This is a genomic window from Streptomyces sp. NEAU-YJ-81 (assembly GCF_017592595.1).
GTDB classification, from domain to species: Bacteria; Actinomycetota; Actinomycetes; order Streptomycetales; family Streptomycetaceae; genus Streptomyces; species Streptomyces hygroscopicus_B.
Genome location: NZ_JAGFNO010000011.1, coordinates 115,343 through 173,013, shown reverse-complemented (window position 1 = coordinate 173,013; position 57,671 = coordinate 115,343). Strand labels below are relative to the sequence as shown.

The 57,671-nt window shown below is 71.8% G+C and carries 49 protein-coding genes (2 of these 49 running past the window's edge); 14 read left to right on the top strand and 35 right to left on the bottom strand.

What is annotated here, in order from left to right; genetic code table 11:
• On the top strand, positions 1-1,326 hold the 3' portion of the coding sequence (locus tag J5X86_RS24275) for an exo-beta-D-glucosaminidase (protein ID WP_208518857.1). Its footprint begins 1,440 nt before the window's first position; 1,326 of the gene's 2,766 nt are visible here — the last part of the coding sequence; its start codon lies beyond the left edge, outside the window; it ends in the stop codon at positions 1,324-1,326.
• Between the two features lie 147 nt (positions 1,327-1,473).
• On the top strand, positions 1,474-1,632 hold the full coding sequence (locus J5X86_RS24270; protein WP_014057037.1) for a hypothetical protein: 159 nt from the start codon (positions 1,474-1,476) through the stop codon (positions 1,630-1,632).
• Between the two features lie 85 nt (positions 1,633-1,717).
• On the opposite strand, the gene J5X86_RS24265 is transcribed toward J5X86_RS24270, so the two are convergent.
• Positions 1,718-2,428, bottom strand: coding sequence for an HdeD family acid-resistance protein (locus tag J5X86_RS24265; RefSeq protein WP_208518856.1), 711 nt, complete (start codon positions 2,426-2,428; stop codon positions 1,718-1,720).
• A gap of 169 nt (positions 2,429-2,597) precedes the next feature.
• Here J5X86_RS24265 and J5X86_RS24260 point away from each other — a divergent pair, with 169 nt between their 5' ends.
• A complete protein-coding gene (locus tag J5X86_RS24260; protein ID WP_208518855.1) occupies positions 2,598-2,975 on the top strand; it encodes a DUF2267 domain-containing protein in 378 nt (125 codons plus the stop codon).
• Positions 2,976-2,996: 21 nt separating this feature from the next.
• On the opposite strand, the gene J5X86_RS24255 is transcribed toward J5X86_RS24260, so the two are convergent.
• The 7 genes from J5X86_RS24255 to bglX all read right to left on the bottom strand — a co-directional run bounded on the left by J5X86_RS24255 (position 2,997) and on the right by bglX (position 10,584).
• Entirely contained in the window at positions 2,997-3,428 is a 432-nt protein-coding gene (locus J5X86_RS24255; RefSeq protein ID WP_078638998.1) for a TIGR03668 family PPOX class F420-dependent oxidoreductase, read from the bottom strand.
• A 16-nt stretch (positions 3,429-3,444) separates the two neighbouring features.
• Positions 3,445-4,272, bottom strand: a complete 828-nt coding sequence (locus tag J5X86_RS24250; RefSeq protein WP_208518854.1) for an LLM class F420-dependent oxidoreductase — start codon at positions 4,270-4,272, stop codon at positions 3,445-3,447.
• Between the two features lie 167 nt (positions 4,273-4,439).
• Entirely contained in the window at positions 4,440-5,069 is a 630-nt protein-coding gene (locus J5X86_RS24245) for a C39 family peptidase (protein ID WP_208518853.1), read from the bottom strand.
• Positions 5,070-5,115: 46 nt separating this feature from the next.
• Positions 5,116-5,955, bottom strand: a complete 840-nt coding sequence (locus J5X86_RS24240; protein WP_208518852.1) for an SDR family oxidoreductase — start codon at positions 5,953-5,955, stop codon at positions 5,116-5,118.
• A 158-nt stretch (positions 5,956-6,113) separates the two neighbouring features.
• Positions 6,114-6,932: a SigB/SigF/SigG family RNA polymerase sigma factor gene (locus J5X86_RS24235; RefSeq protein ID WP_374229286.1), complete on the bottom strand. Its 819-nt coding sequence runs from the start codon at positions 6,930-6,932 to the stop codon at positions 6,114-6,116.
• Between the two features lie 259 nt (positions 6,933-7,191).
• A complete protein-coding gene (locus J5X86_RS24230; protein WP_208518851.1) occupies positions 7,192-8,112 on the bottom strand; it encodes an AEC family transporter in 921 nt (306 codons plus the stop codon).
• A gap of 186 nt (positions 8,113-8,298) precedes the next feature.
• Complete coding sequence (gene bglX / locus J5X86_RS24225) at positions 8,299-10,584, bottom strand: beta-glucosidase BglX (RefSeq protein WP_208518850.1); 2,286 nt, start codon at positions 10,582-10,584, stop codon at positions 8,299-8,301.
• Positions 10,585-10,874: 290 nt separating this feature from the next.
• Between bglX and J5X86_RS24220 the strand changes: the two genes are divergently transcribed.
• Positions 10,875-11,552 carry a GntR family transcriptional regulator gene (locus tag J5X86_RS24220; protein ID WP_208518849.1) on the top strand — a complete coding sequence of 226 codons (678 nt, stop codon included), beginning with the start codon at positions 10,875-10,877 and terminating at the stop codon, positions 11,550-11,552.
• A 58-nt stretch (positions 11,553-11,610) separates the two neighbouring features.
• Here J5X86_RS24220 and J5X86_RS24215 read toward each other — a convergent pair whose 3' ends face one another.
• From J5X86_RS24215 to J5X86_RS24190, 6 genes are all read right to left on the bottom strand, one after another.
• Positions 11,611-12,291, bottom strand: a complete 681-nt coding sequence (locus J5X86_RS24215; protein ID WP_078638992.1) for a GntR family transcriptional regulator — start codon at positions 12,289-12,291, stop codon at positions 11,611-11,613.
• Between the two features lie 118 nt (positions 12,292-12,409).
• Positions 12,410-13,897, bottom strand: coding sequence for an aldehyde dehydrogenase (locus J5X86_RS24210; protein ID WP_208518848.1), 1,488 nt, complete (start codon positions 13,895-13,897; stop codon positions 12,410-12,412).
• Complete coding sequence (locus J5X86_RS24205; RefSeq protein WP_243981285.1) at positions 13,894-14,790, bottom strand: alpha/beta fold hydrolase; 897 nt, start codon at positions 14,788-14,790, stop codon at positions 13,894-13,896. Before J5X86_RS24205 ends, J5X86_RS24210 begins: the two co-directional genes overlap by 4 nt.
• 5 nt (positions 14,791-14,795) lie before the next feature.
• Positions 14,796-15,347 carry an amino acid synthesis family protein gene (locus J5X86_RS24200; protein ID WP_014057051.1) on the bottom strand — a complete coding sequence of 184 codons (552 nt, stop codon included), beginning with the start codon at positions 15,345-15,347 and terminating at the stop codon, positions 14,796-14,798.
• On the bottom strand, positions 15,344-15,961 hold the full coding sequence (locus J5X86_RS24195; protein WP_078647106.1) for an amino acid synthesis family protein: 618 nt from the start codon (positions 15,959-15,961) through the stop codon (positions 15,344-15,346). Before J5X86_RS24195 ends, J5X86_RS24200 begins: the two co-directional genes overlap by 4 nt.
• Entirely contained in the window at positions 15,954-17,132 is a 1,179-nt protein-coding gene (locus tag J5X86_RS24190; protein WP_243981252.1) for an LLM class flavin-dependent oxidoreductase, read from the bottom strand. Before J5X86_RS24190 ends, J5X86_RS24195 begins: the two co-directional genes overlap by 8 nt.
• A gap of 194 nt (positions 17,133-17,326) precedes the next feature.
• On the opposite strand from J5X86_RS24190, the gene J5X86_RS24185 reads away from it, so the two are divergent.
• The 3 genes from J5X86_RS24185 (at position 17,327) to J5X86_RS24175 (ending at position 20,441) form a co-directional block, all read left to right on the top strand.
• On the top strand, positions 17,327-18,244 hold the full coding sequence (locus tag J5X86_RS24185) for a flavin reductase (RefSeq protein WP_208518847.1): 918 nt from the start codon (positions 17,327-17,329) through the stop codon (positions 18,242-18,244).
• Between the two features lie 73 nt (positions 18,245-18,317).
• A complete protein-coding gene (locus J5X86_RS24180; protein WP_208518846.1) occupies positions 18,318-19,745 on the top strand; it encodes a cytosine permease in 1,428 nt (475 codons plus the stop codon).
• 93 nt (positions 19,746-19,838) lie between these two features.
• Positions 19,839-20,441: an XRE family transcriptional regulator gene (locus J5X86_RS24175; protein ID WP_078638986.1), complete on the top strand. Its 603-nt coding sequence runs from the start codon at positions 19,839-19,841 to the stop codon at positions 20,439-20,441.
• A gap of 25 nt (positions 20,442-20,466) precedes the next feature.
• Here the strand turns inward: J5X86_RS24175 and J5X86_RS24170 are convergent, their stop codons facing one another.
• On the bottom strand, positions 20,467-20,961 hold the full coding sequence (locus tag J5X86_RS24170) for an Lrp/AsnC family transcriptional regulator (RefSeq protein ID WP_208518845.1): 495 nt from the start codon (positions 20,959-20,961) through the stop codon (positions 20,467-20,469).
• A 99-nt stretch (positions 20,962-21,060) separates the two neighbouring features.
• Here J5X86_RS24170 and J5X86_RS24165 point away from each other — a divergent pair, with 99 nt between their 5' ends.
• On the top strand, positions 21,061-21,525 hold the full coding sequence (locus J5X86_RS24165; protein WP_208518844.1) for a DUF2000 domain-containing protein: 465 nt from the start codon (positions 21,061-21,063) through the stop codon (positions 21,523-21,525).
• Here the strand turns inward: J5X86_RS24165 and J5X86_RS24160 are convergent.
• Complete coding sequence (locus J5X86_RS24160) at positions 21,497-22,465, bottom strand: ketopantoate reductase family protein (protein WP_208518843.1); 969 nt, start codon at positions 22,463-22,465, stop codon at positions 21,497-21,499. The two genes, J5X86_RS24165 and J5X86_RS24160, sit on opposite strands and share 29 nt — an antisense overlap.
• 55 nt (positions 22,466-22,520) lie before the next feature.
• On the opposite strand from J5X86_RS24160, the gene J5X86_RS24155 reads away from it, so the two are divergent.
• The 4 genes from J5X86_RS24155 to dnaK all read left to right on the top strand — a co-directional run bounded on the left by J5X86_RS24155 (position 22,521) and on the right by dnaK (position 27,428).
• Positions 22,521-23,150 carry an ABATE domain-containing protein gene (locus tag J5X86_RS24155; protein ID WP_208518842.1) on the top strand — a complete coding sequence of 210 codons (630 nt, stop codon included), beginning with the start codon at positions 22,521-22,523 and terminating at the stop codon, positions 23,148-23,150.
• Between the two features lie 73 nt (positions 23,151-23,223).
• A complete protein-coding gene (locus tag J5X86_RS24150; protein ID WP_208518841.1) occupies positions 23,224-23,952 on the top strand; it encodes a YoaK family protein in 729 nt (242 codons plus the stop codon).
• 85 nt (positions 23,953-24,037) lie between these two features.
• A complete protein-coding gene (gene sthA, locus J5X86_RS24145) occupies positions 24,038-25,441 on the top strand; it encodes a Si-specific NAD(P)(+) transhydrogenase (RefSeq protein ID WP_208518840.1) in 1,404 nt (467 codons plus the stop codon).
• Positions 25,442-25,517: 76 nt separating this feature from the next.
• On the top strand, positions 25,518-27,428 hold the full coding sequence (dnaK, locus tag J5X86_RS24140; protein WP_208518839.1) for a molecular chaperone DnaK: 1,911 nt from the start codon (positions 25,518-25,520) through the stop codon (positions 27,426-27,428).
• 57 nt (positions 27,429-27,485) lie between these two features.
• Here the strand turns inward: dnaK and J5X86_RS24135 are convergent, their stop codons facing one another.
• The 17 genes from J5X86_RS24135 to J5X86_RS24055 all read right to left on the bottom strand — a co-directional run bounded on the left by J5X86_RS24135 (position 27,486) and on the right by J5X86_RS24055 (position 48,393).
• Positions 27,486-28,952 (bottom strand): ABC transporter substrate-binding protein, encoded by a 1,467-nt coding sequence (locus tag J5X86_RS24135; protein ID WP_208518838.1) that lies wholly within the window; start codon positions 28,950-28,952, stop codon positions 27,486-27,488.
• Between the two features lie 4 nt (positions 28,953-28,956).
• Complete coding sequence (locus tag J5X86_RS24130; RefSeq protein WP_243981280.1) at positions 28,957-30,834, bottom strand: hypothetical protein; 1,878 nt, start codon at positions 30,832-30,834, stop codon at positions 28,957-28,959.
• 251 nt (positions 30,835-31,085) lie between these two features.
• Positions 31,086-32,258: an anhydro-N-acetylmuramic acid kinase gene (locus tag J5X86_RS24125; RefSeq protein ID WP_208518837.1), complete on the bottom strand. Its 1,173-nt coding sequence runs from the start codon at positions 32,256-32,258 to the stop codon at positions 31,086-31,088.
• Positions 32,249-33,646 (bottom strand): MFS transporter, encoded by a 1,398-nt coding sequence (locus J5X86_RS24120; RefSeq protein WP_208518836.1) that lies wholly within the window; start codon positions 33,644-33,646, stop codon positions 32,249-32,251. Before J5X86_RS24120 ends, J5X86_RS24125 begins: the two co-directional genes overlap by 10 nt.
• Before the next feature lie 166 nt (positions 33,647-33,812).
• Positions 33,813-35,069, bottom strand: coding sequence for a cellulase-like family protein (locus J5X86_RS24115; RefSeq protein ID WP_119985290.1), 1,257 nt, complete (start codon positions 35,067-35,069; stop codon positions 33,813-33,815).
• Between the two features lie 205 nt (positions 35,070-35,274).
• Positions 35,275-35,565 (bottom strand): DUF1876 domain-containing protein, encoded by a 291-nt coding sequence (locus tag J5X86_RS24110; protein ID WP_078638974.1) that lies wholly within the window; start codon positions 35,563-35,565, stop codon positions 35,275-35,277.
• A 119-nt stretch (positions 35,566-35,684) separates the two neighbouring features.
• A complete protein-coding gene (locus J5X86_RS24105; RefSeq protein WP_208518835.1) occupies positions 35,685-36,296 on the bottom strand; it encodes a hypothetical protein in 612 nt (203 codons plus the stop codon).
• Between the two features lie 54 nt (positions 36,297-36,350).
• Positions 36,351-36,848, bottom strand: a complete 498-nt coding sequence (locus J5X86_RS24100; RefSeq protein WP_374229285.1) for a carboxymuconolactone decarboxylase family protein — start codon at positions 36,846-36,848, stop codon at positions 36,351-36,353.
• Entirely contained in the window at positions 36,845-37,687 is an 843-nt protein-coding gene (locus J5X86_RS24095; RefSeq protein ID WP_208518834.1) for an aminotransferase class IV, read from the bottom strand. Before J5X86_RS24095 ends, J5X86_RS24100 begins: the two co-directional genes overlap by 4 nt.
• A 154-nt stretch (positions 37,688-37,841) precedes the next feature.
• Positions 37,842-39,101, bottom strand: a complete 1,260-nt coding sequence (locus J5X86_RS24090) for an FAD-dependent oxidoreductase (protein ID WP_208518833.1) — start codon at positions 39,099-39,101, stop codon at positions 37,842-37,844.
• A 1-nt stretch (position 39,102) separates the two neighbouring features.
• Complete coding sequence (locus J5X86_RS24085) at positions 39,103-40,692, bottom strand: class I adenylate-forming enzyme family protein (protein WP_208518832.1); 1,590 nt, start codon at positions 40,690-40,692, stop codon at positions 39,103-39,105.
• Positions 40,693-40,764: 72 nt separating this feature from the next.
• Entirely contained in the window at positions 40,765-42,312 is a 1,548-nt protein-coding gene (locus tag J5X86_RS24080; protein ID WP_208518926.1) for an AMP-binding protein, read from the bottom strand.
• Between the two features lie 56 nt (positions 42,313-42,368).
• On the bottom strand, positions 42,369-44,696 hold the full coding sequence (gene pabB, locus J5X86_RS24075; RefSeq protein WP_208518831.1) for an aminodeoxychorismate synthase component I: 2,328 nt from the start codon (positions 44,694-44,696) through the stop codon (positions 42,369-42,371).
• A 78-nt stretch (positions 44,697-44,774) separates the two neighbouring features.
• Entirely contained in the window at positions 44,775-45,371 is a 597-nt protein-coding gene (locus J5X86_RS24070) for a hypothetical protein (protein WP_208518830.1), read from the bottom strand.
• Between the two features lie 325 nt (positions 45,372-45,696).
• A complete protein-coding gene (gene rocD, locus J5X86_RS24065; protein ID WP_243981247.1) occupies positions 45,697-46,959 on the bottom strand; it encodes an ornithine--oxo-acid transaminase in 1,263 nt (420 codons plus the stop codon).
• Positions 46,959-47,768, bottom strand: coding sequence for a dimethylargininase (ddaH, locus tag J5X86_RS24060; RefSeq protein ID WP_078638965.1), 810 nt, complete (start codon positions 47,766-47,768; stop codon positions 46,959-46,961). Before ddaH ends, rocD begins: the two co-directional genes overlap by 1 nt.
• A gap of 133 nt (positions 47,769-47,901) precedes the next feature.
• Complete coding sequence (locus tag J5X86_RS24055; RefSeq protein ID WP_078638964.1) at positions 47,902-48,393, bottom strand: Lrp/AsnC family transcriptional regulator; 492 nt, start codon at positions 48,391-48,393, stop codon at positions 47,902-47,904.
• Positions 48,394-48,914: 521 nt separating this feature from the next.
• Here J5X86_RS24055 and J5X86_RS24050 point away from each other — a divergent pair.
• Both J5X86_RS24050 and J5X86_RS24045 read left to right on the top strand, forming a co-directional pair.
• Entirely contained in the window at positions 48,915-50,261 is a 1,347-nt protein-coding gene (locus tag J5X86_RS24050) for a beta-ketoacyl synthase N-terminal-like domain-containing protein (RefSeq protein ID WP_208518829.1), read from the top strand.
• An 83-nt stretch (positions 50,262-50,344) separates the two neighbouring features.
• Positions 50,345-56,743, top strand: coding sequence for a type I polyketide synthase (locus J5X86_RS24045; RefSeq protein WP_208518828.1), 6,399 nt, complete (start codon positions 50,345-50,347; stop codon positions 56,741-56,743).
• A 34-nt stretch (positions 56,744-56,777) separates the two neighbouring features.
• Here the strand turns inward: J5X86_RS24045 and J5X86_RS24040 are convergent, their stop codons facing one another.
• Together J5X86_RS24040 and J5X86_RS24035 are read right to left on the bottom strand one after the other, a co-directional pair.
• Positions 56,778-57,479, bottom strand: a complete 702-nt coding sequence (locus J5X86_RS24040) for a DUF4232 domain-containing protein (RefSeq protein ID WP_208518827.1) — start codon at positions 57,477-57,479, stop codon at positions 56,778-56,780.
• 58 nt (positions 57,480-57,537) lie between these two features.
• Positions 57,538-57,671, bottom strand: the 3' end of a protein-coding gene (locus J5X86_RS24035) for a Gfo/Idh/MocA family protein (RefSeq protein WP_208518826.1). The gene runs 1,225 nt beyond the window's last position; only the last 134 of its 1,359 coding nucleotides appear in the window; its start codon lies beyond the right edge, outside the window; the stop codon is at positions 57,538-57,540.

The following is a 57,671-nucleotide window of genomic DNA, read 5'->3' as shown; positions in this document are numbered from 1 at the left end:
GTCATCTCCTTCCTCATCGGCAGCGACTTCGCCCCCGACGCCACCATCGAGAAGAACTACCTCGACGCCCTCGAGGCGGCGGACTGGCCGAACCCGGTGATCCCCGCCGCCTCCGCCAAGTCCTCCCCGAAGCTCGGCAAGTCCGGCATGAAGATGACGGGCCCCTACGACTGGGTCCCGCCGGACTACTGGTACGCCAAGCGCGAGGGCGGTGCCACCGGCTTCAACTCCGAGACCAGCGCCGGACCCGACATCCCCACCCTGGACACGCTCCGGCGCATGATGTCCCCCAGCGAACTGGAGACCCTGTGGCGGGATCCGTCGGCCAAGCAGTACCACCGGTCCCCGTCGGACACCTTCGGTGACCTCAAGCTCTTCGACAACGCGCTGATCGGCCGCTACGGACCGCCGACCGGGCTGACGGACTATGTGCGCAAGGCGCGGCTCGCACGCTACGAGGCGGTGCGCGCCCAGTTCGAGGCGTACGCGCGCAACTTCTCCGACGCCTCCCGGCCCGCCACCGGTGTCGTCCACTGGATGCTGAACAGCGGCTGGACCTCGCTCCACTGGCAGCTCTTCGACCGCTATCTGGACCAGGGCGGGGCCTACTACGGCGCCAAGAAGGCCAATGAGCCGCTGCACATCCAGTATTCGTACGACTCCCGCTCGGTGGTCGTGGTCAACAACCGGCACACCGCCGCCACCGGTCTCACCGCCCGGGTCAGCCTCTACACCCCCGACGGCACCCGGAAGTTCGACAAGAGCGCCACCGGTCTTCGGGTGCCGGGCGACGGTGGCAAGGCCACCGCGCTCACCGTCCCGGCGAACGTGAGCGGAGTGTCCGGCACCTATCTGGCCAAGCTCCAGCTCACCGATGGCGCGGGCAAGGAGATCGGCCGCAATGTGTACTGGCTCTCCACGGAGCAGGACGTGCTCGACTGGGACAACACCGACTGGTACTACACCCCCACCACCTCGTACGCGGATCTGACCGGGCTCGACGACATGGCCGAGGCACCCGTGTCCGCCACCGCCACCACGACCGGCGGGCCGGACTCCACCGCCACCACGACCGTCACCCTGCGCAACACCGCGAGCCGCGGCACACCGGCGCTGCTCGTGGACGCCCATCTGGTGAACGGCTCGGACACGCCCGTCCTGCCCGTGCGCTGGTCGGACAACGAGGTGAGCCTGTGGCCGGGGGAGTCGGTGACGCTCACCGCCACCTATCGCACGGCGGATCTGGGCGGTTCGGCCCCCTCGGTCCGGATCTCAGGCTGGAACACCGCCACCCGCACCGTCCCCGCGGCGGCCAAATCCCGCTGATCGGCCCCGTCCTGAAATCGTGTCGAAAGGAATTTTTTCGGCGAGTCCGATGCATGGAGCAAGTTCACACTTTTGTATGCTTTCTCCAGCGCGTCGTTCCCCCGTGTCGGACAGTCACTGTCCGTACGTTTACGAAAGGGGCTCCATATGCACACCATGGAGGTTCGCCCACCGGTACCCAGCCGTTCCACCAGCAGATGGCGTCGATACGGCCGACTCGCGGCCGCCAACTTCGTCCGCGGCGCGTCGTACGCCTGCGGCACCGCGGCCATCGGCCTGATGGCGTGGTGGGTGCAGACCCGCTGACCCGCCCCGCCACCCCGTCCCGAGCCGGAGCCCTGACCGTCCCGCACCGTCGCGGCGGCCGTGAGCGGCCATCGCGACGGCCCGGCTACGCCTGAGGATGCGGCTGTGAGCGGAAGCGGGGGAAGTGCAGACCCCGGTGCTCCGCGCGGGGGGCACCGCCGCCGAGATGGGTGCGCAACTGGATGCCGTGCATGATCTCGATGATGCCCAGGGCGAGCAGCCAGATGCCGGCCACCACGGTGAGCGCCGTGATCGAGCCGAAGGGGGCCACGATCAGGATGATCCCACCCAGGATGGTGAGCACACCGAGGAACAGCTGCCAGCCCCGGGCGGGCATGCCCTCACCGGAGACCGCCGTGGCGGTCTGCATCACGCCCCGGAGCAGCCACGCGAAGCCGATCCACAGCGCGAGCAGCAGGATCGACTGGGCCGGACCCCGGAAGCAGAGCAGCCCGAGCAGCACGCTCAGCGCCCCGGTGACGAAGCTCAGCACCCGCAGATGCCTCGGTATATGCGCACCGAAGGCCCCGACAAGCTGGAAGATCCCGCTGATCAGCAGATAGGCGCCGAACAGGGCGCCGACCACCACCAGCGTGGCCCCCGGCCACACCAGCACCATGATGCCCAGCGCGATCGCCACCACACCCGCGGCCACCAGGACCTGCCATGCGGTGTCGGACAGCATGTTCTGCAACGTGGTGTACGGGGTGCCCTCGCCGGGCCGCTCTCCCAGCCGGCCGGAGGGTTCCCCTCTCGGCCGCTCGGCGTCGTGCGGATTGTCGGAGGAGTAAGTCATGGTCGTCCACCTCCTGGGGGAACAGGATGGCCGTAGCCCCACACAGCCATCGTCCCTCCGCGCCCGTCTCCGCGCCTGATGACAAACGGGTAGTGCCTCGCGGGCCGCGGTCACGCATGGCATGGTGGTGGATGAGGCCGTGTCCTGGGCGCGTCATAGGGAGGCCCGCATGGACGACAGGGAGTTCTTCCGGACAGTGGCGGACCGCACCCAGCTCTCACGGCAGGAAGCGGCCGATGTCACCCGCGCCACGCTCGAGACCGTGGCGGCCCGCCTCAGCGCGGGCGAGGCCCGTGATCTCGCCCTGGAGCTGCCCGAACACCTCCGGGAGTCCCTTCAGCGCGGGGAGGGGGACATGGAGATCTTCGACCCCGACGAGTCGATCCGCAGGGTGCATGAGCGCACCGGGCTGTCCGAGCCGGAGGCCGACCGAGGTGTCCGGGCGGTCCTCGCCACCCTCCGGGAGGCCGTCTCCGCCGAGGAGTACGACCACGCCATGTCCCAGCTGGGCAGCGAGTTCGCGAGGATGGCGGAGTCCGCGCGCTGACCCGCCCACGGGCGGCGCGGCTCATCCGGCCCGCCAGCCGCTCCACCGCCCGACGGTGATCTCCACGACCGGCCCGCGCGGCGGCCGGTCCTCGTACTGGACCGGGTAGGTGTCCACGAGCAGCCGGACGTAATCCGAGGACAGCGCCGATTCGTCGGCCGGGGGCAGGACGCGGGCCGTGCCGTCGCCCCGCGCCCACCACAGGTGGTCCCAGTTCTCGTCGTAGTCGTCCACCAGGAGGCATACGGCGGGGTGGGCGCGGATGTTGTCCAGGCGCCTCAGCCGCATTGTCCGCTTCGGCTTGTGGTCGACGGCCGTCACCACCGTGTCGCCGGTCAGCGCGAAGACCACCGGCACCAGATGCGGGCGGTCCTCGGCGCCGACGGTCGCCAGCCGGGCCAGCCTGGCCCGCGCGAAACGCTCGCGCGCCTGCGCGCTCGTCAGCTCCGGCATCGCGGCCCCCGGCGGCTCACCGGAACCGGGCGGCGACCTGGGACATCGCGTCCAGCCGGGTGAGCGTCTCCGCCTCCGGCATCGTCGGCAGATAGAACAGCACCCGCTCCACCCCGATGCGCTGATACCCCTCGACCGCGTCGGCGTCCTCCGGCATCGCGTACACCGTCACCGGCACCTCGCGGCCGGCCACCTCGCGCATCCGCTCGATCTGCGGGCGCAGCTCCTCGGGGGATCCGCTGTTGGCCAGCCAGGCGTCGCCGAGGTCCGCGATCCGCCGGAACGCGGCGTCGCCGCCACCGCCCACATAGATTGGCGGATGTGGCCGCTGGACGGGCTTGGGCCACTGGAAGACGGGGTCGAAGTTCACGAACTCCCCGTGGAATTCGGCCTTCTCCTTCGTCCACAGCTCACGGATGGCCCGCAGCCGCTCGTTCATCAGCCGGCCCCGGGTGGAGGGATCCGTCCCGTGGTTCTCCATCTCCTCACGGTTCCATCCGGCGCCGACCCCGAAGATGGCTCTTCCGTCGGAGACCAGGTCGAGGGAGGCCACTTCGTTGGCGGTGGTGATCGGGTCCCGTTGCACCACCAGGAGGATCCCGGTGCCCAGCAGCAGACGCTGAGTGACCGCGGCGATCGCGGCCAGCGTCACGAAGGGGTCGAGAGTGCGGTAGTACACCTCCGGCAGATCTCCGCCACCCGGATAGGGAGTGCGGCGGTCCACCGGGATATGGCTGTGCTCCGCGATGAAGAGCGAGTCGAAACCGCGCTCCTCCAGGGCCCGCCCCAGCGGGGCGGGCCGGATGCCCTGGTCGGTGACGAACGTGGATACGCCGATTTTCACTGCGGCTCCCTGGGAAGGTGCGTCGATGATCTACGGGAACCACATGGGTACCCGGCCCGGCGGAAACCACAACGGTGCGCACGAGTGACACGGCGTGCCCGCGGCCAGGACCCCGGGACGGCGGATGCCTTGCGACCGGCGCGAGCCCTCGGCCCTACGACCGGCGCTCACCCCGGGCCGAGCAGGACACCCCGCTCCGCGTAGAACCGCCCGAGGTCGGCCCAGGGGACCTCGGCGAAGCGCTGCGAGCCGTCCGGGAAGCCCGACGGGTTGTGTACGAGGAGATGGTCCGGGGTGGCGCCGACGGCCAGCACCAGATGGCCGCCCTGGTGCGGCGGCCGCGGGTCAAGGGTGCGCAGCGAGGGGTGGACGGACAGCATCGCGAGCCGCCCGGCCGCGAGATGTTCCGGCAGCTCCTCGGCCGGCAGCCGCGGCCGGGACTCGGCGAACAGCCCCCAGCGCCGCCGCGCGTAGGCGGCGAACGGAGCGTAGACGAGCCCGTCCACCCGGTCCGGGTGGCGCACATAGGCCCCCGCCTCGACACACTCCTCGGCGAGCGTCACCGCGGGTGGCGCGGTGCCACGCCAGTGGTCCAGGGCCATGCGCAGACACGCCATCCCGCACAGCCGCCACGACCAGAACGCGTACTCCTCCCGGCTCGCCGCCCCGGACTTCTGCCACAGCGGGTCGTCGGCCGCCGACAGGGTGCCCGCGATGATGTCGGGCACCAGGGCGGCCGACTCCCACTGGGCGTAGTAGGGGACGGGATGGGTGAGGGAAACAGGGGCCTCGGACATGTGCGCCAGTCTTCCCGAAATCCGCCCGCCGCGCCGTGGCTCCCGGTCAGCCGCCGGTGGCGAAACCCGGGAAGAGGGTCATGCCGCCGTCGACGTAGATGGTGGTGCCCACCACGTAGTCGCACAGGTCGGAGGCCAGGACCACGGCGGCGTTGGCGATGTCCAGGGGGTCGCCGATCCGGCGGTACGGGATGAGCTCCAGGAGGGCGGTCCGCGCCTCGGGGGTCTGCCAGGCACTGCGGTTGATCGGGGTTTTGATGGCGCCCGGGGCGATCGCGTTCACCCTGATCTTCTGGGGCGCGAACTCCTGGGCCAGGGTCTGTGTCAGCATCGCCACGCCGCCCTTGGACGACGCGTAGTTCACATGGCCCGCCCACGGGATGATCTGGTGGACCGAGCTCATGCAGATGATTTTCCCGGCCGCCCGCGACACCTCCGGGACCACACCGCGCCGCAGGAACTCCTTGATCGCCTCCCTGGCGCACAGGAACTGGCCGGTGAGGTTGACGGAGATGACCTTCTCCCACTGCTCGAGTGTCATCTCGACCGTGGGGGCGTCGCGCTGGAGCCCCGCGTTGGCGACGAGGATGTCGATCGTGCCCAGGCGGTCGACCATCGTGGACACCAGGTCGATGACCTGGTCCTCCTGGGACACATCCGCCTGATGGGCGTAGGAGTGCACACCGTGGCTCTGGATCTCGGTGACGACGGCCTCGGCGGCCGGCCGGTCACTGGCGTAGTTGACCACCACATCCGCGCCGGCCCGTCCCAGGGCGATCGCGGTCGCCTTGCCGATCCCCGAGTTCGCCCCGGTCACCAGCGCCTTCTGCCCCTTGAGGAGTTCCGGGACGTGCACCGGAGGAGGACGCTCGGGATTGGTGTTCACTGGCTTTCGTCTCCTTCGTTTGGGCGTCCGTCACCCGCCGCACCGACCCTCGCAGTCCGTGGGGGGAGCCGCCGCTCCCCACGGCGCCACGGTCACCCACTAAGGCGATGCACATCGTTCCAGCGGCGCAACGCGCGCCCGGCCCGGTCGGCGCCCGCTCAGCGGACCTCGGCCAGCGCCTGGTCGCGCAGTGTCGAGCAGGTGCGGTTGATGAGCCGCGAGACGTGCATCTGCGATATGCCGAGCTGCTCGGCGATCCGGCTCTGTGTCATATCGCAGAAGAAGCGCATGTAGAGGATCTGCCGCTCCCGGTCGGGGAGCCGGCTGAGACCGGGCCGCACGGCCTCGCGGTCCACCACCCGGTCGTACGCGGTCTCCTGGGTGCCGAGCGTGTCGGCCAGGGAGTAGCCGTCGTCGGAACCGGTCAGCTGGGCGTCCAGGGAGAGCGGGGTGAAGCTGCCCATGGCCTCCATACCGGCCCGTACCTCCTTCTCGGTCAGCCCGGTGCGCTCGGCGATGTCCTGGGTCCGCGGCGGCCGGTCGTCCGCTGAATGGGACAGCTCCCGGTGGGCGGCCCGCACCCGGTTGCGCAGGTCCTGGACCCGGCGGGGGACGTGCAGCACCCACAGATGGTCCCTGAAGTGGCGCTTGATCTCGCCGACGATGGTGGGCACCGCGAACCCGGCGAAGGCGGTGCCGTGTTCCGGGTCGTACCGCTTGACGGCCTTCACCAGACCGAGCGCGGCCACCTGCTGCAGGTCCTCCAGGGATTCGCCGCGGTTGCGGTACTGCCGGGCCAGCCGCTCGGCCATCGGCATCCACGCCTCCACCACCCGACGGCGCAATGCCTCCTTCTCCGGCCCGTCGGGGAGACGGGCCATTTCCGCGAACTCGGCGCTGGTGTCGGGCGCGTCGTCATGCGGGTGCTTCGTGGGGCCGGTCTGGGGCCGTGCCATGTCCTGCGTCGCGGTCGTCACGGAACACACCTCCTGCGATGGGCTGACGGGTCACCTGGGACCGGGGGTGCATCGCGGGAGGTTCACGGGGACGTGCTGACCGGCGCGCCGCCGCGGTGTGGAGCAATGCAGACTGCTCCCGCGGTGCGTGCCTACGGTCCGAAGCACGAGTATCCGCCTGCCCTGGGCCCCGGGGGGCAAACAAAGTTCTTCCGGACGGGTCCGCGCGGCGGCACACCGCGGCGAACACCTGCCCCGAGCGGCCGCCGTGGGGCCGGGCTCAGCCCAGCAGCGCGGCGACCGTCATCAGCACCGGTGGTGCGAGCAGCGTGGACAGCAGGATCGACTCACGGGCCAGGATGGTGGCGGTCTCGTACCGCGAGGCGTAGGTGAACAGGTTCTGAGCCGCCGGTAGCGCGGAGGTGACGACGGCGGCGAAGAGCGCCGGGCCGCTCAGCCCGAACACGCCCGCCGCGATGGCCCAGGCCACCACCGGCTGGGCGAAGGACTTCAGCGCCACCGACAGCAGCACCGGCCCGCGTTCCGCGCCGCGCCCGGGGAGTTGAGTGCCCGGCAGCGAGATACCGAACGCCAGCAGGACGGCGGGAACGGCCATGCCGCCCAGCAGTGAGAGCGGTTCGGTGACGGGCCCGGGGATCCGCCAGCCCGCGGCGGACACGAGGACGCCGGACAGCGAGCCGATGACGATGGGGTTGCGGAACGGTGTGGTCAGCCTGCGGATCAGCGAGGGCCGCCGGTCGGGGCGGCTGAGATCGATGACCGTCAGGGCGATCGGGGTCATGACGAGTTGCTGGAAGAGCAGCACCGGGGCGATCAGGCTCGCGTCGCCGAGGACGTACATCGCGATGGGGATGCCGAGGTTGCCCGCGTTCACATAGCTCGCGCACAGCGCGCCGATCGTCGTCCGGCCCACGCTCCACCGCCGTACGGCGCCGACGGCGACGAACGTGCCCGCGACGACGAAGGTGCTCAGGGCGGTCACCAGCAGCGGGGTGGAGATGATGGCGGAGAGGTCGGCCTTGGAGAGCGTGGTGAACAGCAGCGCGGGGGAGGCGATATCGAACGAGAGCTTGGTGAGCACCTCCCGGCCGTGGTCGCCGAGAGAGCGGCGGAGCCCGATGACATAGCCGGTGACGATGATGGCCGCGATGACACCGAAGCCGGTGATCACACCGCCCACTGGGCCTCCAGCCCACCGTGGCCCGCGCGGTGTGCCGCGGGGTCTCGTCCGCTCGTCGTGGTGGTCGAGGGCCAGGGCGCGGCGGTCATCAAGGGCGTCTTCCGGGTGCGTAGCGGTCAGCATGCACCCTACAAGTTAATTCGGCCGCGGCGCTGGTGAAGTCGGTTACCGGCCGCTGGTCAGGGGTCAGGTGATGGTGAGCGTGCGTCCCCGCTTCGCCAGGGAGCTGTTGCCCGCGAAGACCCGGATCTCGCCCTTCTGCAGCAGGAACCTGCCGTGCGGGTCCTGGGTCCAGAAGCCCAGCTCCTCGGCGCTCAGCCGGAAGCGGACGGTGGTGGCCTTCCCGGCGCCGAGGCTGACCCGGCGGAAACCGCTGAGCCTGCGCACCGGTTGCACGATGCTCGCCACCGGATCGCGGATGTACAACTGCACCACCTCATCGCCCTTGCGGCGCCCGGTGTTGCGCACCGCGACCGCGACCTCGACGGTGTCGCCCTTGCGCAGTGCCTCGGCCCGGACGCGGCTGACGCTGAGCCGGGGTTCGCCGATGTCGAAGGTGGTGTAGCTGAGGCCGTGGCCGAAGGGGAACTGGGGCCCGTAGGCCAGGTCCAGATACTTGGAGGTGTAGTGGTTGGCCCGGTCGTAGGGGCGTCCGGTGTTCTCGTGGTTGTAGTAGATGGGGATCTGCCCGACCGTGCGCGGGAAGGTCACCGGGAGCTTGCCACCGGGGTTCACGGTGCCGAAGAGCACGTCCGCGATGGCGTTGCCGCCCTCGAGCCCCGGATGCCATGCCTGCAGCACGGCGGGGGTGCGGTCCAGCCAGTCGCCCATCGTCAGCGGACGTCCGCTGAGCAGCACCACCACGAACGGCGCGCCGGTGTCCGCGATCGCGGTGATCAGCCGCTCCTGCCGGCCGGGCAGTCCGAGGTCGCTGCGTACCGACGCCTCCCCGCTGAGCGTCGCCGCCTCCCCGACCACCACCACGGTCACATCGGTCGCCCTGGCCGCCGAGGCCGCCCGGGCGATGCCCCGGGTGCTCCGGCCGGAGGCGTCCACGCCTTCGACATGGCTGACACTGGCCTTCGGCGCCGCGTCCTTGACCGCGTCCAGGACGGTGACCGGGCGGAACGCGTCGGCCCACGTCCCGGCCCAGGAGCCGCGCAGGTCGGTGGAGTCGGCGAAGGGCCCGACGACGGCGATGGAGCCCGATCGGTCCAGGGGGAGCGTGGACTTCTCGTTCTTGAGCAGCACCATGGTGCGCCCGGCCGCCTCGCGCGCCGCCGCCCGGGATGCCTTCGTGGGCCCGGCGATCGCCGTCTCCTCGTCCGCGTAGGGGTGCTCGAAGAGCCCGAGCCGGAACTTCAGGCGCAGGATGCGGGCCACCGCGTCGTCCAGCCGGTCGGTGGTGATCTGCCCGCTGCGCAGCAGCCGCTTGCCGTACTCGTTGATGGTGGTGCTGGCCATCTCCATGTCGATCCCGGCGTTGAAGGCCAGTCGGGCCGCGTCGGAGCGGTCGGCGGCATAGCCGTGGACGATCATTTCCTGGACGCCGTTGTAGTCGCTGACGACGAAGCCGCGGAAGGCCCACTCCTCCTTGAGGATTTCGGTCAGCGCATGCCGGTAGCCGTGCGCGGGGACCCCGCTGACGGTGTTGAAACTCGCCATGACGGTGGCCACTCCGGCGTCCAGGGCCGCCCTGAACGGGGGCAGGTAGAAGTTGCGCAGCCGGGCCTCGGAGACGTCCACCGTGTTGTAGTCGCGGCCGCCCTCGACACCCCCGTAGGCGATCATGTGCTTGGCACAGGCCGCGAGGCGGTGCCGGGAGCGGAGGTCGTCGCCCTGGTAGCCGCGGGTCTTGGCGGCCGCGAGCGCCGCCGCCAGATACGGGTCCTCGCCGTCGCCCTCGGCGATCCGCCCCCAGCGCGGTTCATGGGTGACGTCCATCATCGGGGAGAACGCCCAGTGCACACCGTTGGAGCGGGCCTCCCTCGCCGACACCTCCGCGTCCCACTCGGCCACCGCGGGGTCGAAGGCGGCGGCCTGGCCGAGGGGGATGGGGAAGGTGGTCCACATGCCATGGATGACATCGAGGCCGAAGATCAGCGGAATGCCCAGCCGGGACTTCTCGACGGCCATCCGCTGCAGGGTGTTGGTGGTGCGGGCCCCGTAGATGTTGAGCACGGAGCCGAGCCTGCCCCTGCGGGCCGCCTTCTCCGCGGCGGCGGTCTGCCCGCCGCCGGGTCCGGTGTCGCCGGTCCAGGCGAACTGCTGGAGCTGGCCGAGCTTCTCGTCGATGGTCATCCGCGCCATCAGGGCCCGGATCCTGGTCTCGTACGGGCCGGATTCCGGCCCCGGCCGGGGCGCGTCGGAGGAGGGGGCGGGCGGGGCCTGGGCACGGGCGGTCGCGGCCTTGCCCGCGATGGCCGTCCCTCCGGCCGCGGCGAGCACCGTACGTCTGCGCACATCATTCATGGTCTTCGTCCTGGCCTTCGGCGATCTGTTGTCCCCGAGTCCGAGTTCCTCAAGACCATGCTGGTCACGACCCTGTGCGGGATGTGGGCCGCCACCTTGGCCGTGGGTCTTCTGCCAACGTACGACAGGATCGGCGTCCGGGCTCCCGGTGCGTCCTGGGCCGTGCGTGCGGGCGCCCTGCTGTCCGCACTGTTTCCGGGACTGTTCCGGGCGAGGCGCCGGAGGGCGATAATGAGGTCAACGGTTAACCGTTGACCAGTGCCGGTCCACCCGCCGGAAGGAGCCCGCCGGTGCCCATCACCTCGCTGCAGCAGCAGTCCCTCGGCGATCTGGTCGCGCATGAGCTGCGTGTCCTCATCATTTCAGGACGGCTGCGCCCCGGCACCCATCTTGTCGAAGGTGCCCTCGCCGAGCAGTACGACGTCAGCCGCGGCCCGGTGCGGGACGCGCTGCGTCACCTGGAGGCCGAGGGGCTGGTCGAGGCGCGCCGCCGCGGGGTCTTCGTCACCGGGCTCACCGAGGACGACGTCGACGAGCTCTACACCCTGCGGGAGTCCCTGGAGGCGCTCGCCCTCACCCTCGCCATCGGCCGGGCGGGACCCGGCGACTGGGAGCCCGCCGAGCGTTTCGTGCGGGACATGCGCGACGCCGCGGACCGCTCCGCCGCCGGTGACTTCGCCCTCGCCGACCTGAAGTTCCACTCCCAGTTCTATGTGCTCTCCGGACACCGCAGGCTGCTGGCGGTCTGGGAGCAGTACCGCCCCACCTTCGGTGTGATCCTCGACGTCACCAACGCCCAGGACGTCGATCTGCGCCCCTCCGCCGAGGCCCATGTCGACCTGCTGGCGACCGTGCGCGCCGGTGACGTCGAGCACGCCGCCACCACCCTGCGCGAACACCTCCTCGGCGCCAGGAACCGGCTTCGTGCCGCGCTGCGCTCCGCACGCGCGGCGGCCGACCAGGGGTGAACCGCCCGTCCCCGGAGGGGCATCGCCACCGGGTCGGCCAAGGGCGCCGCGGCCCGCGTCAGGCCCGGCGCTCGTCCATGCCCGCCATCAGGGCCTGGTGGCTCATCCGCACATGCTCCCGCATCACCCGCTCCGCGCCGTCGCCGTCCTTGGCCTGGATCAGGTTGAGGACGCGATGGTGCTCATCGTCGGACTCGTCCAGCCGGCCGGGCCGGGACAGCGAGGTGCGCACCAGCCGGGCGTAGGCCAGCTGGTTCATCAGGGTGCGGTAGTGCGCCTCCAGCTTGCTGTTGTCCGCGCCCACCACGATCAGATCGTGGAACTCGTGGACCAGCGCCGCGTATTGCTCGGCGTCACCGTCCCGCACTGCCGCGTCGGCCGCCTTCATATTGGCCTCCAGCCGCTCCACTTCCGGTACGTTCCCGCGGAAGGCGAGGAGCCGGGCGGCGGCGCCCTCCAGCAGCTCCTTCATCTGGAACAGCTCGGTCAGCTCGCGCCGGGACGGTACGGCGACAAACGTTCCGACCCGTGGCCGCACCTCGACCAGCCCCTCGATCTGGAGCTGCTTGAGGGCCTCGCGGATGGGTGTCCGGCTGACGCCGAAGGTCTCGGACAGCGCCATCTCGGAGAGGCTGGAGCGGGGCGGCAGTTCACCACTGATGATCATCTGCCGCAGCTCTTCGGCGACCCTCGCCTGCATGCTGGTCTGCTGAAGCCGCTTTCCGGTGGGTTGTTGCATGGCACGTGACCCTAGGGGCGGCCGTCGCTTCCCGTCAACTGAGGAGTCGCATAGGCCGGCCGGGGATGCGCTCGGGTGTTGTGCCATACAAGAACCCTTCCCTCGGTCCAAGACCGGCTCAGGACCTCAGGATGAAGGGATCCCCGGCGGGCTCCTCACTGGTGTTGATCCAGACGCTCTTCAGCCGGGTGTACTCCCGGATCACCTCCGTGCCGTGCTCGGTCCCCATCCCACTGGTCTTGAACCCGGCCCGTGGCGACATCGGCGACATCGAGCGATAGGTGTTGGCCCACACCGTCCCGGCCTCCAGCCGGGCGGCCATCCGGTGCACCCGGTTCACATCCCGGGTCCACACACCCGCCGCCAGGCCGTACGCGGAGTCGTTGGCGATCGCCAGGGCCTCCTCCTCGGAGCCGAAGGGCATGACGGTCGCGACCGGCCCGAAGATCTCCTCCTGGCAGATCCGCATCCCGTTGTCGGTGCCGGTGAAGACGGTGGGGGAGTAGAAGTACCCGTCGAGGCCCGTTTCCGGCCGCCTGCCGCCGCAGACCACCTTCCCGCCCTCGGCCTGCCCCAGCTCGACATACGACTCGACCTTCTCCAGTTGCTCGGCGAGGGCGAGCGGGCCGAGCTCGGTGGTCTCCTCCAGCGGATCGCCGACGCGGATCGTGGCCGCCCGCGCCGTCACCTGCTCCAGGACCTCGTCGTATGCCTCCCGGTGCACCAGCACCCGGCTCCCCGCCACACAGGTCTGGCCCGCGGCCGCGAAGATGCCCGCGATCACCCCCATGGCGGCCGACCCCAGATCGGCGTCCGGGAAGATGATGTTGGGCGACTTCCCGCCCAGCTCCAGCGTGCAGCCGATCAGCCGGTCGGCACAGGTACGGGCGATCCGGCGGCCGGTCCCGCTGGAGCCGGTGAAGGTCACCTTGGCCACGGCCTCGTGCTCGGTCAGCGGCGCGCCCGCCTCTGCGCCGTACCCCGTGACCACATTGACCACGCCCGGCGGGAACCCCGCCTCTTCGAAGAGCGGTGCGAGCGCCAGCAGCGAGGCCGAGGTGTGTTCCGAGGGCTTGACCACCACCGTGTTCCCCGCGGCCAGGGCCGGGGCCAGCTTGGTGGCGGTGAGCAGCAGCGGGGAGTTCCAGGGGGTGATGGCGCCGACCACGCCCACCGGTTCGCGCAGGGTGTAGTTGAGCAGCTCCCGGCTCGCCCCGGGGATCACCTCGCCCTGGATCTTGTCGGCGAGTCCCGCGTAGTAGTAGAAGTACTCGGGCAGCCCGGCGAGTTGGGCCCGCATCTCCCGCAACAGCTTGCCGTTGTCGAGGGTCTCGGTACGGGCCAGCCGCTCCGCGTGGTCACCGATCAGATCGCCCAGATTCCGCAGCAGCCGCCCGCGCCGGGGCTGGCTCAGATCGCGCCAGCGCGGATCCTCGAAGGCGGTACGGGCGGCGCCCACCGCACGGTCCACATCGGCGGCGGTGCCGCGCGCCGCCTCGTACCAGGGCTCGGCGGTGGCCGGGTTGACGCTGGCGAAGTAGCCGCCGTCGGCGGGGGCGGTCCACTCGCCCGCGATGTAGTGGTCATGGCGCGGCAGAGGGTTCATGAGCGGTGGGACTCCTGTCCGGTGTGGGCTCCGGTGCCGGTTCCGGGGTGGGCTCCGGTGTGGGATCCGGGATGGGCTCCGGTGTGGGTGAGGATCACCTCGGCGAGTTCCTGGGGGCACTCCAGCGGTAGCAGATGGCGGGCGCCGGGCACGATCACCGCCCGGCCGCCGGGGATCCGCGCCGCCAGCCGGTGCGACATGGCCGGGGTCGAGCCGGGGTCCCGCTCGCCGGTCACCGCCACGGTGGGGGCGGCGATCCGGGGCAGCCACCGCCACAGCCCGGTGTCGGCCGTCGCGAAGACCCGGTAACACGGGAGGTAGGAGGCCCGGTCGTTGGCCAGCAGCGTGTCGAGCACCCGCTGTGCCAGACCGGGGTCCTGGGCCCGCCAGGCGGGTGAGAACCAGCGGTCGACCGCCGCCCACGCGGACGCCCCGAAGTCCTCGGCGGCCAGCTCCTGGCGGCGGGCCACCGCCGCCCGCTCCTCCTCCGACCGGCCCGCGACCGAGCTGACCAGGGTGAGCGAGGCGGTGAGGTCCGGCCGGTCCAGCCCCAGCCGCTGGGCGACCAGGGCCCCGAGCGAGAAGCCGACGACATGCGTGGGGCCGCTCAGCAGCGCTCCGACATCCGCGGCCAGCTCGGCGAGGGACACCCCGGCCGCCGCGGCCGGGGAGGCGCCGTGGCCGCGCAGATCGACCAGCGTCACGCGGTGCCGGGCGGCCAGCGCGGGCAGACAGCGGTCCCACATGCGGCGGTCGAGGCCCACGCCGTGCAGCAGCACCATCGGCGCTCCCGTGCCATGGGACTCATGGGCGAGCGCCACCGGCGGCCGGGCCCCCGGGCAGCCGGGAGCGCCCGCCCCCGGCGCCCCGCCGGGAGCCCGCACCGCGTCCATGCCGCTCACCGCTCCGTCGACAGCGGGGCCAGCCGGGCCTGTGGGCGGCCCTGGGCGGCCGCCGCGAGCCCGATGACGATCTCGTCGGCGCGAGGCCCGTCCGCCACCCGGACCTCGATGCTCTGGTGGTGCGAGCGGATGGTGGCATCGGTGATGTGCTTGAGCGGAATGTCGAAGACCGTCCCCGCGGCGGCCCGCTTCTCCACGGCCGGCAGCAGGGTGGTCGCGTTCGCCGCCCGGCGGAAGTGGTCGCCGAACTTCAGGGTGTGGATCAGCGCGGAGCCGTGCTCGATCTCCCCGTCAAGACCCACGATCGCGGCCTTGCCGTACGCCTCCACCGGCGCGTCCAGAGCCTCGACCACGCGGGGCGCCAGCAACTCGCCCAGCTTCGGCGCCGCCTCGTCGATCCCGGGCAGCAGATCGGCCACAAAGCCCTGACCGGCCCAGGGGTTCTCGATGACGGCGAGCACCACCGCCGTACGGGCCGGCGGGTCCACCGGGCGGCCGCCCTCGCTGTGGATGTCCTCGGTGAAGGTGATGATCTTGCGGATGTTCACGTCACAGTCTCCAGGTCGACGTCGTCGTCCAGATCGGCGAGGCGGATGAGGGGGTCGGTGGCGCGGTCCCCGATCCGGGCGTTCGGGCGGGGGCCGGACGCCCCGGCCGCGATGACGACGATCTCGTCCGGGCGGGGCGCGTCGGGGATGCGGATCTGGCAGGTCTGGTAGTGCGAGCGGGTCGCGGCCGCGGTCTTGTGCCACAGCGGCACGGTCAGCGGCTCACCGGCCGGAAGCCGGTCGTCGCTGAAGACGATGATCGAGGTGCCCTCGGTCAGCTCGCGGAAGACATTGCCGAAGAAGGGGGTGTGGATCAGTGCGCCGCCGTGCTCGATCTCCCCGTCGAGCCCCACGATCGCGGCCTTGCCGAAGGACTCGATCCGGTCGACCCCGCCCAGCGCCTCGCTGATCCGGCCGGTGAGCAGCCGGGCCAGCCCCGGTGCGATCCGCTCGACCTCGGGCCCCAGATCGGCGACGACGCCGCCGCCGGCCCAGGGGTTGTGGATCACCGCGGCCGCCGCGACCCGGCGCACCGGCACCGCGACCGGGCGGCCGAGCTCCAGCAGCAGCTCATCGGCGACGGTGACGACCTTGCGCAGCCGCGCCTCAGCCATGACCACCGCCGGTGGTGAACTGCGGCATGACCTTCTCCGCGAACAGCTCCAGGCTGCGCATCGCCTTGCGGTGCGGCAGACCGGGGTGGGTGGTCCACAGCAGCAGATGCTCCAGGCCCACCTCGTCGCGCAGCTCGGCGATCTTCTCCGAGACGTACTCGGGGGTGCCGACCAGCAGATTGCGCCGCTGGAGGAAGTCGAAGGACAGCTCATGGACGTCGGTGAGCTCCTCGCCCGCCTCCATGAGGTTGCCCAGTCCCCGCCAGTGCATGATCCACCGGTAGGTGGTCATCAGCGCCTCTTCGAATTCGGCGCGCGCCTGCTCCATGGTGTCGGCGACATACACATCGCGTACCAGGCCGATGCCCTCGCCCAGCGCGTACTCGCGCCCCGCCGCCTGGCTCGCGGTGTCCCGGTAGAGCTCGAACCGCTCCTTGAGCGCGGAGACCGGCGGCAGCCAGAAGAGCCCCTGGACGCCGTCCGCCGCCGCGGCATTGATCGAGCGGGGGCTGTCGATGACCTGCCATAGCGGAGGATGCGGCCGCTGCAGCGGAAACGGCGTGACCTGCATCTTCGTGATGACACCGGCCTCGGTGTACTCCGGGGTGGCGGGGGAGAGGGGGTGGTTCCACTTCACCCCGGGGGCGGGGAACTCGTAGAAACGGCCCTGGTGCGAGAAGAACTCGCCGCTCCACGCCTTGCGCAGGACCTCCACGGTCTCGTCGTACAGCGCGCGGTTCTGCTCCTGGTCGCGCGGATCGGCCAGGGCGTTGAGGTTGAGCGCCTCGCGGCCGTACAGCCCCCGGCCGAGACCGACCTCGACCCGGCCCCCCGAGAGCTGGTCGAGCATCGCGATGTCCTCGGCGAGCCGCAGCGGATGCCAGAAGGTGGCGATGGAGGCCGCCTGGCCGATCCGGATATCTGTCGTACGGGCGGCGATGTCCGCCCCCATCAGCACCGGGTTCGGGGTGATCTCGATCGCCTCGTGCCCGAAGTGGTGCTCGGTGTACCAGGTGGACCAGAAGCCCGCCCGGTCCGCGGTGACCGCGAACTCCCGGGCCTCCGCCATGACGTCGGCGTACTCGCCGAGACGGCCCGGGGCACCGAGATTGTGGAATATCGAGAAGCGCATGCAGCGTCCGTCCTGTTCTTCCGGCTCACGCTGTGCCATGGCAGGGAGGCTAGGAGTCCGATTCTGGCTCCGTCAAGGGCTGCGGTCGAGGCAACTACTATTGACCTGTGTTTTTGCTGTTCGGCCGAGTCTCGCTGGCCCTTTTCCGCTTCATTCATCCCTAGGTGTTGACAGCGGCTGATGCCCCTTCCTACGGTCCTCTGCCATACAAGAGCTGAGTGAGGGAAGACGTCATGACGCACACTCTTGACCGCACCGCCCGCATCCGCTCCACCTGGCAGGCCGTCTGGGACCGGGGCCAGGTCGACGCGCTCGACCAGTTGCTCAGCCCCGGCTATGTACGCCGACGCGGTCCCGCCGCGGCCCCCCAGGACCGAGAGCAGTTCAAGGAGTCGGTCCGCGCCATCCGCCGGGCCTTTCCCGATCTCCATACCGAGATCGAGGAGATCGTCGAGGAGGGCGAATCGCTGGCGATCCGCTGGCGCAGCACCGGCAGTCACACCGGCGACTTCCTCGGCGTGCCGGCCACCGGCAGGCCGGTCGAAGTCTCCGGCGCCACCTTCACCCGCTTCGACCACGGTGTGGTCAGCGAGGAGTGGGTGACCTGGGATCCCCGCCAGTTGCTGGAGGCGCTCGGGATCATCACCACCACCCAGCGAGCGGCCGTCGACGCCGATCTGGTCCGTGGGGTGCACCGTAAGTTCATCACCGGTGTCACTGTCGTGACCTGCCAGGACGACGGCCGGCCCCGGGGTCTCGCGGTGAACGCGTTCGCCAGCATCTCACTGGATCCGCCGATGGTGCTGGTCTGCGTGCAGCGCACCTCCACCACCCACCCCGCGCTGCACCGGGCCACCCATCTGGGGATCAACATCCTCGCCGCCGGCCAGCTCGATGTGGCCAAGACCTTCGCCTCCAAGGCGGACGACAAGTTCGCCGGGCTGGCCTGGACCTCAGGGGAGTTCGGCGCCCCGCTGATCGACGGGTCCTGCGCCCAGCTCGAGGTGGAGATCGGCGAGCGGCTGGAGGCCGGCAGCCACACCGTCTTCACCGGCCGGGTGGTCTCCGCCCGCCATGCGGAGCTGGCCCCGCTCGTCTACAGCGGCGGCGGCTTCTTCGACATCTCGCAGACCGCGCCGCTGCCGTGGTGAGAGGCCGCCGCCCGGATCCGTACGCCCACCGGTCCCCCCTGACGTCCACTCCTCCCGTCCCAGGAGCACGCCCATGACCCACGACGACACGGCGCCGGTGTACGGCAGCGCGGTCACCAAGGTGGAGCCCTTCGGGGTCGACCACATCCCCGACAACGAGCGGCACGGCAAGCCCAGTTCGCAGTTCTTCGTCTGGTTCGCCGCCGGTCTCAACTTCCCCATCATCCTGCTCGGGTTCAGCGCGGTCGGGCTCGGTCTCAGCTTCGGCGCCGCCGTCGCCGCGATCGTGGCCGGCGCGGGTCTCGGCTCACTGCTGATGGCCGTGATGTCCCGGATGGGCGTACGGCTGGGGGTGCCCCAGCAGATCCAGGCGCGTGGTCCGCTCGGCTTCTTCGGCAACTTCCTGCCGGTGGCGTACATCAATGTGTTCGCCGGGGTCGGCTGGGCCGCCGTCACCGTGATCCTCGGCGGCAAGGCCATCGCCGAGCTGACCCATCTGCCCTTCTGGGTCTGTGGATTGGCGCTCACCCTGGTCGAGCTGGTGGTGTCCATCTACGGCTACAACATGATCAATTTCCTGCAGCGGGTGCTGACCTATGTGCTCACCCCGCTGTTCGTCATGATCACGGTGGTGGCCCTGGTCCGGGGCGCGGGCACCTTCGGCGCCGATCCGAAGGCACCGGACTACGTGGGCTCCACCGGCGGCTGGATCACCTTCGGCGGCTGGTTCCTCTCCTTCCTCGTCGCCTGGGCGCCGTTCGCCTCGGACTACTCGCGCTATCTGCCCGACTCGCCACGCGTGGTGAGCCGCACCGCCTGGTACACCGGGCTCGGCAACTTCGTCACCATCTGCTGGCTCGGCATCCTCGGCGTGCTCCTCGGCTCCAACGCCACCAGCACCGACTCCATCACCGCCCTGCACCAGCTGACCGGGCCGTTCGCCATCCCCGCCCTGATCGCCATCGGGCTCTCGGCGCTCGCGCAGAACTTCCTCAACGTCTACGGCGGCGCGATCTCCGTCCAGACGCTGAAGGTGCCGGTCACCCGGACCCAGGCCGTGACCCTCATCTGCGCCCTGGCGTACGGGATCAGCCTGTGGGGACACTCGGGGATCGAGGACAAGTTCTCGGTGTTCCTCAACCTCACCGCGTACTTCATCGCGCCGTTCGCCACCGTGCTGCTGCTCGACTACCACCTGGGCGGCCGTTCCGACCCCGGCCGGATCGCGGAGCTGTACGACCGCGGACGGGTGCTCTCCTGGGGCTTCGTCGCCTGGGCAGGAGGTGTGGTGGCCTCGGTGCCGTTCTGGCAATCCGACCTCTACACCGGGGCGTTCGCCTCGGCGTATCCGCATGCGGGCGATCTGAGCATGTTCGTCGCGGCGGCCGCCGCCGCGGTGCTCTATCTGCTGACCTACCGGCTGCGGCCGCTGTGGACGCGCGATGTTCCCGCCACGCCCGGGCCGCGGCCGGAGAAGACGGCGGCGGTGGCGGGCTCCTGACCTCCCGGCAGTGCACGGCCCGGGGCGGGCGGCGTCGTGACGGCGCCGCCCGCCGCCGAGGTGAGGCCCTCATCCGGCACTAGAATGCGGTGGATGGCGGCAGACGCGGGGGACGACGACAAGGCGCTGGAGCGGATCATCGCGGTCCGGGCGCGGGAGTACCGGCAGGCGGCCGGGGCGTCGGTCGGTGGGATGGCCCAGCGGGTGGGCATATCGAAGGCCATGCTGTCCAAGATCGAGAACGCCCAGACGGCCTGCAGCCTCACCACCCTCTCCCGGCTCGCGCGTGGCCTGGGCGTGCCTGTCACCGCGCTCTTCCGGGGGATGGACGACGAGCGCGAGGCGGTCTTCGTCCCGGCCGGCCACGGCGCCCGCATTGTGCGCCGCGGCACCCGGATCGGCCATGAGTACGCCCTGCTCGGCGCCCTGCGCGGCAGCAATCAGCGGATGGAGGCGCTGGAGGTCACCCTCACCGAGTCCAGCGAGGTCTTCCCGCTCTTCCAGCACGGCGGTACCGAGCTGATCTACATGCTCGAGGGCGTCATGGTCTACGGCCACGGCAAGTCCAGCTACACGCTCGGGGCCGGTGACGCCCTCCAGTTCGACGGCGAGGCGCCGCACGGCCCGGAGAAGCTGATCACCCTGCCCATACGGTTCCTGACCGTGACGGCCTTCGGCGACACCCCGCACCACTGACCCATCCCGTCCCTGACCCGACCCGTTACCGCCTCCGGCGGGAGGGCGCCGGGCGCTCGGTGGGGGCCGGGTCGATACAGCGCGACTGGGCGTGTTCGTAGACCATCGTGCTCTGCACATCCGCCACCTCACGGCGCTCGGTGAGGCGGTCGATGACGAACGCGTACAGCCCATTGGTGTCCGGCACCGCCACATGGATGAGGAAGTCATGGGCGCCGGAGGTGACGAAGAGACCGATGGTCTCCGGTAGCCGGGCGGCCCATTCCCGGAAGCCCTCGATGACCGGCCGGGACGGCGGGCGGATCCGCACCGAGATCAGCGCCTGGACGGGGCGGCCGACCGCCTCCAGGTCGACGGCGGCGTGATAGCCGCTGATGATGCCGCGCTCCCGCAGCGTCCGGACCCGCTCCAGGGAGGTCGACGGCGAGACCCCCGTCCGCTGGGCCAGCTCGCGATTGGTCTGGCGTGCATCGTTCTGCAGCTCCCGCAGAAGAGCGCGGTCGAGTGCATCAAGTTCCACGAATGCGCTCCTTTGCCTGAGGAAATTCGGCGGGCCGTGCCGCAGCTCGGATGGATGGGTACCGTCCACCACATTAGCCATCGACAAGGAGTGCCGCTCGTGTCCGTTCCCCAGCTGACCGACGAGGATGTCCGCACCGATCAGTCCACCCGGCAGGCGAAGCTGAAGTGGGTGATCGTCGTGGCCGAGGAACTGCCGGCGGGCCGGGCGGTGAACGCCGCCGCCTGCATGGCCGCCGCCGTCGGCCGGGCGATGCCGGAGCTGCTCGGGCCGGACGGCAGGGACGGCTCGGGCGCCGGCCACCCGGGGCTGCCGTGGGCCGGCTGCTCGATCCTGGTCGCCGGCCCGGAGACGCTGCGCGAGCTGCGCGCGAAGGCCGCCGGGAAGGACGACCTGTTCCTCGTCGACATGCCCGGGCAGGCCCAGACGTCACGGGTCTACGACGAGTACCTCGACAGCCTGGCCGGCACCAAGACCGAGGACCTCGACTATCTCGCGGTCAGCCTCGTCGGCCCGCGGAACAGGGTGAGCAAGCTCATCGGGAAGCTGCCCCTGCTGCGCTGACATCCGCGCCGCCGGTCGCGGCCGGGTCGCCCAGGGCATACGGGGAGAGGATGTCGGCGATGGCCCGGTTGCGCGGGGTCGCGACGCCCAGCTCGGCGCCGAGGTCGGCCACCGCCCCGCTGAGCCAGCCGAGTTCGAGCCGGTTGCCGCGCAGCAGGTCGTTGTGCATGGAAGACGTCATCGCGGCGGGCAGCGTGTCGCAGAAGGCGAGCCGGTCGTCGGCGAAACCGGGGTCCAGGGCCACCCCCTTGGCCCGTCCCACGGCGACCACCTCGTGCATCACCTCACGCAGCAGGGTCCGCGACCTGGGATCCCCGCGGACCACCCCGATCGGCTGCCGCACCGCCGACGTCGTCCCGGAAAGGCCCACCAGGAAGACGAACTTCTCCCAGACGGTGCGCTCGATGTCCGCGCTGATCTCGGCGTCGATACCGGCCGCCACAGCGCGGTCGAGGAAAGCGCGGGCGCGCGGGGACTCCGTACGGTCGTACTCGCCGAACACCAGCCGCTGCAGTGTGCCGTTGTGCACCACCACCCCGGGCTCCTCGATGAACGCCGAGATATAGCCGACCCCGCCGAGGACGGACCCGGCCGGCAGATGGCGGCGCAGCACCGTGTCCTTCTGGACCCCGTTCTGGAACGACACGACGGCGGCGCCGCCTTCGGCGAGGGGCGCCAGCTGCCGGGCGACGTCCTCGGTGTCCCACAGCTTCACCGCCACCATGACGAGGTCCGGGGCCTCCAGGTCGGAGACGGCCGGCACCACCGCCTCGGACGGCACCCGCAGATCGCCCAGCGGGCTGCGCACCGTCAGCCCCTTCTCCCGGATCGCCGCGAGATGGCGGCCCCGTGCCACGAAGGTGACATCGTCACCCGCGGCGGCGAGCCGCGCGCCGAAGTATCCGCCGACGCCACCCGCGCCGATGACCGCGATCCGCATGATGTGCCCTCACCCTCAGCCACTTGGTAACCCTTCGGACGGTTACTATATGCGGATGGATTCCTCGACGAAGCCGGTCCCGCGGCCGCGGGTGACCGCCCGGCTGCGGGCGCTGCGCTTCGACGCCGGCAGCCTCGCCCTGAATCTCGTCGCGACCCTCGGGCGGCGCACCAGCGCCCCGATCGAGCGCCTCGGCACCCTCGACCGGCTGCGGGAGTGGTGCGACGGCGTCGGGCTGCGGCTGCACGATGAGGCCGTCACCGATGAGCTCCTCACCGAGCTGTGGACGCTGCGCGAGGCGGCGTACGACGTGGTGGCGGCGGTGGTTTACGGCCGGTCCCCGTCGGCCGTGTCCGTGGCGCTGCTCAACGACCGGGCGCGCCCCGCTCCGCCGCAGCCGCTGCTGATAGCCACCGGCACCGGCGTCGGGGTCGCCGGCGCCGATCGCCCCCTGTCCGGGCGGGAGCTGCAGTCGGTCGTCGTCCGCGACCTCATCGCGGTGCTCGGAGACCCGGAGCGGCGCGGGGCGCTGCGGGTGTGCGACGCCTCGCTGTGCACGATGGTCTACCTCGACCACACGCCGGGCGGACGGCGCCGGTGGTGCTCCATGCGGCTGTGCGGCAACAGCGCCAAGGCCGCGAAACACCGCGAGCGGCGGGCAGCCGCCGCCCCGGCCGGCTCCTGACGCCCCCGGCGCTCCCAGGACCGTTGTTTCCGGTGCGCCGCCCGGGGCACCCGAGGTGGCCGGAGGAGTGCCGATGGGCGATGAGAGCGACACCGACCCCGCGCCGAAACGACGGCGCCCGGGCCGGGCCGCCGGTTCCGGGGGAGTGGCGGCCGCCGTCGCGCTGACCGTGGCGACCGGGGCGATGGACGCGATCAGCTTTCTGGCGCTGGGCGGGGTCTTCACCAGCGTCATGACCGCCAACCTCTCCCTGCTCGGCATGTCGACCGCCTCCCTGGACGCGACGCTGGCCCGGGACACCGTGGTCGCCATCGCCGGATACATCGTGGGCGCGCTGCTCAGCGGCCGGATCGTCCGCGGCCCCCGGCCCGCCTGGCGCGCCCGCTGCGCGCTCACGGTGGAACTGCTCGCGCTCGGCGGGCTCTGGGCGGTGTGGGCCGCCGCCGGCGGCCACCCCTCCGGCGGTCGGCAGCTAGGGCTGCTGGCGGTGGCCGCGCTCGCGATGGGCGGGCAGAGCGGTCTGGTGCGGGCCGTCGGGCCGCCCGGCTTCTCCACCACCTATCTCACCGGCGTCCTGACCGGGCTGCTGGTCGACGTGGCACGCAGCGGCACGGTGGGGAGGCTCAGCATGGCGCTGCTGGGGGCCCTGGTGGTGGGCGCCGCGGCCGGAGGGCTGCTGGTGGCGCATGCCGCGCGGGCCGCGCCCGCCCTGCCGACCGGGCTGGTCGCCCTCGTTCTGCTGGCCTCCGTGACCTCGCTGGCCCGGGACGCGCAGGGCCGTCTGTGGCCCCACGCCGAGTAGGGCGCCCCAAGTCTGGTGCCGCCCGGGACGGTTGACCGGCGATTCGCTCTTCCAGCGGGGCGTCATCCGATGCCAGACTCGGTCCGTGACCGACTTTGACATGCTTGTGATTGGGTCCGGACCGGGCGGCCAGAAAGCTGCCATCGCAGCCGCCAAACTCGGTCGCCGGGTGGCCGTCGTCGACCGGAAGGAGATGGTGGGCGGGGTCTCCCTCCACACCGGAACCGTTCCGTCGAAGACCCTGCGCGAGGCGGTGCTCTATCTCACCGGACTGACCCAGCGGGATCTGTACGGCCAGAGCTACCGGCTCAAGGACGACATCACCATCGCCGACCTGACGGCCCGGACCCAGCATGTGGTCGGCCGTGAGATGGACGTCGTCCGCAACCAGCTGTCCCGCAACCGGGTCGCGCTGTTCCCGGGCACCGGGCGGTTCGTGGACGACCACACCGTGGCCGTCACGGACGCGGCCGGTCAGGAACAGCTGCTGACCGCGCGGCATATCGTGATCGCCACCGGCACCCGCCCGGCCCGCCCCGCGAGCGTGGAGTTCGACGAGCGGACGATCATGGACTCCGACAGTGTCCTCAACATGGAGCGGGTGCCGCGCTCCATGGTCATCGTGGGCGCCGGGGTGATCGGCATCGAGTACGCCTCGATGTTCGCCGCCCTGGGCAGCAAGGTCACCGTGGTCGAGCAGCGCGAGGGGATGCTGGACTTCTGCGACGTCGAGATCGTCGAGGCGCTGAAGTACCGGCTGCGCGACCTGGCCGTCACCTTCCGCTTCGGCGAGACCGTGGCGGCCGTCGAGCGCCACGCGCGGGGCGCCCTGGCCGTCCTGGAGAGCGGGAAGAAGATCCCCGCCGACGCGGTGATGTACTCCGCCGGGCGCCAGGGGCTCACCGACGGGCTGGACCTCGACAAGGCGGGGCTCACCGCCGACCGGCGGGGCCGGATAGCGGTGGACGAGCACTACCGCACCGCCGTACCGCATATCTACGCCGTCGGCGATGTGATCGGCTTCCCGGCCCTGGCCGCGACCTCCATGGAACAGGGGCGCAGCGCGGCGTACCACGCCTGCGAGGAGCCGGTGAACCCGATCCACCATCTGCAGCCGATCGGGATCTACAGCATCCCCGAGATCAGCTTCATCGGCCGCACCGAGGACCAGCTCACGGACGAGAAGGTGCCCTTCGAGGTCGGGGTGTCGCGCTATCGCGAGCTGGCCCGGGGCCAGATCGTCGGCGATGCGCACGGCATGCTGAAACTGCTGGTCTCCCCGGAGGACCGGCGGCTGCTCGGGGTGCACTGCTTCGGCACCGGCGCCACCGAGCTGATCCATATCGGCCAGGCCGTGATGGGCTGCGGCGGCACCGTCGACTATCTGGTGGACGCGGTGTTCAACTATCCGACCTTCGCCGAGTCCTACAAGGTCGCCGCGCTCGACGCCACGAACAAGATGCGCGAGGTCGACCACCTGCGGGACTGAGCCCCGGCCCGCCTCCCCGCCCGCCCCGAATATCCCTTTTTGGGATACTGGGAGGCAGATCGGGAGGAGGGCTCAGATGACTCGCGCAGTCGGTATTGACCTGGGTACGACGAACTCGGTCGTATCCGTCCTGGAGGGCGGCGAGCCGACCGTCATCACCAACACCGAGGGGACCCGGACCACCCCCTCGGTGGTGGCCTTCGCCAAGAACGGCGAAGTGCTGGTGGGCGAGGTCGCCAAGCGCCAGGCGGTGACGAACGTGGAGCGCACCGCGCGATCGGTCAAGCGCCACGTGGGCGAGGACCGGTGGCGGTTCCCGGCCACGGGCGACGTCGACGGCAAGCGCTACACCGCGCAGGAGATCTCCGCGCGGGTGCTGCAGAAGCTCAAGCGCGACGCCGAGGCGTATCTCGGCGAGGACGTCACGGACGCCGTGATCACCGTCCCCGCGTACTTCAACGACTCCCAGCGCACCGCCACCAAGGAGGCGGGCGAGATCGCCGGGCTGACGGTGCTGCGGATCATCAACGAGCCGACGGCCGCCGCCCTGGCGTACGGGCTGGACAAGGAGAACGACCAGACCATCCTGGTCTTCGACCTCGGCGGCGGCACCTTCGATGTCTCGCTGCTGGAGATCGGCGAGGGGGTGGTGGAGGTCAAGGCCACCAACGGCGACACCCACCTCGGCGGCGACGACTGGGACCAGCGGATCGTGGACCACCTGGTCACCCGTTTCAAGGGCGGCTACGGCGTCGATCTGGCCAACGACAAGATGGCGGTCCAGCGGCTGCGCGAGGCGTCCGAGAAGGCCAAGATCGAGCTCTCCGCGGCCAGCGAGACCACGATCAACCTGCCGTACATCACCGCGTCCGACGCGGGCCCGCTGCATCTGGACGAGAAGCTCACCCGCTCGCAGTTCCAGCAGCTGACCGAGGACCTCCTGGAGCGCTGCAAGGCCCCCTTCCACCAGGCGATCAAGGACGCCGGGATCAAGACCTCCGATATCGACCATGTGATCCTGGTCGGCGGCTCCACCCGAATGCCCGCCGTGACCGGCCTGGTCAAGGAGCTGACCGGCAAGGAGCCGCACAAGGGCGTCAACCCCGACGAGGTCGTGGCGATCGGCGCCTCCCTGCAGGCCGGTGTCCTCAAGGGTGAGGTCAAGGACGTCCTGCTGCTGGATGTCACCCCGCTGTCCCTCGGCATCGAGACCAAGGGCGGCATCATGACCAAGCTGATCGAGCGGAACACCACGATCCCGACCAAGCGCTCGGAGGTCTTCACCACGGCCGAGGACAACCAGCCCTCGGTGCAGATCCAGGTCTTCCAGGGCGAGCGCGAGATGGCCGCGTACAACAAGAAGCTCGGGATGTTCGAGCTGACCGGTCTGCCGCCGGCCCCGCGCGGGGTGCCGCAGATCGAGGTCGCCTTCGACATCGACGCCAACGGCATCATGCACGTCTCCGCCAAGGACCTCGGCACCGGCCGGGAGCAGCGGATGACCGTCACCGGCGGCTCCGCGCTGCCGAAGGACGACATCGACCGCATGATGCGGGAGGCCGAGAGCTATGCGGAGGAGGACCACAAGCGCCGCGAGGCCGCCGAGACCCGCAACCAGGCCGAGGCACTCGTCTACCAGACCGAGAAGCTGCTGCGGGACCAGCCCGACAAGGTGCCGCAGGACGTCCGGCAGGAGGCCGAGGCGGCGGTCGCGGAGCTCAAGGGGACGCTCGAGGGCGAGGACACCAACGCGATCCGCGAGGCGACCGAGCGGACCGCCGCCGTCGGACAGCGGATCGGCACCGCCATCTACGCCCAGGCTCAGCAGTCCGCCCCGTCCGACGGCGGCGGATCGAGCGGCGCCGCGGCCGGTTCCTCCGGTGACGGCGGGGACCAGGCCCACGCGCCCGACGAGGAGGTCGTGGACGCGGAGATCGTCGACGACGAGAAGACCGGGGACGAGAAGCCCAAGGGAGGCGCCGGCTGACCGGCACCGCTTCCTCAGCGGCCCGGGCCGCTCAGCGCCCCCTGGACGGCCCGGCCGTCACTGCTTCCTGGCCGGCTCGCCCCGTCGTGCCGATACCTCCACGAGTTCCGAGCGCCCCTTCGCGTTGAGACGCAGGATCGGAATGGCCTTGTTGCGCGGATTGCCATTGTTCTGGAACGAGATGAACCCACTCGCCCCCGGTACCTGCTGACGGCTGTTCATCTGGTGGAACATCCGCGCCACCGAATCCCCGGTCACCTCGCCCTGCGCCGCCATCTGGACGCCCCAGGCGGCGGTGAGCACCGCGTCATGCGCCATGATGGCCTGGCCGTCCTGGTGCTGGTCGTCGGGGAACGACTTGTCCAGCAACCCGCCCGGCTGGAAGAAGCCGGCCGACGAGCGGGACACGGATTCGCGGTCCTTATGCCACATATCGGGGTGTGCCAGGCCCGTGTAGAGCACCCGCACCTTGCTCTCGGCGGCGTGGGCCAGGTCATCGGCGGTGAGGTTGGTGGTGTCGTCGCCGGTGATCACCATGAACTCCCGATCCTGGCACGGACGGTTGGCGATCGCGTCCAGGAACCGGGTGAGGTGCTTGCCGCGGCCCGCGAAGAAGACTGCCTCCGGCTTCTGATCGCAGAGCTGCCCGGGCATGTAGCCCAACTCGTTCTCCCAAGCGCTGCGCACTGAAGAGTCATAGGTCATCCGGTCCGCCACCAGCTTGTGGCCCTTGATGTCCTGGAAGACCTTGGTGAAGGCGTCACCCAGCGTCTTGGCGTAGTAGTTGTCCCGCGCGTCGTCCTGGACCACCACCGCCCGACGGACCTTCTCCTTCTTGAGATACGCGGAGGCGGCGTACGCCTCGTCCACATTGGTCGGGGAGACCCGGACGAGCCCCTTGATGCCCTCTATGTTGGTGGCCGTCATGGTGCTGGCGACCAGGGCGAGACCGTTGTCGGACAGCCGCCTCAGCGCGTCGACGTTCTGGGTGTCGCTCGGGCCGAGCCCGGTGACCGCGACCAGCTTGTCGTCAGAGGTCTTCCGGTCGATCAGCTCATCGACGGTGTGCTCCCAATGGGCCGCGCTGCTGCCCATATTGGCGACCAACAGCTTGATCTTGGGGGAGAAGGAGAGATCGCCGCGGTTGTACCGGTGCTGCGCCAGATACGCGCCCTCGAGCTCATGCCGGACCGATTCCTCGGAGTTGCTGTCGTCGTCGGTCAGCGTGAAGGAGGTCATATAGGCGACGCTGACGTACTTGACACCGGCCTTCTCCACCCGGTCGTTCTCCTCCTTGATCTTCTTCTCCACGGGCTCCAGATGGTCGGCGAAGGTGAACGAGCCGTCGGTGACGCCCACGCACTCGCGGTCGTCGCCCATCTTGACGACGCCGTCGCCGCACCGCGCCCGCTTGTCCTCGATCCAGTTCACGGTGAGGGGAACCGCCACCGCGAGGACCGCGACGACGATGACGCCGATCACCACCCGGCGCACGATGTGCAGCGGCCATTCCAGTCTCGGCACGATCTCACCCCTCGCCCGCGCGCGTCAGCGGATGGCGCCAGTGGCGGTACCGCTCCGCCTCGTTGAACAGGGCCACGATGTCGTTCCTCCGCAGTCGTGAGAGCTGGTTGAAGCCGTCGGCGATCATGTCGTTGAGCCGCATTCCGGGGTCGGCCAGCGGATCGCTCCACACCCAGCGCACCGTGATCAGCTCCCGGATCACCGAGGCGGTGGTGACCGCCTCCGGGGGCTCCTCCGGGGCGAGGCCGGCGAGCAGTTCCAGCGGTCCGCCGGCCTGGCCCAGCCGGTTGGGCGCGGCCGTGATCGTGTTGAACTCGCTGATCCACTGCGCCGCGGGCACCGCCGGGAACCGCGCCACCAGATACCCGGTCACCTCGTCGATCCGCTCGGCCGCCAGCCGGTGGTACATCTCCTGGACGGTGCGGCCCTCGGACCTGAAGTGCTCGGCCAGCAGCTCGTGCACCGCGTCCCAGTCGTCCGGACGCGCGGCCAGCCGCCACAGCAGCAGCCGCCGCGGCCAGGGGTGGAGGGCCGGGGTCACCGTGCCCGGGCTGTGCAGCAGCCAGCGGCCGCGGACCTCGCCGAACAGCGAATCGCCCGAGCCCAGCAGCCGGGTGCCGATGGACAGATCGCGCGCCGCGGCGCACTCCTCCAGCGCCGCCCGCTGCATGGGGTCGAAACCGCGCAGCAGATGGTCCAGGGCGGCCTCCACCAGCGTCCGGGTGTCCTCGCCCTCCCGCGGCGTACGGTCCGGCAGGGTGCGCAGCCAGCGGTCCTGCTCGGCGCCGTCCTCGGTGGGCACGGTCGAATGCCGGAACAGCTCAAGGACCTGGCTGACCGCCCGGGGGAGCCCCGCGGTCAGCCGGTGGATGAAGGGCGCGAGCCGGGTGAACGGCGCGAGGTCGGGGTGGTGGCGCAGCTCCAGCTCGACCCGGATGCGCACCTCGTCCAGATTGAGATCGCGCAGCCGCAGCGGATACCACCAGGTGTCATCGCTGTCCCGGCCCGGCCGGTGCTCCGTCCAGTCCGTGAGGGAGGCCCGGTCCGGGCCGCGCAGCCGCCAGGGCCACTGGTCGCCGGTGGCCGGGCCCCAGCGGGGCAGCCACCGGTTGGAGCTGGCCACGACGGTGAGCGGATCGCAGTCGGTGCCCGCCACCACGGCGTCGTCATGGCGGGTCCGGATCAGCAGATCGAGGAAGCGACGGCCGTACTCCGTATGGGAGTTGTCGAGCAGCAGCAGATAGGAGCGGGGCATGAACGAGTGGCGCACATTGCCGCGCATGTCCTCCAGCAGGGCCGAGAACAGCACCCGGTCCAGCCGCTCCTGATCGTCCTCGTCCCCGTCGTGGCGCCACAGGTTGAGCTCGACCAGCGCCTCCCACGGATCCCGGCTCTGCAGCAGCGGATGGCCGCCGTACCAGGCGGCGCTGCTGGTGAACTTGCGGCCCGGCAGCCGCCTCCGGCCGCGCCGCAGCGCGTCCCGCAGCAGCGCGAGCGCCGCCGTGGAGGCGCCGTCGGGGGCGCCCACGGCGCCTCCGGCCACCTCGAAGAAGGCGGCGAGATAGTCGCCGTAGCGCGCCTCCGCCCGCTCCTGGAACGCGTCCAGCTCCCGCCGGATGTTGCGCCGCCCCTCCGCCAGGCTCGTCATCCGCAGCTGGTGGTCCGAGGCGAGCAGACCGAGAGTGAGCCGCGGGAAGTGGGAGCGGCGGTAGCGCGGAAGCTTGCGCTCGAGCTGGCGGGCGAGCAGCGCCAGCGCGTACCGCGGCAGCAGGGACTGCTCACCGCCGAAATTGATATACGCGAACGGCGTCTCGGGCCCGAACTTCTCCATCAGCGCGCCATGGGCCTCGCTGGCCCCACTGCCGCGCGGCCCCAGCAGCATGATCACCGGCCGCTCGTCCGTGGGACCCAGCCTGAGACACTCTCCGACCAGACTGATGATCCCGCTGCGGCCTCTTAAGCCCACACCCATTCCGGATTCCGCCACGTGCCCCCGTCCCCCCGTCGGCCCCCCGTCGGCAACTCGTGGGGTCTTTACCCACGTTCGCCCCTTCTATAGCCGACCGTTCCCCAACGTACCCCGGGTAGGGCCGATGCCGACATCCCCTTTACCGGCCATGCGCCGCCGCCCGCTCAGCGGCGGAAGATCTCCAGCCGGGTGGGCGCCGGCCGGCCCGGTGCGGGCAGGGTGAGGCCGCGGCGCCCCGGGGTAATCGACCCCAGCACGCTGGCATGGCGGGCGCCGGTGCAGCTCGGCGCCGTACCGGCCAGCCCATGGGCGGTCAGAAAGGCGAGGACGGCGAAGGCGTACGCCTCCTTCGCCGCCGCCGGAAGGCCGAGTTCATCGGAGGTCCGCAGCGCGATGGTGCCCAGCGCCCGGCGCAACGCCCCCATCAGGGTGGGGTTGCGGGTGCCGCCGCCCGAGGCGATCACCTCGGTGGCGTGCACCGACCGCACCGCGTCGGCGACGGTACGGGCCGTCAGCTCGGTGACGGTGGCGACCACGTCATCGTCCGGCACCGGGCCCGCGGCCGCCAGGGCCGCCCGCAGATAGGAGCCGTGGAACAGCTCCTTGCCGGTCGTCTTGGGCGCGGGCAGCGCATAGTACGGCTCGGCCAGCAGCCGCTCCAGCAGAGGCTCGTGGACGGTGCCGCGCGCCGCCATGGCGCCGTCCGCGTCATGGTCCAGCCGGCCGCCCGTCAGATCACCCACCGCCGCGTCGACGAGCGCGTTCGCCGGGCCGGTGTCGAAGGCCAGCGGATCGCCGGCGCTCGACACCACCGTGATGTTGGCGATCCCGCCCAGGTTCAGGGCGGCGCACACACCGGGCCGCCCGCGCAGCCACAGGGCGTCCACCAGGCTGACCAGGGGAGCGCCCTGGCCGCCCGCGGCCACATCACGGGTGCGCAGATCGGAGACGACCGGGCAGCCGGTGGCCTCGGCGATCCAGGCGGGCTGGCCGAGCTGCAGCGTCCCGTGCACCCGCCCGCCCTCGGCCCAGTGGTACACCGTCTGACCATGGGAGCCGATGAGGTCCGCACGCCCCTCGCACAGCTCCCGGTCGGCGCGGGCCGCGAGCGAGGCGAACGCCTGGCCGATACGGGTGTCGAGCGCGCACACCTCCTTCATGGTGGTGGCCGCCGGGGGCAGCGCGGCGCTCAGCGCCGACCGCAGCGCCTCCGGATACGCCTCGCCGACCAGCCCCAGCGGGGCCAGCACCACGGTGTCGCCGTCGAGCACCAGATCGGCTGCCGCGGCGTCGACCGCGTCATGGGACGTGCCCGACATCAGGCCGATCACGCGCATGGTGTCTCCTCCTCGGTCTCGGCTGCCTTCCCCGCCCGCGCCACCTCGGGCAGCGCGCCGCGGTGGTCCTGCCCGCGCAGGGTGAACAGCGCGAGCACGCTGATGGCGCAGGTCACCGTCACGTAGTAGGCCGGGATGTCGACCTCGCCGGTGTGCTTGATCACCTCGGTGATGATGAGCCCCGCGCATCCGGAGAACACCGCGTTGGACAGCGCGTACGCCAGCCCGAGGCCCGTGTAGCGGACCCGGGTCGGGAACATCTCGGCGAGCATGGCCGGACCCGGCCCGGCCATCAGACCCACCACCACACCCGCGACGAAGACCGCCGCTCCCTGGACCCACGCCGAACTGCCCGGCTCCTGCAACACATTGAGCAGCGGGAAGGCCAGCACCGCCACCAGCGCGGCCCCGGTCAGCATCACCGGCCGCCGCCCGATCCGGTCGCTGAGCAGGCCCGCCGGGAGGATGGAGAGCGCGAAGCCCGCGTTGGCCACCACGGTGGCGACCAGCGCCTGCTGGAAGGTGGCGTTCAAGGTGGCCTGGAGATACGAGGGCATGACGACCAGGAAGGTGTAACCGGCCGCCGCCCAGCCCATGATGCGCGCGGCCCCCATGACGATGGCCCTGGCCATCTCACGCGGGTCCGCCACCCGCTCGGGTGGGGCGGGCGGTGACCCGGGGCCCGGCGCGGTGCCGGTCTCCCCGTCCGCCGCCGCGCGGAAGAACGGGGTCTCCTCCAGCCTCAGCCGCAGCCACAGGGCGACCAGCCCGATCGGCAGGGTCGCCAGGAACGGCAACCGCCATCCCCAGTCGCCCAGCGACTCCTCGCTCATCACCGTGGCCAGCAGCGCCGCCACACCGGCCCCGGCCAGCAGCCCCAGCGCCACGGTGAACGACTGCCACGCCCCGTAGAGCCCGCGCCGGCCCGGTGGCGCGAACTCCGTCATGATCGACACCGCACCGCCGAACTCCCCGCCCGCGGACAGCCCCTGGAGGATCCGCAACAGGGTGAGCAGCCAGGGCGCGGCCGCGCCCAGCGTGTCGTACGTGGGCAGCACTCCGATGAGCGTCGTGGCGCCGGTCATCAGCAGCAGCACCAGGATCAGCGTGGGCCGGCGGCCGATCCGGTCGCCGATCCTGCCGAAGACGGCGGCGCCGATGGGGCGGAAGAAGAACGCGATCCCGAAGGAGGCATAGGTCTTGACCAGGCCCTCGAGCTCGTTGCCGCCGTGCGGGGTGAAGAAGTTCGCCGCGATGATCGTCGCGAAGAAGCCGTAGACACCGAATTCGTACCACTCGATGAAATTGCCGACCGAACCGGCCACCAGCGCACGGCGCGGGGCCCGCCCGGCGGCACGCTCTCTGGGATCCGCTGGGGACGTCGTCACAATCGGGCCCTTTCGCCGTCACCGCCAAGGGGAACGTGATGTGCGTACCCGTTGGGGGCGGCGGCTACCGGTGCGAGCGCGGCTCCAGCGGCGCGCGAGGCCCTGGCGGCACGCCTGCCCTCATGACGTGCGTCATCGTCACCGGAGCCGCCGACGGCCGGGCGCGTCAGCCGCGCAGCACCGCGTTGCACTCCCGCTGCAGCGCGATGTCCTGCCACATCGGGTGCTGGGGCGCCGCGTTGGAGCACACCACCGCGCCCCACGCCCCCACCCGCGCCGATTCCTCGACGGCGCGGCGGCAGAACGCTGCCCCCACCGGGCCCTCCTCGAAGGTCCCGTGCAGCGGGGTGTAGCCGATCCAGCCCTCGCCGAAGACCAGCGGGACCCCGCTCCCGGCCGCCCAGTCCGCGGCCGCCTCGATCCAGGTGGTCAGCCGCTGCTCCATCGCCAGACGGTGCATGGCATAGCGGTCGTACAGCCAGGCGTCCCAGCGGTCGGGGTCGCACCAGTCGTGGACGTAGATCTCCCGGGGGCCGACCGTGGTGGCCTCCAGCCGCCAGCGATCGCCGGGCGGAGGAGTCCAGTCGGCCAGATCGGGGGCGCCGGGTCGCAGCAGCTCCCGGCGCACCGGCTCCTGGGCGAAGGGGCGGCCCCGGTCGCGTATGGCGAAGGTGGCCAGGAGCTCGTCCAGCACCCCGTAGACGTAGGGGTGGAAGACCGCCACATCCACCTCGCGGGGGACCCCGCGCAGCGAACCGACCGGCACCTTGGCGTAGTTGACCGTGACGGGCCGGTTGGGGTGGCGCTCCTTGAAGCGGGCGATGCCCCGCTCCAGCCGCGGGCGCAGGGCGACGACCTTGTCCTGGCCCTCCAGCCCCTCGGTGAGCCGGCTGCCCTGGACCTCGTTGTGCAGCTCGGTGAAGGCGATCCGGTCGTCCAGACCGTGGATCACCAGGAAGTCGATCAGATCGGCCAGCGCGTCCGCGAGCGCCTCGGGGCGCCGCTCGGGATCGACGGCCATCAGCGCGTCGAACCAGGCGCGGTCCTCGCCGAACGACGGGCTCTGCTGGTACTCCCAGCTGGAGAGGATGACGAAGCAGTCATGGCGCAGGGCCGCCTCGAACAGCTCGCGCAGCCAGGCCCGTCCGTCGATCTCGCCCCCGCCGCCCACGTCGTACCAGCGCATCCGCTGCCCGTACGCACCGCCCAGGCCCGACGGCCGCAGCTTGCCCGTGTCGAGCCGGGAGCCGAAGAGCAGGAACGGCATGGCGCAGATGCGCACGGTGTTGTAGCCGCGCGTCACGGCCTCCTCGAAGGCGCGGTCGAGGTCGGCGAAGGGCTCGCCCGGGCCGGTGCGGGTGTACCAGCTGAAGTCCCACAGCGAGATGGTCAGTTTGTCCGGCAGATGCGGCGACAGCGTCACAGGGGGCTCCCCGCGGTCGGCGGCTCGGCGATGAGAGACCGGTTCATCGTCCGGGGGTGCCAAATGGGCTGTCAAGATGTATTCATAAATAATGGCCAGCGCTGGTGCGGTTGGTTTTCCGCTCCGTTCCTCCAGCCTTCGCCGAGGCCGTCAGCGCCTACCGGACCTCGCCCCCGAGGTCCGTACTACGGTCGTGTCCGGCTCCTCAGGCGATCCAGCCGTAGCCGGGCCGCGGCCTGCGCGAGGCCGGGGGCGCGCCCACGCTCTCCAGGTCCCGCTCGGCGGCGTGCACGAGCTGCTGCCCCAGGTCGCTGAGCGCCCGCGCGGCGGCGAGCTCATCGCCGATCACGGGCACATCCTCGTCGTCCGGGTTGCACCGGGCCAGTCCCCGGCCGGTGAGCGCCGCGGACCCGGTGTCCAGCTCGACACGCGCCGTGGTCCGCCCCTCGTCCTCGGAGAGGTAGAGATGGACCCTCCACTCCACTGTGTGCGACATGGTCTGCTCCTCATCTTCTGGCGGCCGCCTCTGATTTCTTCTGGTGGCTGTGGCTGCTTTCTGGCGGCCTGTGGCCGTTTCTGGCGCCGCGCACCCCGTGGAGGCGGCCGGAGCCCCGCTCAGCGGCGGTTCCGGCCGGACCACGCGGGTTCCACCACCTTCCACTCTGCCTCCCATCGCGCGTACCGCCTGCGGTCCAGGGCCCGCCGGACCCGGGACCGCCCCGTGAACGCGACCCCGGCCACCGCCGCGGCGGTGACACAGCCGGTGAACCAGCCCATGGTCCGCGCGGTCGCCGGGGAGGAGGGCGCCTGCGCCAGGGCGCCCTCGCGGTTCACCCAGACCCGCACCTCGCCCCCCGAGCCGCCGCCCGACACCGTGGCGGTGCCCGTATGGCGCGCACCGTCATCGGCGACCCAGCGCACCCGCGCCTGCCGCGGCTCCCGCACATCGGAGTGGTCCGGTCCGGGCGGGGCCTCGGCGAGCCGCGCGGTGATCTGGTGCCGCGCCGAGGTCTCGGCGGCCACGACGCGCATCTGGGAGTCGTGCGCCGCGTACCCCGCGCTGATCGAGGCGGCCGGCAGCCCGACCGCGAGGATCAGCACGAACAGCACGGTGCACCAGGTCTGGATCCGGTCCGTCCGGCGGCGCAGCGGATTGGGCCCCCTGGCCGGACGCCCGGGCAAGGGCGGACGCGGCCCGAATACGCGTCGCGGTCCGTGGGTGTTCATGGTCTGGCCTCCAGCGAGTGCTGACACCGGCGCGCGCTCGCACCGGTGTCGGGGTCAGGAGCGCGGGGCGGGCTGATAGGCGCCGGGCACCATCCGTGCGCTGATCGCCGTGCGGTTGTAGGCGTTGATCACGACGGCGGCCCAGATCACCGCCGTCACCTGCGGTTCGTCGAACACCTCGCGGGCCGCCGCGTAGACCTCGTCCGGCACCTGGCCGTCCTGGACCGAGGTCACCGCCTCGGCCAGGGCGAGCGCGGCCCGCTCCCGCTCGGTGAAGAACGGGGTCTCCCGCCAGGCGCCGAGGGTGTGGATCCGCTGCTCGGTCTCGCCCTGGGCGCGGGCGTCCTTGGTGTGCATGTCCAGGCAGAAGGCGCAGCCGTTGAGCTGCGAGGCGCGGATGCGCACCAGCTCCAGCAGCTCGGGCTCGACCCCCGCAGCCTGGGCCGCCCGCACCGCCGCCCGGTGCAGCTCGCCCATCGCGGCGGAGACCTCGGGGGCGAGGCCCTTCAGATCCAGCCGGGCGGTGGTGCGGGCCGGGGTGGTCATCGTCATCGGTGAACTCCGTTCGTCGAAACCAGGGGATCGGAAGCGCCGTCGAGCCAGGACTGCCAGGAGGCGGCGCGCAGCGCCGGACCCGCCCGCAGCGGACGGCCCAGCCAGGCGGTCACCGGACGGATTCCGTGCACCGCGTTGACCAGCCACACCTCACGGCCGTCCAGCTCCTGCACGGTGCGGTTGCGGTGCTCGGTGCGGACGCCCAGCTCGGCCGCCCGGTCCTGGATCAGGGCCGAGGTCACGCCCGCCAGCAGCGGAAGCCCCGGGGGCGGCAGACACAGGACGTCGTCCTCCCACCACAGAACGCTCGCCGTCGTCCCCTCCAGCACCAGCCCGGAGGGGGTGGTGAGCATCAGCTCCTGCGCGCCCCGGGCGGCGGCCCGCTCGCGCAGATGGGCCAGCAGGGGGAGGTCGGGGCCCTTACGGCGGGGATACGACCGCGGATCGAACTCCTCGGTCAGGCAAACGGTCACATTGGCCGTCCGCGGCGGCGCCGGGCGTATCCGCAGGAACAGCCGGGCCGGCTCCGGACCGGCCAGCTCGACCCGTGGGAACCAGCGCTCGGTACGGGGCAGGGCGGCGATCGCCTCGCGCCAGAAACTCTCGATCCGGGCGGGGGAATCGCCGGACGCCTCGACACACGCGGCGACGAACCGGCGGCGGTGGTGGTCAAGCCCGCGCACCCGTCCGTCGTCGACCAGCCAGGAATCGGCGGCCAGCAGTGCGGCGTCCGGCACCGCCCGGGAGGGCATCAGCCCGCCGTCCTCGCGCCACATCAGCGTCCACTGCTTCTGGTCCGACGCGTCGGCGTGACCGATGTTCTGTGCAGCGACCATGTCCGCTTCCACGTCTCCGTCCCGATGTTGTCCGAAGCTTCCGGTGTTTCCGAGTCCGATGTGCTGCCCCGTGTTCCCCGTGCGTGGCCCGGTGTCCGGTGTCCGGTGTGCGGATGTCCGGCCGGATTCCTAGCCGCGCTCGCTGGAATGCCGGTCAATAGCCGCGCGCGGGGCCGCCCCGGGGGCCGTAAGGAGCGCGTTCCAGCCACTCCCCGCAGCGGGGGACCACCGGGGCCAGAGTCGCCGCCGCCCGCTGGGCCGCCCGCTTCCACGGCCGGGGCCGCAGATGGTCCAGGGCCGCCCCGGCGGCCTCGCTGTTGTGCAGGGCCGCGCTCCGGCGGGCGGCGGCGTACCCGGCCACCGCCGCGGGTCCCCGCGACGGCTCGGAGCATGCCGCCGACACGGCCTCGGCCGCCGCGAGGGCGTCCGCGATCCCGCTGTTCATCCCGCGGGCCCCGAAGGGCGGGAACAGATGCGCGGCCTCACCCGCCAGCAGCACTCGGCCCGACGGATCGGCGAACGACGCGGCCACCTTGCGCAGGAAGTGGTACCGCGACACCCACAGCACCCGGTGCGCGCAGTCCTCGCCCACCAGTCGGGGCAGCCAGCGGCGCACCGCCTTCTCGGTGCCGAAGGACTCCGGCGGGTCGTCCGCGCGGCACTGCAGATCGATCTGGAAGCCTCCGGTGAACGGCACCCGCAGTACGGTGCGGCCGCCGGTGCCGGGGTGCTCGTAGTGGAAGACCCGCTCGACCGGCAGGTCCCCGCCGGCCGGATCCGCCACGTCCACGACCACGTGGTATCCCTCGGACCGGGTGCCCTCCAGCGGGATGCCCAGCGCCCCGCGTACCCCCGAACGGGCCCCGTCGGCGGCGATCACATGGCCGGCCGTCCAGCTTCCGCCGTCCTTCGCGGTCACCGTCACCTCGTCGCCGTCCGAGCGCACCCCGTGCACCTCGGCGTCGAAGCGGAACTCCACGCCCGCCTCCGTGCACGCCTCGAAGAGGAACCGCTCGGTGTCCACCTGACGCAGGCTGGTGAACGCGGGCAGCGCCGCGGCCGCGTCTCCTGAAATCCCGTCTCCGGAAATCCCGTCTCCGCGGCCCCCGTCTCCGGCGGCCCGCGGAAAGGTCCGTGCGAACACCTCACGGCCGCGGTAAAGGGTGCGCCGGGTGTGCCAGGTCGTCCCGTACGCCGCGATCCGCGCGCCCAGCCCCGGGCGGGCCCGCTCCAGCAGCCGCAGCGACCGACGGTGGACGAACAGCGCGCGGCTCCCGGGCCGTACCCGGTCCCGTGCCCCGGCCTCCAGCACCGTGACCGGCAGCCCGGCGGCCCGCAGTGTGAGCGCCGCCGTCATCCCGACCGGCCCGGCGCCCACCACCAGAACCGGCCCGCTCTCCTTCCGCGCCGCCATGTCAGCCACCGACCGGGGCGGTGGACAGGGTGGGCAGCTCACCCGCGGCGAGCAGCCGGGCGATCTCCAGCCGCTTGATCTTCCAGGTGCCGGTGCGCGGCAGATCCTCGAAGCGGCACTGCACCGGCTCGGCCAGCGCCGGAAGATCCCCGGTCGCCTCCCGCCAGCGGGCGGGGTCCAGCGGCTGGTCACCCCGGGTGCACACCACCGGCACCGGCTCCCGCTCCGGACCGTGGACGATGACCACCTCCCGGAGGTCGGCGATCCGCGACAGCAGCTCGTCCTCCACCTCCAGATTGCTGTCCACGGTGGAGATCTGGTCCACCTCACGGTCAAGCAGATACAGCGCGCCCCACCGGTCGCGGTAGCCCATGTCGCCCATCCGCCACCAGCCCCGGTCCACCTGCCGGGCGTAACTCTCCGGCGCGCCGAGGTAGGTGAGGATCCGGCCGCGGGTGCGGGCCTCGATGGCCCCCGTCGCACCCGGCGGGCAGGTGCGGCCCCGCTGGTCCACTACCCGGATCCGGGTGAAGCCGGGGATGCCGGTGCCCACCCGCCGCGCCTGCACCCGGTCCGCGCCCCGCCGGGTGTACCAGCAGAAGGCGATGGGCCCGGTCTCGCTCTGCCCGTACAACTGCATCAGCCGGGGGTCGCGGCGCCGGGAGGCGGCGAGCAGCCGCCGCACCGTACGGGGGTGGATGGCGTCGAAGGTGGAGCCGTACGCCCGGACGTTGGACAGCGGCCCGTCCGGCGCGTCGGCCAGGTCCTCCCACAGCACATAGGTGTTGGGATGCGTTTCGATGATGCCGGGGCGGTGTGCCGCCAGCAGCGGGCCGGCGTGGGCCGGGTCGGGATCGACGAGCAGCAGCAGCGGGCTGCCGAAGTGCAGCAGCACACCCAGCAGATGGTAGAAGCGGGAGTGTACGAACGACATGTGGAGCGCGGCCGGTTCACGGCGGGTGGCCCGGCCCAGCGCCTGCTGGGGCACCAGCCGGTTCCACATGGTGTGCGGGCAGTGCACGGCCAGCTTCGGTATGCCGGTGGTCCCCGAGCTGTGGGTGATCAGCGAGGGCTCACCGGGATGGAGCCGGATGGCCGGGCGGCGCGGCACCCCGGCGAGCGCGGCCAGTGCGGTGGTGTTCCCGGGCGCCTCGTCCACCGTCAGCACGCCCCGGGCCAAGGTGGTGTCCACCGCGCTCAGCGTGGACTCCAGCGTCGCCCGGTCGGTGATCAGCCAGGGGGCGTGCAGCCGGTCCAGCAGCACCGCGGCCACCTGTCCGTCCAGCGAGGGCGACAGCAGCGCCGGGACCGCGCCGATCCGGGAGACGGCACAGGTCAGCAGCACGATGTCGACGTTGTCGCCCTTGAGGATCGCCACATGCTCGCTCGGGCGGACCCCAGCCGACCACAGCCGGGCGGCCAGGTCGTCGACCAGATCGGCCAGGTCGGTGTACCCGAGGTCGGTTCCGGCGTCGGGGGCGACGTCCAGTGGCCGGTCCAGGGTCACCCTGACCCTGCCGTGGCGGGCCGCGGCCTCCTGGAGCATCAGCCCCAGATAGAACCCGCGCTCGGGGAGCAGCCGCTGCAACATATCGAGGTCCTCATCGTTCGAAGTCGGTCGGGAGGCCGTGCGCTCGGGCGCGGCCGTTGGGCCCGCGGCGCGTCACCAGCGGCCCGTGCGGACGACATGGCGCCGCAGCTTTCCCGTCGGGGTGCGCGGCAACGAGGCCACCAGGCGCACGGTGCGCGGCGCCTTGTAGGCGGCGAGCCGCCGCCGGGCCAGCGCGATCAGCTCGGCCGTCAGCGTCTCCTCGTTGGCCGCCCACCCGCCCGGGTCGGCCGCCGGTACGACACCCGGGTCGGCCGCCGGTACGACATAGGCGCGCAGCCGGGTCGCGCCCCGCTCGTCGGGGACGGCCGCCACCGCCACCTCCCGCACCGCCGGGTGCTGCCGCAGCACCTCCTCGACCTCCAGCGGCGACACGGTGATTCCGCCGACCATCTCCAGGTCGTCGACCCGGCCCAGATGGCGATAGGTCCCGTCGCGCTCGCGCCGGGCCCGGTCCCGGGTGGCGAGCCAACCGCCGTCCGCCGGGCGGCCGGTGGCCACTGTCGGACCCCGCACCCACAGCTCGCCCTCGGTGCTGCCGTCGGCGCCGTCCGCCACCACGGCGCCCTCGTGGTCCCGTAACTCCAGCTCGAAGCGGGGCACCGGACGGCCGAGGGTGCCGGGGACGTTGTCCCACACCGTGTTGGCGCAGAAGGCGTGGCCCGCCTCGGTGGAGCCGATCTGCTCCAGCACCGGAGCGCCGAGCAGCTCACCGACCCGCTCACCGAGGGCGGGCGGCAGCCCCTCGCCCGCGCTGACCGCCGCGCGGACGGAGCCGAAGCAGGCCGTGTGGCCGGTGCCGCGCTCGTCCACCAGGGCGGCGTACGAGGACGGCACCGAGTACAGCAGGGTCACCCGGTGCCGGGCCACGAGGTCGTCGATGAGGGCCGGTCCGGGGCGGTCCGCGGTGAGCACGGCGGCCGACCCCGAGAAGAGGGGGAAGGCGAAGGCGTTCCCGAAGCCGTAGGCGTAGAACAGCTTGGACACCGAGAACGACACGTCCGCGGGGCCGATGTCCAGCACCTCCTGCCCGACCAGATCGTGATAGGCGGCCACATCGCCATGGCTGTGGGTCACCGCCTTGGGGCGGCCGGTGGTCCCGGAGGTGTACTGGATGTACAGCGGGGTGGCGGCCGTCACCGGTTCCGCCGCCGGGGCCGGGGCCGCCGCGCCCAGGGTGGCGGGCGGGCCGGTCAGGGCCGAGAGCTGGTCGGCACCGAGCCAGGGGACGCCCTCGAAGTGGTCCTGGAGATCGGGGCCCGAGACGGCCAGCGCGGCGCGCGAGTCCTCAGCTATGAAGCGGTGGTCGTCGGCGGTGAGCGCGGGATTGATCAGTACCGCCGTCGCGCCCAGCCGGGCGGCGGCCAGAAACGTGGTCACCCACATGATGCCGTCGGGTAACGCGAGCAGCACCCGGTCACCGGCCGCCACCCCCCGGCCCGCCAGCACGGTGGCGGCGCGCTCGGCGCGGTCGTGGACCTCGCCGTGGGTCCAGACCTGGTGGCCCTCGAAGAAGGCGGCCCGGCCGGACCAGCCGCGGCGGTCCGCGAGCGCCGCGAGATGCGCGGCCATATTGGCGGAGACCGTGGGGCCGGTGGGCATGGGCGGGGCGGACACCGATATGGCGGACACCGAAACGGTGGATACCGATAGGGCGGTCACCGGCCGGGCTCCTTCGCCGCGGGGGCCGGTGGCGCCGCGGCGGCGGCCACGAGCAGGTCGTCGATCTCCCCGGCGGGCTCCCCGGCGGGGAGGGGCTGCACGGCCTCGTAGGCACGCATGGTGGCAGCGGTCTTGAGCAGCATTTCCTCGTACTCCTCGGCCGGATCGGAATCGAGCACGATGGCGCCGCCCGCGCCGATGTGCATCCGGCCGCCGGTGAACACGGCGGTGCGGATGACGATGTTGAGGTCGGCCGCGCCGTTGCAGCTGAGGTAGCCGAGCGCCCCGGAGTAGACACCGCGGGCCTCGGTCTCCAGCGAGTCGATGATCTCCAGCGTGCGCAGCTTGGGCGCGCCGGTCATGGAGCCGCCCGGGAAGCAGGCCCGGACGCAGTCGACGGAGGTCGTCTCCTGGCGCAGCCGGCCACGCACGGTGGAGACCAGTTGGTGGACGGTGGCGTAGGTCTCGGTGTTCATCAGGCGCGGCACATACACGCTGCCCGGTGCGCACACCCGCCCCAGATCGTTGCGGAGCAGGTCCACGATCATCAGGTTCTCGGCGCGGGCCTTGGGGCTGGAGGCGAGGGCGGCAAGCGCCCGCGCGTCCTGCTCCGGGTCCTGGCCGCGCGGGGCGGTGCCCTTGATCGGTTTGGCCTCGGCGGTGCCGTCGGGGGTGATGCGCAGAAAGCGCTCGGGGGAGGCGCAGGCCACATCGGTGCCGCCGAACCGCAGATAGGCGGCGTACGGCGCCGGGTTGAACCGCCGCAGGGCCCGGTAGAAGGCGTAACTGTCGCTCGGGGCGGGCAGCCAGGCGGCGTTGGTCAGGCAGATCTCATAGCTCACCCCGGCGCGCAGCTCCCGCAGACACGCCTCGATCGAGGCCAGATACCGCTCCCGGTCCCGCACCAGCCAGGGCTCCACGGCGGCCGTGGTGGCGAGGGCGGGCGGCCGCGGGGCGGGGCCGGTGAGCGTCGGCACTCCGCTGAGCACGGTCACGGTGGTGTCCAGCCAGTCCTTCGCCTCCCGGTGGCCGTCGGGGGTGTCCTCGGTGAGGCAGCAGATGTAGGTGACGCCCTCCTGGTGGTCGACCGCGACGAACCGGTCGGCGAAGAGCCAGCAGGCGTCCGGGGTGGCGGACCGGTGGCGGCCGGGGGAGCCGCAGTCGGCCTTGAGCTCGTAGCCGAAGTAGCCCACGTAGCCGCCGGTGAAGTCGAAGGGGAGACCGGGGGCGGTCACCCGGCGGCGGGCCAGCTCCCGTTTGAGGTAGTCGAAGACGCTGCCCTCGACCCGGGCGGCGGGCCGTCCCGCCCGCTCGACCTCGCAGACGCCCGTGTCCGTGTCGTAGCGGACGAACTCGGCGAGCGGACCCGTGCCGTCCCCGAGGAAGGAGAAGCGCGCCTCGCCGGACTCGGCGCGCGAGCTGTCGAGCCAGAACGCGTGCGGCGCCTTCGCGTACAGCCGGGTGAAGGCCGCCTCGGTGTCGGTGGCATCGGCCAGCCACCGGGCGTGCAGCCGGTAGGCGGGGCCTTCCGGGGGCGGCTGCGCCGGGGCGCCCGGGTCGGGGTCGAGCCGCGCCGGCTCCGCTCGGGGGTCCGCTTCCGGGGCCTCAGGGGAGCCCGGCGCGGAGGAAGGCCCCGGGGCCGCCGGTTCGGCCGCGGTACGGGCACGGCGTGGCTCCTCGGCGGAGGCGGAGGCGGAGGCGGGGGCCACGGTCGATGTCACCGACTCGCCGTTGGCGTGCTCGACGGTCAGATCGCGGAAGTTGCTGAGCATACGGTGGCCGTATCCGGTCAGCACCGACTCCGGGTGGAACTGGACGCCCCACAGCGGACGGGCCCGGTGCCGCACCCCCATCAGCACACCGTCCTCGGACCAGGCGATGCCCTGCAGCCCCAGCGGCAGCGGCTCGGCCACGCACAGCGAGTGATAGCGAACGGCCGTGAAGTCAGGCGGCAGACCGCGGAACAGCCCGCGCCCGCCGTGTTTGATCCGGGACAGATGCCCGTGCTTCGGTTCGGGCGCGGGCACCACCCGTGCCTGGGCGCCGAGCGCGATTCCCTGGTACCCCAGGCACACTCCCAGCACCGGAATGGTCGACCGCTCGATCAGCCGGGCGGTGGCGCCGAAGTCCCGCGGATCGGCCGGATGCCCGGGGCCGGGGGAGAGCACGATGTTGTCGAACGCGGTCAGATCGATGTCCGCGCATTCCGGCGCGTCATGGAGAAGCACCTCCGGTTCCTCGCCGTTGACCTCGGTCAGCAGATGAAAGAGGTTGTACGTGTACGAGTCGTGATGATCGACGAGGAGTGTCCTCAGCGATTCCATCCGGATTTGCCTCCTTGCGATGAGAAAACCGGCCGGGGATCACCCGCCCCGGTCGTCGGGCCGCGGCGCGTCGCTCACCTACCGGCGAGCGCGCGGGCCGTCGGCCGCCATCCGCCTGTGACGTCCTCGTATCGACTGAAGCGGTGGGTAGAGCCACTTCTTCAGAATCCGCTGCAGCCGTGGCATGACCAGCCAGGTCACCATCGCGGTCACACCAAGACACAGAGCCAGGGTCCGCAGCAGGAAATTGGTGTCCTTGATGAACGGGATCACCAGCACATTGAAGATGAGGACCGGAGGGAACACCGCGCTCAGATTCACCAGCCACAGCTTCCATTTGGGCGGTGGCGGCAGCGGCCGTACCGGCCCCTTGAACCAGTTCTCCAGTCCCGAGGTGCGCTGTGTTCCCTTTTCCTGGACGAAGGGCCCGGACCGGGATGCCAATCGCGCACGTTCCAGCGAGGAATCCCATGCCCGTGCCGGGCCTTCCGCCTCGAACCGGTAGAGGACATGCCACTCCGAGGAGGCCGAACCGGATCCCATGACCCCGCCTCCGAGATATCCCGGAAGGCTTGCCGCGGCATTGAGCATCTCGATCGCCCAGGCATAGAACTCGCTTTCGCGGCCGGGGTCCACCCGGTATGCGGCAGTCACCGTGACCGGCTCACCGTCCACTCCAGCCGCAACTCCTTTCCGCACCATGACGTTTGCCTTCTCCACCGCGCCGACCTGCGAGAACCGTCAACTTCCCGTCAGGTCCACCCGGCGAGATGACACGAAGTGTTCCACACCGTGCGATCGGGAACAGTGGAATGCTCAACAACGTACATAAAAACTCGAAAAGGCCGCCGTGACCTGGGCGTTATCTGCGATCCGGTGTTCTCGCGGCATGCGACAGGGCCGCTGAAAAAGAATCTGCGCGCGGATTGAACATGACGAAGCGCCGGGCCGTATGAAACGTAATGCGGCCCGGCGCTCCTCGTCGCTTTCGATCAATCGCTCAGCCGAGCACCTTCTCCAGCGCCGCCAGCGCCCCCTCCAGCTCCTCACGGGTGATGGTCAGCGGCGGTGCCAGCCGGATCGTCGACCCATGGGTGTCCTTGACCAGGATCCCCTCGGCCATCAGCCGCTCGCTCACCTCGCGCCCGGTGCCGAGGGCGGGGTCCACATCGACACCCGCCCACAGCCCGCGGCAGCGGTAGCCCACGACGCCCTTGCCGGTCAGCGTGGCCAGCCCGGCCTCAAGCACCTCGCCCAACTCGGTCGCGCGGCGCTGGAATTCGCCGGTGCGCAGCAGGTCGACCACGGCCGATCCGACCGCCGCGGCCAGCGGATTGCCGCCGAAGGTGGAGCCGTGCTCGCCGGGGCCCAGCACTCCGAGCACCGCACGGTCGGCCACGACCGCCGACACCGGCACGATGCCGCCGCCCAGCGCCTTGCCGAGCAGCAGCACATCCGGCAGCACCGACTCGTGCTCGACGGCCAGGGTGGTGCCGGTGCGGCCCAGGCCGGACTGGATCTCATCGGCGATGAACAGCGTCCCGGTGCGCCGGGTCAGCTCGCGCACCCCGCGCAGATAGCCGTCGTCGGGGATGACGACGCCCGCCTCGCCCTGGATGGGCTCGATGAGGACCGCCGCCGTGGTCTCGTCGACGGCGGCCTCCAGCGCCGCGAGGTCGTTGTACGGCACGAGGCGGAAGCCCGGGGCGAACGGGCCGAAGCCGTCGCGGGCGACGGGGTCGCTGGAGAAGCCGACGATCGTCGTCGTACGGCCGTGGAAGTTGTCGGCCGCCACCACGATGGTGGCCTGGTCCGGGGCGACGCCCTTGACCTCGTACGCCCACTTGCGGGCGACCTTGATGCCGCTCTCCACCGCCTCCGCGCCGGTGTTCATCGGCAGCACCATGGAGAGCCCGGTGAGCTCGGCCACACCCTCGGCGAACCCGGCCAGCCGGTCGTTGTGGAAGGCCCGCGAGGTCAGCGTGAGCTGGTCGAGCTGGCGGTGGGCCGCCTCGATGAGCGCCGGGTGGCGGTGGCCGAAGTTGAGCGCCGAGTAGCCGGCCAGCATGTCCAGATAGCGGCGGCCCTCGACGTCCCAGACCCAGGTGCCCTCGGCGCGGGCGACGACCACGGGCAGCGGATGGTAGTTGTGCGCGAGCGAGGACTCCTCGGCGCGGATCAGCTCCCGCGAGGAGCGGGCGGCGCGGACACCGTCCGCCGCGGCGGCGGTGGAACCGGAGGCGGTGGGGATGGTGGCGGTCATCAGCGGATCTCCTGTGTGCAGCACTTGATGCCCCCGCCGGCCTTGTGCAGTTCCGACAGGTCGACGGGGACGGGGACGTAACCGCGGTCGGTGAGCTGGTCGATGAGGCCGGTGGCCCGGGGCGCGACGAAGACATGGCGGCCGTCGGAGACGGAGTTGAGCCCGAAGGCCATGGCGTCGTCGCGGGTGGCGATGAGCGCGTCGGGGTAGAGCCGCTCCAGCACCTCACGGCTGCCGGGCGAGAACGCCTCCGGGTAGTAGGCGATGTTCTGGTCGTCGAGGACGAACAGCGCGGTGTCCAGGTGGTAGAAGTACGGGTCCACCAGCAGCAGGCTGATGGTCGGCACCCCGAAGAACTCCTGCACCTCCTGGTGGGCCGCCCGGGTGGTGCGAAAGCCCGTGCCCGCCAGGACGAAGGGCCCGGCCGGCACCAGGTCGCCCTCGCCCTCGCACACCGACTCGGGCGGATGGACGTCGAAACCGTTGGCCTTGAACCACCGTTCGTAGGCGAGCTGTTCCGGCCGGCGCTGCGGTGCGTGGAATCGCGAGCCGAAGACCCGGCCCTCCAGGACGAGGGCCGAGTTCGCCGCGAACACCATGTCCGGCAGCCCCGCCACCGGCTCGATGAATTCGACCCGATGGCCGTGGTCGCGGTAGGCGCGGATCAGCGTCTCCCATTGCGCCCGGGCGAGGTCGGTATCGACCTCGGTGTCCTCACGCATCCAGGGATTGATGGCATACCGCACATCGAAATATCTGGGGGCACAGGTCAAGAAGCGCCTGGGGCGCGGCACGCGCGTAAGGGACACGGAGGATTCCTCTCGCTTCCGCGGGCGACCGGGGGGATGAATCAACGGTAGAAAACGGAGGAGAGGGGAGACAAGAATGGAAAACTGCGTGTAGGCGCACCGATGCTGCGTGCTGAGGCCGTCTCGCGGCGGTTCATTGCGTCGCGGTGGCGGGTGGCGCCGAACCGGCCTCCGGACTGCCCGTGAGCAGGTGGGACAGCACCATGTAGCTGATCGTCTGGCGGACGAACGGTTCGGCCCGGATGCGCTCCAGCACCTCCTCGAAGTGCTCCACATCGGTGGCCATCACATGCAGCAGGGCGTCCGCGCCGCCGGTCACTGTCATGGCCGCGATGATCTCCGGATAGTTGCGCACGACCTCCGCGAGGCGCCGGGGCGGTGCGGCGCTGTCGCAGTACACCTCGACATACGCCTCGGTCCGCCAGCCGAGGGCGGCCGGGCGCACGGTGGTGGTGAAGCCGGTGATCACATCGGTCTCCCGCATCCGGTCGACACGGCGTTTGACCGCCGAGGCCGAGAGCCCGATCGCGGCGCCGATCTCCGTGAAGCTGGTCCTGGCATTGGCGACCAGTGCCGCGACGATCTTGCGGTCCAGATCGTCGAACAGTGGGGGCGGATATGTCATCTTTGTCGTCCTTTACGGTTTCTGCCCCATGCGTGAAGGGCTCTTCCGTGCTTTCAAGCCGCCCCACACTCATTGAATGCCTGAGGCGCCTTTTTCTGTACGCTCTTTCAGAAAGATTCCACCAGAGGGGGGCGTGAACCGGGGCGCGAGCCCCTTCTTTCCAGGGGTCGCGCGGCACGGGCTCCGGGGGTACAAGAGTGGTGCGCCGGACCGGCCGAATCCACCTCGTTGATGCGGATACCACCTACCGGCCCATGTCTCCCTGGGCGTACCGTCATCTATTCCACCCGTCCTTTCCGAAAGATGAGCGACTCCCGAACGGAGACGACTCACCATCCAACGGGGAAAGGCCTCGAGTACGCCCAACGCCGCGCCGTACGCGCCGAATTCGCCGATGAACGGATTCCGGCCCACCGACGGTGCCACCGCGCTTTCGGCGACGCGCCGTACCGACGGGTCCGTACTCCGGTGTGAGCGAAAGGGGCCACCGTCATGACTCTTTCCAGATCCGGCAGGGCGTTATGAGCCCGCGCCACGACCCATCCCGCCCGGCTCCGGGCGGCGCCGGGAACGCCCGGGACGCCGTCGTCACCGGCCTCGGCTTCTGCCTTCCGGGCGGCGCCGAACCCGTCTTCACCGCGGCCCAGGTGTGGGACATCGCCTCCCAGGGCCGCACCGTCCTCGACCGGCTCGACAGCCACTACGGCTCGGTCCACCTGAGCGCCGGGCAGTTCGCGGAGCGACTCCCCGAGATCCCCGAGTTCTTCTCCCGCCACTACACCAACGCCCACCGGTACGGCCTGGTCTCTCTCGTCGAGGCGTGCGCCGACGCCGAACTCGACCTGGCCGCCGGTGATCTGTCCGAGGCGGCCCTGCTCGTCGGCCGCGGCAGCGTGGACGCCAATGTGGACAGCTATCTCGCCCTGCTCGGCATCGACCCCGACTCCACCACCACCTTCGACGCCCTGGAGATGTTCGTCGCGGCCGAACAGGCCGTGTCCCCCTCCGATGTGGCCGTCGTCCAGGGTGCGCTGACCCGGACCGTCGGCCCCTGCTTCACCGTGTCCTGCGGCTGCGCCTCCGCCGCCGTGCAGATCGGCAACGCCCGCCGCCTCATCGCGACCGGCGAGACCGACCTCGCGGTGGTGACCGGCGTCGACGTCTTCAACGTCGGCCTGATCGAAAAGGGGCAGCGGCTGCTGCGCGGCGCACAGCACGCCTACGACGGGATGGACGCCGCCGGAATGCCCGATCTGCTGCCGTCCTTCGACTCCCTGATGCGCCCCTACGACCGGCGCGCCGACTGCATCAACCACGGCGAAGGATCCGCCACCGTGATCCTGGAAAGCAGGCAGCACGCCGCTCGCCGTGGCGCCCACCTCTACGGCCAGGTGCTCGCCGCCGCCATGACCCGCGACGGCCTGGCCAACCCGCTCGCCGCCGACGACACCGGTGCGCAGCTCGCCAGGGCCGTCCGCCTCTGCCTGGGCGACCGATGGCGGATCGAGCAGGTGCCGTACATCAACGGCGCCAGCGACGGCGGCGCCGCCGTCACCGCCCTTGAGGCCAACACCATCCGCGAGCTCTACGGCCCCGACTCCACCGTGCTGATGTCCTCCCAGGAGGGATGCTTCGGCCACCACGGAGCGGCCTCCGGCTGCGTCGGCCTCGCCCTGACCCTGATGATGATGGAGTTCGGCGAGGTGTGCCCCACGGCCAACTGCGAACAGCCCGCGGACGGGCTCCCCTTCGACCCCGTCCCCGGCACCCGCACCCGTCCCCTCGCCTTCGACCACGCGCTCAGCTTCAACTACCAGATCGGTGGCGTGAAGCACGCGATGCTGCTGGGCGGCCCGGACACCACCTGAGTCCGTACGCCCCCGCGGCGATCTCCACCCCACGGCCCCCCGCGGCCCCCACCCCGGGTCGAGCACCACCCACGGAGACCCCGATGAGCCAGCACACACCCGCTCCCAGCCGTTCCCCCGGCCGCATCGCCATCGTCGGCATGGGCTGCCGGCTTCCCGGTGACACCGACTCGCCCGCCGCCCTGTGGCGGCTGCTGGCCGACGGACGCGACGCCGTCGCCGAACCGCCCGCCGAGCGCGCCGCGCTCTGGGCGGCCGACCCCACGACGACCGCCCGGCCCGAGTCCGCGCCGCCCGTCCGCGGCGGATATCTGCGCGACGTGTCCGGTTTCGACGCCGACTTCTTCGGCGTCTCCGGGCGCGAGGCCGACATCCTCGACCCCCAGCACCGGTTACTGCTCGAAGTGGCCTGGGAGGCCCTGGAACACGCCGGGATGCCACCCGACCGGCTCGGCTCCACCGCCACCGGCGTCTTCGCCGGGCTCAGCTACAACGACTACATGAACCGGCTCGACCGGCACCCCCGCGAGCTGGAGGGCTCCGCCCTGGCCAACGGGCACTGCGTCGCCACCGGCCGGATCTCCTACCTCCTCGGTTTCCACGGCCCCTCCGTGGCCCTGGACACCGCGTGCTCGTCCTCCCTGGTCGCCGTCCATCTGGCGGTCCAGGCGCTGCGCGCGGGGGAATGCGATCTGGCCCTGGCCGGCGGGGTCACCCTGATGTTCGAGCCGCGGATCACCCGCTCGTTCGACCGGATGGGCATGCTCTCGCACACCGGCCACTGCCACGCCTTCGACGCCGCCGCCGACGGTTTCGTCCGCGGCGAGGGCTGCGGGATCGTCGTCCTCAAACGCCTCACCGACGCCGTGCGCGACGGGGACCGGATCCTGGCCGTGCTGCGTGGCTCGGCCGTCAACCAGGACGGCCACTCCGACGGGCTCGCCGCGCCCTCGGCCACCGCCCAGCGCGCCCTGTACGAGGAGGCGCTCGGCCGCGCCGGGGTCGACCCCGCCGATGTCGGGATGGTCGAGGCCCACGGCACCGGCACCCCCGTCGGCGACCCGGTCGAATTCGCCAGCCTCGCCCAGGTCTACGGAACCGGCCGCGACCGCTGCGCCCTCGCCTCGGTCAAGACCAACCTGGGCCATCTGGAGCCTGCCGCCGGGGTCACCGGCCTGATCAAGGCAGTGCTGTGCCTGGGCCGTGGACTCATCCCGCCCAATCTGCACTTCACCCGGTGGAATCCCACCATCGACGCCGGCGGAACCCGCCTCTTCATCCCCCGCGAGCTCACCCCCTGGCCGGTGCGCACCGGCCCGCGGCTGGCGGCCGTGTCCTCCTTCGGCTTCTCCGGGACCAACGCCCATGTGGTGCTGGAACAACCCCCCGCCGCTCCCGCACCCGCCTCCCGCCCCGCACCGCGGCGGCCCCGGCCCGCCACCCGCGCCGTTCCGCAGGTGTTCCTCGTCCCCGCCGGGTCCCCGGCCGCGCTGCCATCCGCCGCGCGGCGGATGGCGGACTGGCTGGAGGGCGACGGCGCGGACACCCCGCTGCGCGACATCGCCCACACCCTGGCGCTGCGCCGCGGCGCCGGCCGCGGACGGCTCGGCGTCACCACCGCCTCCCGCGCCGAACTCGTCGGCGCCCTAAGGGCGTTCGCCACCGGGCAGGCCCACCCCGCCGTGGTCACCGGCGCCGTGGGCGCCGAGGTCTCCCGCCGGCCGATCTGGGTGTTCTCCGGACAGGGCTCCCAGTGGCCCGGCATGGGACGGCGGCTACTGGAGAGCGAACCGGCCTTCGCCGAGGCGCTCGCCGAGGCCGACGCGCTCATCGCCGCCGAGTCCGGATTCTCGGTGCTCGACATCGTCCGCTCCGGCGCTCCGGTGACCGGCTGCGACCGGGTGCAGCCCGTGCTGTTCGCCCTGCAGACCGCGCTGGCCGCCACCTGGCGCGCCCACGGGGTGGAGCCCGCCGGGGTCATCGGCCACTCCATGGGCGAGGTCGCCGCCGCCGTGGTGGCCGGGGCGCTCTCCCCGGCCGACGGGGCCAAGGTGATCTGCCGCCGCTCCGCCCTGCTCACCCGCGTCGCCGGGAACGGCGTCATGGCCACGGTGGGCCTCGGCGCCGACGAGGTACAGGCCGAACTCGACACCGGCGGCGCCGCGGCAGCGGTCACCGTCGCCGTCATGGCCGCACCCGGCTCCACCGTGGTGGCCGGGGACACCGCCCATGTCGAACGGCTCGTCGCCGGCTGGCAGGCCCGCTCCGTGCCCGCCGCGCTGATCGCCGTGGACGTCGCCTCGCACTCACCCCAGGTGGACCCGCTCCTGGCCGATCTGCGCACCGCCCTCGCCGACCTCACCCCCCGCCGCCCGGACGTGCCCTTCTACACCACCGTCCTCGACGATCCGCACACCCCGCCCGCCTTCGACGCCGAGTACTGGTGTGCCAATCTGCGCCACCCGGTCCGGTTCTCCGCGGCCGTCGCCGCCGCCGCGGCCGACCGCCACCTGGTGTACGTCGAAATATCACCCCACCCGGTCATCACCCACCCCGTCCTGCGCGGTCTTGCCGGTCTGGTGGAGGACCCCGTCGTCCTGCCCACCCTCCGCCGCGACGAGGACGAGCCGACCACGTTCCGGACCCAGCTGGCCGCGCTGCACTGCGCGGGAGTCCCCGTCGACTGGTCCGTGCTGTACGCGGACGCCGCCCTCGCCGACGTACCGACCATCACCTTCGACCGCACCCGCCACTGGGCCGACGCCCCGCTTTCCGCGCCCTCCGCCGACCCGCCCGACGCGAGCCCGGCCGGTGCGCTGCCCGGCGCGCACCTGGAGATGCCCGGCGAACCCGTCCGCCACTCCTGGCGCGCCCGCACCGGCACCGCGGCCCTGCCCTGGCTCGACGACCACCGGGTGCACGACGCCCCCGTCCTGCCCGGCGCGGCCTCCTACGCCCTCGCGCTCACCGCCGCCTGCGAGGTGTTCGGCGCCGAGCCCGAGGAGGTCGAGGTCACCGATCTGCACTTCCGCGAACTGCTGCGGCTCGCCGACCGCACCGACCTCTCCACCACGGTGACCCTCGCCGCCGCCGACCGCGCCGAATGCGAGATCTTCGGACGCGACGAGGACGGCGCCTGGGTGCGGCAGGCCACCGCGGTGCTCCGCAGACTCGCCGCACCGTCGCGCTCGCGCGCCGCCTCCGTCCGGACCCTCGCCCTGCGCCATCCGCTGCCCGTCGGGGCCGACGCCCTCTACGCCAATCTGCGGGCCCGGGGCGTGGCACACGGACCGGCTTTCCAGGGCATCACGGAGGTGTCCGCCGCCCGCCACGGCAACAGCTTCTGGGCCCGGGTACGGATCCCCGAGGCCGCCCGCGCCCCCGGACACGGTCTGCGTATCCACCCCGTCCTCGTCGACCTGTGCGCCCAACTCCTCGTCGCCGGGCTGCTCGACGAGGACGACCGGCGGCTGCTGCTGCCCGCGCGGATGCAGAGCGTACGTGTCCTCGGCGACCCCGAGACCGCCGTGTACTGCCACGCCCGGCTCGCCGAGACCACCCCCGGGGCCACCGTCGGGCACGTCCGCCTGCTCGACGCGGACGGCCGGCCGGTGCTGGCCGTCGACGGGCTGCGGATCGTCCATAGCACCGCGGACCGCACGGCCGAGGTCGACCAGTGGTTCCTCGAGGTCGGCTGGCGGCGCGCCACCCGGCCCGCGGCCACCCGGCCCGCGGCCACCCGGCCCCCGGGACGATGGCTGATCGTCGGAGAGGCGGACGGCACCGCCCGCCCGGTGGCCGCCGCCCTGCGCAACGCCGGCGCCACCGCCCGGGTGTGGGAGACGCCCCTGGCCGACCAGGGGCTCGACGCCTTCCGCGACGCCCTCACCAGCCGGCTCACCCGCCCCGGAGACCCGCCGCGCGCCGTGGTGCTCCTGTGCGGCCCGCGCCCCGCCGACGGCGGCGCGCAGGACGGACTGCGCCGCACCCGCCGGCTGCTCGCCGCCGCCCAGGCGCTCACCGCCCGCTTCCCCGAACCGCCCCGCCTCTACGCCGCCACCTGCGGCGCCCGCACCGTGACCCCCGGGGACCTGGCCGACCCCGGACAGAGCCCGCTGCGCGGACTCCTGCGGGTGCTCGCCCTGGAACACCCGGAGCTGCGGGCCACCTTGGTGGACACCGACCCGGCCGCCCCCGACGAGCTCGCGGAAACCCTCGCCGCCGAACTCCTCGCCGACGGCCACGAGGAGGAGATCGCACTGCGCGACAGCGCCCGCTACACCGCCGAGCTCGACTACGCGCCCCTCACCGACACCGAACGCACCACCGCCTCCGCCCGCACCGCGCGCTGCGGCACCGACGGCTTCCGGCTGCGCGCCGGCCGCCTCGGCGACCTCGGCAGCCTGGAGCTCACCACCGCGCCCCGCCGCCGGCCCGGGCCCGGTGAGGTGGAGCTGCGGGTGCTCGCCGCGGGCCTGAACTTCCGCGACGTCCTCACCGCCATGGGCCTGCTCCCCGGCGACGAGAACATCCGCTACCGGCTCGGCTTCGAATGCGCGGGCGAGGTGAGCGCGGTCGGCCCCGGTGTCGACCATCTCCGCGCCGGTGACCGGGTGGTGGCGGCCGATGTGCACGGCGGCGCCTTCGGATCGTTCACCGTCGTCCCCGCCGACCGCACCGCACCTCTCCCCGAGGGCCTCGCCCCGGACACCGCCGCCGGGCTGCCGATCGCGTTCCTCACCGCCTGGTACGCGCTGCGCCACGTCGGCCAGGTGACCGCGGGGGAGCGGGTGCTGATCCACTCGGCCACCGGCGGCACCGGGCTCGCGGCCATCGCGGTCGCCCGGCTGCTGGGCGCCGAGGTGCTGGCCACGGCGGGCAGCGAGGAGAAACGGCGCTTCCTGCGGGCCATGGGCGTCGCCCACGTCATGGACTCCCGGTCGCTGGACTTCCGCGACGAGGTCAAGGAGGCCACCAGAGGCGAGGGCGTCGACGTCGTGCTCAACTCCCTCGCCGGATCTGCCATCCGGGCCGGGCTGGAGTGTCTGCGCCCGTTCGGCCGCTTCATCGAACTCGGCGTCCGCGACATCCTCTCCGACGCCCCGCTCGGACTCTCCCCGCTGCGTCACAACATCACCTTCTCCACCGTGGACCTGAGGGAGCTGCAACTGGCACGCCCGCAGGTGTACGCCGCAATGCTGCGCGAGGTGCTCGCCGCGATCACCGAGGGCCGTCTCAAGCCGCTGCGCTGCACCACCTATCCGCTGGCGGAGGTCACCGACGCGTTCCGGCTGATGGCCGGCGCCCGCCACATCGGCAAACTGGTGCTGACCATCCCGCAGGAGGGCCAGGTCGACGCCGTCCTGCCCGATGGACCGCTGACGGTACGCGAGAGCGGTACGTACATCGTCACCGGCGGCCTTGGCGGTCTCGGGCTCGCCACCGCGTGCTGGCTGGCCCGGCAGGGCGCGGGCCACCTGGTGCTGAGCGGGCGTACCGCACCGGTCGGCGCCGCCGCGCGGACGCTCGCCGAACTCTCCGCCGCCGGCACCAGGATCACCGTCGTCACCGGCGACATCAGCCACCCGGGCACGGCCGACCGGCTCGTGGCCGCCGCCACCGCCGCCGACGGGGCCTCGCTGAGCGGTGTCGTCCACAGCGCGATGGTCCTCGACGACGCGGCCGTGGCCAACATCCGCGAGGACCAGTTGGGCCGCGTATGGGCGCCGAAGGTCACCGGGGCGTGGCGGCTGCACCAAGCCACCGAGGGACATCGGCTCGACTGGTTCGCGGTGTACTCCTCGATGGCGTCGCTGCTCGGCAACGCCGGACAGGGCGCCTACGCGGCCGCCAACGCCTGGCTGGACGGCTTCGCCGCATGGCGCTCGGCACACGGCCTGCCCACCCTCGCGGTCAACTGGGGCCCGTGGGGCGAGACCGGAGTGGCCACCGGCTTCGCCGACCGCGGCTATCAGACGATCCCCACCGAGCAGGGGCTCGGCGCGCTCGGCGCCCTGCTGGCCCACCGGCGGGTGCAGACCGGTGTGATCCCCGGCGAACCGGCCACCTGGATCCCCGCCGCCGGCCGCCGGTCCGCCCTGTTCGCCCCGCTCCTCCCCGGGGAGGACACTCCGGTGGCCGCCCGGGAGAGCACCGACGACATCCGCGCCCGGCTGGCCGCACTCCCCGCGGGGCCGGCCCGCCGCACCGCGCTGGAGTCCTATCTGACCGACCATATCCGTGCCGTGCTGCGGCTCAGCAGCGCCACCCTCGATCCGCAGACCCCCCTGAGGTCACTGGGGTTCGACTCACTGCTCGCCATGGAGCTGCGGGTGCGCCTGGAGACGGGGCTGAACATCAAGCTCGCGGGCAACTTCGTCTGGCGGCATCCGACCCTGGAGGCCCTGGCCGCGGGACTCGCCCAGCAACTGGGGCTCGATCCGGCCGACCGGCCGGAGGAGCGGCTGGGCGCCCCGGGCTGACGGGCCGCGGGACCTACGGCGCCACCGGCGGGTGTCACGAACCGGCGTCCGGGCGATCCGCGCCAGGACGATCCGGGGCAGGACGATCCGGGGCAGGGCGGGCCCAGGCGCTCACGCCCAGCTTGCCGGTGGTGCCCAGGTCGACGTGGTCGGGCACGGTCTGCGCGTCCTTTCCGTCGCCGTTCGGCGCGATCCGCAGATAGCGCCCGTCGGCGGCGGGGCGCGTCGTGTCCGTCACCAGATTCCGCCACAGCAGACGCATCACCGCCCGTTCACCGGGTTTCAGCCGCACCGGCCCGGTGGCCGTCTCGAAGCCGTCGACGGTGGCGATGCCCGACGCCCCATGGCCGACCGTGACCTCCAGCGGCTCCAGGTCCGCGTCGAGGACCTGGACGGAGGGGTGGCCGTTCACCGTATAGACGCGTCTGCCGCAGTTCACCAGCTCGATCTGCTGCTCCCGCAGCCCCATCGCCGCGTTGGCCTCCGCGGCCCGCAGCAGCACCCCCGAGTCGGGGCAGACCGCAGGGGCGGTGGGCGCGGTGGTGTCCGGGGAGACGGTGAGGCCCGACGGGCGGGAGGTGGCCTCGTCGGGCACCGCGGCGACTCCCGAGGAGGTCTGCGTACCGCATGCGCTGAGCAGACCGGCCGCCGCGAGGGAGCCGAGCAGCCGTCTTCGGCGGTGCCGGGCGGCCCGGAAAAGGGGCGCCCGGGGTGTTTCGATCGCATCCGTGTCCATGCGGCTCATCCTGCCGCAACCCCGGGCGGGATGAGCCGCGTTGGACCCGGCGCCCCGGCTACAGCGTCACGACATCCGCCGTGGCCACCGGCTTTCCGCTGATGAACGATTGGTTGGCCGCGAGCCCGGTGACCAGCGCCAGCGCCCCGTCCTCCTCGGTGGCCCGCCGGCGTGAGGCGTCCGAGGCGTCCA

Coding starts and splice junctions, on each gene's coding strand:
- bglX (WP_208518850.1), bottom strand. CDS start 10,584: ATGAATGATGTGCGCAGACGTACGGTGCTCGCCGCGGCCGGAGGGACG.
- J5X86_RS24175 (WP_078638986.1), top strand. CDS start 19,839: ATGGCGGCAGACGCGGGGGACGACGACAAGGCGCTGGAGCGGATCATC.
- J5X86_RS24210 (WP_208518848.1), bottom strand. CDS start 13,897: ATGAACCCTCTGCCGCGCCATGACCACTACATCGCGGGCGAGTGGACC.
- J5X86_RS24190 (WP_243981252.1), bottom strand. CDS start 17,132: ATGGCACAGCGTGAGCCGGAAGAACAGGACGGACGCTGCATGCGCTTC.
- J5X86_RS24130 (WP_243981280.1), bottom strand. CDS start 30,834: ATGCTGCTGGGGCCGCGCGGCAGTGGGGCCAGCGAGGCCCATGGCGCG.
- J5X86_RS24195 (WP_078647106.1), bottom strand. CDS start 15,961: ATGGCTGAGGCGCGGCTGCGCAAGGTCGTCACCGTCGCCGATGAGCTG.
- J5X86_RS24110 (WP_078638974.1), bottom strand. CDS start 35,565: ATGTCGCACACAGTGGAGTGGAGGGTCCATCTCTACCTCTCCGAGGAC.
- J5X86_RS24185 (WP_208518847.1), top strand. CDS start 17,327: ATGACGCACACTCTTGACCGCACCGCCCGCATCCGCTCCACCTGGCAG.
- J5X86_RS24125 (WP_208518837.1), bottom strand. CDS start 32,258: ATGCGCGTGATCGGCCTGATGTCGGGCACGTCCCATGACGCGGTCGAC.
- rocD (WP_243981247.1), bottom strand. CDS start 46,959: ATGACCGCCACCATCCCCACCGCCTCCGGTTCCACCGCCGCCGCGGCG.
- J5X86_RS24100 (WP_374229285.1), bottom strand. CDS start 36,848: ATGACGATGACCACCCCGGCCCGCACCACCGCCCGGCTGGATCTGAAG.
- J5X86_RS24205 (WP_243981285.1), bottom strand. CDS start 14,790: ATGGACGCGGTGCGGGCTCCCGGCGGGGCGCCGGGGGCGGGCGCTCCC.
- J5X86_RS24260 (WP_208518855.1), top strand. CDS start 2,598: ATGGACGACAGGGAGTTCTTCCGGACAGTGGCGGACCGCACCCAGCTC.
- J5X86_RS24150 (WP_208518841.1), top strand. CDS start 23,224: ATGGGCGATGAGAGCGACACCGACCCCGCGCCGAAACGACGGCGCCCG.
- J5X86_RS24180 (WP_208518846.1), top strand. CDS start 18,318: ATGACCCACGACGACACGGCGCCGGTGTACGGCAGCGCGGTCACCAAG.
- J5X86_RS24045 (WP_208518828.1), top strand. CDS start 50,345: ATGAGCCAGCACACACCCGCTCCCAGCCGTTCCCCCGGCCGCATCGCC.
- J5X86_RS24245 (WP_208518853.1), bottom strand. CDS start 5,069: ATGTCCGAGGCCCCTGTTTCCCTCACCCATCCCGTCCCCTACTACGCC.
- J5X86_RS24095 (WP_208518834.1), bottom strand. CDS start 37,687: ATGGTCGCTGCACAGAACATCGGTCACGCCGACGCGTCGGACCAGAAG.
- J5X86_RS24050 (WP_208518829.1), top strand. CDS start 48,915: ATGAGCCCGCGCCACGACCCATCCCGCCCGGCTCCGGGCGGCGCCGGG.
- J5X86_RS24105 (WP_208518835.1), bottom strand. CDS start 36,296: ATGAACACCCACGGACCGCGACGCGTATTCGGGCCGCGTCCGCCCTTG.
- J5X86_RS24270 (WP_014057037.1), top strand. CDS start 1,474: ATGCACACCATGGAGGTTCGCCCACCGGTACCCAGCCGTTCCACCAGC.
- J5X86_RS24040 (WP_208518827.1), bottom strand. CDS start 57,479: ATGGACACGGATGCGATCGAAACACCCCGGGCGCCCCTTTTCCGGGCC.
- J5X86_RS24255 (WP_078638998.1), bottom strand. CDS start 3,428: ATGCCGGAGCTGACGAGCGCGCAGGCGCGCGAGCGTTTCGCGCGGGCC.
- J5X86_RS24055 (WP_078638964.1), bottom strand. CDS start 48,393: ATGACATATCCGCCCCCACTGTTCGACGATCTGGACCGCAAGATCGTC.
- J5X86_RS24160 (WP_208518843.1), bottom strand. CDS start 22,465: ATGCGGATCGCGGTCATCGGCGCGGGTGGCGTCGGCGGATACTTCGGC.
- J5X86_RS24155 (WP_208518842.1), top strand. CDS start 22,521: ATGGATTCCTCGACGAAGCCGGTCCCGCGGCCGCGGGTGACCGCCCGG.
- dnaK (WP_208518839.1), top strand. CDS start 25,518: ATGACTCGCGCAGTCGGTATTGACCTGGGTACGACGAACTCGGTCGTA.
- J5X86_RS24085 (WP_208518832.1), bottom strand. CDS start 40,692: ATGTTGCAGCGGCTGCTCCCCGAGCGCGGGTTCTATCTGGGGCTGATG.
- pabB (WP_208518831.1), bottom strand. CDS start 44,696: ATGGAATCGCTGAGGACACTCCTCGTCGATCATCACGACTCGTACACG.
- J5X86_RS24090 (WP_208518833.1), bottom strand. CDS start 39,101: ATGGCGGCGCGGAAGGAGAGCGGGCCGGTTCTGGTGGTGGGCGCCGGG.
- J5X86_RS24080 (WP_208518926.1), bottom strand. CDS start 42,312: ATGCCCACCGGCCCCACGGTCTCCGCCAATATGGCCGCGCATCTCGCG.
- J5X86_RS24265 (WP_208518856.1), bottom strand. CDS start 2,428: ATGACTTACTCCTCCGACAATCCGCACGACGCCGAGCGGCCGAGAGGG.
- J5X86_RS24215 (WP_078638992.1), bottom strand. CDS start 12,291: ATGCAACAACCCACCGGAAAGCGGCTTCAGCAGACCAGCATGCAGGCG.